35 protein-coding genes and 1 tRNA gene (1 of these 36 running past the window's edge) are annotated in these 57671 nt (G+C 44.9%); 25 read left to right on the top strand and 11 right to left on the bottom strand.

The window, feature by feature from the left end:
* Positions 1 to 483 precede the first annotated feature (483 nt).
* Positions 484 to 557 (top strand) — tRNA-Arg (locus A3860_RS28510).
* Between the two features lie 391 nt (positions 558 to 948).
* Here the strand turns inward: A3860_RS28510 and A3860_RS28515 are convergent.
* A complete protein-coding gene (locus tag A3860_RS28515) occupies positions 949 to 3726 on the bottom strand; it encodes a hypothetical protein (RefSeq protein WP_081153104.1) in 2778 nt (925 codons plus the stop codon).
* Positions 3727 to 3913: 187 nt separating this feature from the next.
* Positions 3914 to 4153 carry a choice-of-anchor Q domain-containing protein gene (locus A3860_RS28520; protein WP_081153106.1) on the bottom strand — a complete coding sequence of 80 codons (240 nt, stop codon included), beginning with the start codon at positions 4151 to 4153 and terminating at the stop codon, positions 3914 to 3916.
* Between the two features lie 472 nt (positions 4154 to 4625).
* Here A3860_RS28520 and A3860_RS28525 point away from each other — a divergent pair, with 472 nt between their 5' ends.
* From A3860_RS28525 to A3860_RS28560, 8 genes are all read left to right on the top strand, one after another.
* Positions 4626 to 5171, top strand: a complete 546-nt coding sequence (locus A3860_RS28525) for a hypothetical protein (RefSeq protein ID WP_081153109.1) — start codon at positions 4626 to 4628, stop codon at positions 5169 to 5171.
* A 145-nt stretch (positions 5172 to 5316) separates the two neighbouring features.
* Positions 5317 to 6204 carry a WD40 repeat domain-containing protein gene (locus tag A3860_RS28530; protein ID WP_081153111.1) on the top strand — a complete coding sequence of 296 codons (888 nt, stop codon included), beginning with the start codon at positions 5317 to 5319 and terminating at the stop codon, positions 6202 to 6204.
* Positions 6205 to 6345: 141 nt separating this feature from the next.
* Positions 6346 to 6807, top strand: coding sequence for a DUF6896 domain-containing protein (locus A3860_RS28535; RefSeq protein WP_081153114.1), 462 nt, complete (start codon positions 6346 to 6348; stop codon positions 6805 to 6807).
* A 225-nt stretch (positions 6808 to 7032) separates the two neighbouring features.
* Positions 7033 to 7455, top strand: a complete 423-nt coding sequence (locus tag A3860_RS28540) for a hypothetical protein (RefSeq protein WP_081153117.1) — start codon at positions 7033 to 7035, stop codon at positions 7453 to 7455.
* Positions 7456 to 7599: 144 nt separating this feature from the next.
* Positions 7600 to 8850 carry an RNA polymerase sigma factor gene (locus A3860_RS28545; RefSeq protein WP_143774303.1) on the top strand — a complete coding sequence of 417 codons (1251 nt, stop codon included), beginning with the start codon at positions 7600 to 7602 and terminating at the stop codon, positions 8848 to 8850.
* 105 nt (positions 8851 to 8955) lie between these two features.
* Positions 8956 to 9624, top strand: coding sequence for a dihydrofolate reductase family protein (locus A3860_RS28550; RefSeq protein WP_081153119.1), 669 nt, complete (start codon positions 8956 to 8958; stop codon positions 9622 to 9624).
* The gene (locus A3860_RS28555; protein ID WP_081153123.1) at positions 9621 to 10016 is read left to right on the top strand and encodes a YciI family protein; all 396 of its coding nucleotides are present in this window, start codon (positions 9621 to 9623) and stop codon (positions 10014 to 10016) included. The genes A3860_RS28550 and A3860_RS28555 overlap by 4 nt, the downstream gene beginning before the upstream one ends.
* 88 nt (positions 10017 to 10104) lie before the next feature.
* The gene (locus A3860_RS28560; RefSeq protein WP_081153126.1) at positions 10105 to 11247 is read left to right on the top strand and encodes a DEAD/DEAH box helicase; all 1143 of its coding nucleotides are present in this window, start codon (positions 10105 to 10107) and stop codon (positions 11245 to 11247) included.
* Positions 11248 to 11271: 24 nt separating this feature from the next.
* Here A3860_RS28560 and A3860_RS28565 read toward each other — a convergent pair whose 3' ends face one another.
* A complete protein-coding gene (locus tag A3860_RS28565; RefSeq protein WP_081153129.1) occupies positions 11272 to 11625 on the bottom strand; it encodes a hypothetical protein in 354 nt (117 codons plus the stop codon).
* A 188-nt stretch (positions 11626 to 11813) separates the two neighbouring features.
* On the opposite strand from A3860_RS28565, the gene A3860_RS28570 reads away from it, so the two are divergent.
* From A3860_RS28570 to A3860_RS28590, 4 genes are all read left to right on the top strand, one after another.
* Positions 11814 to 12584 carry an HAD-IC family P-type ATPase gene (locus A3860_RS28570; RefSeq protein ID WP_216823525.1) on the top strand — a complete coding sequence of 257 codons (771 nt, stop codon included), beginning with the start codon at positions 11814 to 11816 and terminating at the stop codon, positions 12582 to 12584.
* A gap of 1098 nt (positions 12585 to 13682) precedes the next feature.
* Positions 13683 to 22055 (top strand): SpvB/TcaC N-terminal domain-containing protein, encoded by an 8373-nt coding sequence (locus A3860_RS28580; RefSeq protein ID WP_081153137.1) that lies wholly within the window; start codon positions 13683 to 13685, stop codon positions 22053 to 22055.
* A gap of 77 nt (positions 22056 to 22132) precedes the next feature.
* Positions 22133 to 31804, top strand: a complete 9672-nt coding sequence (locus A3860_RS28585) for a Tc toxin subunit A-related protein (RefSeq protein WP_081153140.1) — start codon at positions 22133 to 22135, stop codon at positions 31802 to 31804.
* A 21-nt stretch (positions 31805 to 31825) separates the two neighbouring features.
* Entirely contained in the window at positions 31826 to 32089 is a 264-nt protein-coding gene (locus tag A3860_RS28590; RefSeq protein ID WP_081153143.1) for a hypothetical protein, read from the top strand.
* 73 nt (positions 32090 to 32162) lie between these two features.
* Here the strand turns inward: A3860_RS28590 and A3860_RS40680 are convergent, their stop codons facing one another.
* Positions 32163 to 32429 (bottom strand): hypothetical protein, encoded by a 267-nt coding sequence (locus A3860_RS40680; RefSeq protein ID WP_143774304.1) that lies wholly within the window; start codon positions 32427 to 32429, stop codon positions 32163 to 32165.
* 255 nt (positions 32430 to 32684) lie between these two features.
* Between A3860_RS40680 and A3860_RS28600 the strand changes: the two genes are divergently transcribed.
* The 4 genes from A3860_RS28600 to A3860_RS28615 all read left to right on the top strand — a co-directional run bounded on the left by A3860_RS28600 (position 32685) and on the right by A3860_RS28615 (position 38788).
* Positions 32685 to 34271, top strand: a complete 1587-nt coding sequence (locus tag A3860_RS28600; RefSeq protein WP_081153149.1) for an oleate hydratase — start codon at positions 32685 to 32687, stop codon at positions 34269 to 34271.
* Between the two features lie 365 nt (positions 34272 to 34636).
* Positions 34637 to 35110, top strand: a complete 474-nt coding sequence (locus tag A3860_RS28605; protein ID WP_081153152.1) for a Dps family protein — start codon at positions 34637 to 34639, stop codon at positions 35108 to 35110.
* Positions 35111 to 35163: 53 nt separating this feature from the next.
* Positions 35164 to 37410, top strand: a complete 2247-nt coding sequence (locus tag A3860_RS28610) for a tetratricopeptide repeat-containing sensor histidine kinase (RefSeq protein ID WP_081153155.1) — start codon at positions 35164 to 35166, stop codon at positions 37408 to 37410.
* Between the two features lie 10 nt (positions 37411 to 37420).
* A complete protein-coding gene (locus A3860_RS28615) occupies positions 37421 to 38788 on the top strand; it encodes a sigma-54-dependent transcriptional regulator (RefSeq protein WP_081153158.1) in 1368 nt (455 codons plus the stop codon).
* Positions 38789 to 38790: 2 nt separating this feature from the next.
* On the opposite strand, the gene A3860_RS28620 is transcribed toward A3860_RS28615, so the two are convergent.
* Complete coding sequence (locus tag A3860_RS28620) at positions 38791 to 40446, bottom strand: sigma-54-dependent Fis family transcriptional regulator (RefSeq protein WP_245843652.1); 1656 nt, start codon at positions 40444 to 40446, stop codon at positions 38791 to 38793.
* A 166-nt stretch (positions 40447 to 40612) separates the two neighbouring features.
* Between A3860_RS28620 and A3860_RS28625 the strand changes: the two genes are divergently transcribed.
* Positions 40613 to 41434 carry an alpha/beta fold hydrolase gene (locus A3860_RS28625; protein WP_081153161.1) on the top strand — a complete coding sequence of 274 codons (822 nt, stop codon included), beginning with the start codon at positions 40613 to 40615 and terminating at the stop codon, positions 41432 to 41434.
* Positions 41435 to 41613: 179 nt separating this feature from the next.
* On the opposite strand, the gene A3860_RS28630 is transcribed toward A3860_RS28625, so the two are convergent.
* Positions 41614 to 42015: a winged helix-turn-helix transcriptional regulator gene (locus A3860_RS28630; protein ID WP_081153164.1), complete on the bottom strand. Its 402-nt coding sequence runs from the start codon at positions 42013 to 42015 to the stop codon at positions 41614 to 41616.
* Between the two features lie 46 nt (positions 42016 to 42061).
* Here A3860_RS28630 and A3860_RS28635 point away from each other — a divergent pair, with 46 nt between their 5' ends.
* The gene (locus A3860_RS28635; RefSeq protein WP_081153167.1) at positions 42062 to 42526 is read left to right on the top strand and encodes a DUF3291 domain-containing protein; all 465 of its coding nucleotides are present in this window, start codon (positions 42062 to 42064) and stop codon (positions 42524 to 42526) included.
* Positions 42527 to 42579: 53 nt separating this feature from the next.
* On the opposite strand, the gene A3860_RS28640 is transcribed toward A3860_RS28635, so the two are convergent.
* The 5 genes from A3860_RS28640 to A3860_RS28660 all read right to left on the bottom strand — a co-directional run bounded on the left by A3860_RS28640 (position 42580) and on the right by A3860_RS28660 (position 48966).
* Entirely contained in the window at positions 42580 to 43392 is an 813-nt protein-coding gene (locus tag A3860_RS28640) for an AraC family transcriptional regulator (protein ID WP_143774305.1), read from the bottom strand.
* A gap of 85 nt (positions 43393 to 43477) precedes the next feature.
* Entirely contained in the window at positions 43478 to 43777 is a 300-nt protein-coding gene (locus tag A3860_RS28645; RefSeq protein ID WP_081153170.1) for an aldo/keto reductase, read from the bottom strand.
* A gap of 32 nt (positions 43778 to 43809) precedes the next feature.
* Positions 43810 to 44838: an SDR family oxidoreductase gene (locus A3860_RS28650; protein WP_081153173.1), complete on the bottom strand. Its 1029-nt coding sequence runs from the start codon at positions 44836 to 44838 to the stop codon at positions 43810 to 43812.
* Between the two features lie 252 nt (positions 44839 to 45090).
* Positions 45091 to 47277 carry a glycoside hydrolase family 44 protein gene (locus A3860_RS28655; RefSeq protein WP_081153176.1) on the bottom strand — a complete coding sequence of 729 codons (2187 nt, stop codon included), beginning with the start codon at positions 47275 to 47277 and terminating at the stop codon, positions 45091 to 45093.
* Positions 47278 to 47889: 612 nt separating this feature from the next.
* A complete protein-coding gene (locus A3860_RS28660) occupies positions 47890 to 48966 on the bottom strand; it encodes a sensor histidine kinase (RefSeq protein ID WP_143774306.1) in 1077 nt (358 codons plus the stop codon).
* 179 nt (positions 48967 to 49145) lie between these two features.
* On the opposite strand from A3860_RS28660, the gene A3860_RS28665 reads away from it, so the two are divergent.
* From A3860_RS28665 to A3860_RS28695, 6 genes are all read left to right on the top strand, one after another.
* Positions 49146 to 49868: a hypothetical protein gene (locus tag A3860_RS28665; protein ID WP_081153182.1), complete on the top strand. Its 723-nt coding sequence runs from the start codon at positions 49146 to 49148 to the stop codon at positions 49866 to 49868.
* A gap of 249 nt (positions 49869 to 50117) precedes the next feature.
* Positions 50118 to 50366, top strand: coding sequence for a hypothetical protein (locus A3860_RS28670; RefSeq protein WP_081153185.1), 249 nt, complete (start codon positions 50118 to 50120; stop codon positions 50364 to 50366).
* A gap of 217 nt (positions 50367 to 50583) precedes the next feature.
* Complete coding sequence (locus tag A3860_RS28675) at positions 50584 to 50895, top strand: RNA recognition motif domain-containing protein (RefSeq protein ID WP_081153187.1); 312 nt, start codon at positions 50584 to 50586, stop codon at positions 50893 to 50895.
* 900 nt (positions 50896 to 51795) lie between these two features.
* On the top strand, positions 51796 to 54981 hold the full coding sequence (locus A3860_RS28685; protein ID WP_081153193.1) for a SusC/RagA family TonB-linked outer membrane protein: 3186 nt from the start codon (positions 51796 to 51798) through the stop codon (positions 54979 to 54981).
* A 17-nt stretch (positions 54982 to 54998) separates the two neighbouring features.
* On the top strand, positions 54999 to 56792 hold the full coding sequence (locus A3860_RS28690) for a RagB/SusD family nutrient uptake outer membrane protein (RefSeq protein ID WP_081153196.1): 1794 nt from the start codon (positions 54999 to 55001) through the stop codon (positions 56790 to 56792).
* A 28-nt stretch (positions 56793 to 56820) separates the two neighbouring features.
* Positions 56821 to 57671 carry the 5' portion of an alpha/beta hydrolase-fold protein gene (locus tag A3860_RS28695; protein ID WP_081153199.1) on the top strand. The gene runs 331 nt beyond the window's last position, so only the first 851 of its 1182 coding nucleotides appear in the window; its start codon is at positions 56821 to 56823; the stop codon falls past the right edge of the window.

The following is a 57671-nucleotide window of genomic DNA, read 5'->3' on the forward strand; positions in this document are numbered from 1 at the left end:
ATTAATAAAAATATTGGACCGGTAGCTCTGGACAGAGCATATCCCGACTAAGGTCGGGAAGGTCATAGGTTCCGAAAGCGTTATTAAAATATTGGATCTGTAGCTCTGGACAGAGCATCCCGACTAAAGTCGGGAAGGTCATAGGTTCCGAAAGCGTTATTTAAAAATATTGGACCGGTAGCTCAGTTGGATAGAGCATCCCGACCAAAGTCGGGAAGATCATAGGTTCCGAAAGCGTTATTAAAAATATTGGATCTGACTCTGGACAGAGCATCCCGACTAAAGTCGGGAAGGTCATAGGTTCCGAAAGCGTTATTTAAAAATATTGGACCGGTAGCTCAGTTGGATAGAGCATCCCGACCAAAGTCGGGAAGATCATAGGTTCCGAAAGCGTTATTAAAAATATTGGATCTGACTCTGGACAGAGCATCCCGACTAAAGTCGGGAAGGTCATAGGTTCCGAAAGCGTTATTTAAAAATATTGGACCGGTAGCTCAGTTGGATAGAGCAGCTGCCTTCTAAGCAGCAGGTCATTGGTTCGAATCCAATCCGGTTCACGAAAATGGTTCAATATTACAAAACCCGCTCTGGTAGCGGGTTTTGTGTTGTAATACGCTGGTCTGTATTAAAGCATTTATGTATAATCAGATTATTCTCAATGATTTCTGGTTCGAATCCAATCTGGTGGCCACGCTGGATTTATCAAAGACTTTTTACAAATATTGGTTTGTATAAATCAGCCGGAATACGGCTATCAGCATAGATGTTTTCAATTACCACAGGCTGCCGGTTAAGCATGGCCCATCCGCTGATACAAGCGTTTATCGGAGAATGCCTGCCTTTCCAAAGAGGACTTACAGCATCTTCGTCGGCTTAATAACATCTATCTCCATCTCGTAATACAAATGTAGTCCCTTCTGCTTATAGGCTGTTTCGATGTTTCTCCTGTTATTCTTTCCAGACAGATATAGATACTAAATTGTTATTGCCGGTGAAAACAATGAAGTAGCTTCCTGTTGCCAGGCTCGTAACGTCGATACGGGTTTGGGTTATGCCTGCTGCAACGGGAATGGTACGCCATACCCTGCCATCAACGCCAATTATTCTTATGTAGGACGTATGATTGGTAACCGGGCAGGTAACCGTAACCGGTGTATTGCCAGTGATCAAACTGGGATATACATTGAATGGCTGTTCATTATTGTTATTGAACAAAATAATGGGGCTATAGCGCACCATGCCGCTGTTTTCAACCATTTGTAGCCGGTAGTAAACAGTCCCTGAAGGCACATGCATGTCTGTCGCTGTATAATTATTCATGGAGTTTTCTGTAGCCGTTACCCGTTGTTCCGGCGTAAACACAATGCCATCTGTACTTCGTTCAACGAGATAATAACTCATGTTCTCTTCATTGGTTGTTTGCCAGTACAGTTGAACAGTACCGCTTTTGCGGTGACCGCTGAAATGCAACAGGGTTTCTGCCAGTGTAGAACAGACGCTCAGCGTAAGGCTTTTACTGGTGGTGCTGGTACAGCCGCCAATGGTGCTGGTAACTGAAATGATATATTTTCCGGTATCCAAAATAGAAACAGGGTTCAGAACAAGGGTATTTCCGGTGCTGATGTTTCCGCCGGGCCGCTGCCAGGAGTAGCTGAAGAAAGGGCTGGAAGGAAGGCTGAGCACGGCGGCGCCTCCAATACAGGTACTACCGGTGGTGACCACATTTGGTACCACCAGGGTGTCGATGGTAATGCTGCGCGAATAACTGTTGGCGCAGGCGTCGGCCATCAGGAACGTATACGTGCCTGATGGAAGGCCGGTGAATACGGGACTCGACTGCATCGGCGTGGCATTGAGTCCGTTGATGATCTGGAATTGAAACGGCAGTATTCCGCGTGTGCTGTCGGGCAGCAATGCTACCTGCCGGGTGGCCCCGCAAAGGGCAACGGCAGCAGCCGGATTGAACAAGGGCTGTGTATACACAGGGACAACGATGGTATCGGTAACAACATCACACCCCCAACCGCTCATGTCGTTCAGGATGGTTGGATTATAAGCAGTACTGTAGTGGTAGGCGGCATAGTAGGTACCGGGCGAAAGATTCGTCACCTCATCACTGAAAGAGGAACTATTAGCGCCTTTGTTATAGATCGAATTGACCGTGATGGTGCCATCGGGAAATGCAGAAGACCAATATGTATTGGTTGAAGCAAACAGCAGGATCTTACTGGCGTTCGTACAACCTTTTACCAGCGAAGCGGAGAACGAGGAATGGCGTAGATCACCAGGTCCTATAGTAACCATTACACTGTCTTTCTCTCCGCACGTAGTAATGGCGATTATTTTATAAGTGCCTACGGTAAAATAGTCCAGCAACACCCCGTTGAAGGTTACATTTTTTATGGTATCAGGATAGGTCAGGGGATGCACCGTGCCATCGACAGTTGTCATGGAAGAAGGACCTGATGCCACCACGATGTACCCCTGCCTGGAGTTGAAATTGAAATCCATTTGCAGACCTGTTGTTCCTTCCTTGCAGGAGGCGTATATCATCGGGAAGGCATTGGTAATATGAAATGCAGCTCCGCCTGCCCAGTCGAACTGAAGGGAATCTTTCTGGCAGCAATCCTGCCTGATCACTTTATACCCCGCAGCGGGTGGAAATCCTGAAAACGTTGAATTATTGGTTTGTGTAGCCAGGATGGCGCCGGTGGGGCTTACCAATGTATAGGTAATGGTGCTGCAATGCTTGGATGAAGGGAATTGGCTGTTGTCATTATATTGATCAAATGTATAGGCGAATTGACCGCCACAACCTGGTAAAACGGCGGAGTTGGCAACCATATCGAACCCCTGTAGATCAAGATCAATGACAGCGGAACCGGTTACGCCGCAATTATTGGTGACCCTTACGGCCATGGTTTTGTTATCGCCCGGAATATGGTGATACTTAAGCGTGAACTGACTTGTAATATCGCCGAAAATGTCAGGGGTATTGACCGTATTCGTAGTAACCGTGCCATCGGGCCCTGTCAACGAAACGGTATAAGGGGGCTTGAAACCGGTTATAAAACTTCTGACATTACAGGCAAAAGAATCACAGCCAAGGTATTGGAGACCTGCGCCACCTATAGCCACACTACTGGTGCCGGCGCTGAGCGTTACTACCCTGGTTTGAAAATTACCGCACGAATCTATCACCTTGCAGGTATAGTCGCCGGCGGGGAGGTTGGTAAATACATTGTTGCCTGCAGATAGCCCCGCGATAACAGGAGAAGGGCTCACCAGCGAATCGATAAACGGTCCGTGGCCATCGGTAACATAGAAGGTTATAGAACCATCGCTGCTCGAAGAACAGCTGGGCGATTGCGTGGTAACGTCCAGTGAGGGAACTGTGTACGTACCGGTTACTGTAAAATTACCGGTAACAGATGTATTACAACTATCGGTTACCAGTACAGTATAGCTGCCCGGCGCCAGCGATTGCAAAATATTCGACGATTGCGGCAGCGATAAAGCAGGGCCCGCAATAATACTGAAGACATAAGGGGAGGAACCACCCGATACCGATACGGTAGCTTTTCCCGTGGCGGCGCAACGGCTTTCAGTAATGTTGATTGAATTAATAGTCAGGGGTGTGGCGGCAGGGCATTGCGCCTTTGCCTTTTGCATAGTAACAATGATCAACAGCATGCAAAGGATTGCATGGTTTAGGGTACGGCGCATTATTTTGTTTTTTTCTGGGTGTGGAAATCGGATTTTTATTGTACGGTATACAGGGCGGGCGCAAGGTATTTTTTCTAATATAAAAGGAAGATCAAAATACTTGGATGTTGTATAGACGTGATTTTATATATAAAAAAGCTCCGGCAAAATATCGGATCTCATTTTATTTAGAAATATTCTTATATCATCATTGCTGCTCGTAAGCGCCCATGTCAATCAATCCATTCACTACCCTGGGCTTGCCATCGTAATCTTTTTCTGTAGCGTCCGTGATCCAGGCAGGATTGCCCTTACCTACAGCCGGGCTTCCTGTTTTCAAATGCAGGTCGGGTGTGGTAAGGCTGGTGAAAAGCGGGTCCTGGAAAAAAGAATGCGCGTCTTGTTGGGGTTGGACGTTGGATATGTTATTATCTCGTAGACCATCCAAATAAAGGTCGTTGCCATTATTTTCACATTAAGCCCGACATATCAGGAGAACTTCCTGATAAACCTCAAATGGAGTATATAGTGAAAGAGTTCGGAATTGAAAGTCCTTTACTGGATGAATATATTAACATTAATAACGAAGACATGGTGGTTAATATCGTTCTTCCAGTCGTTTCCTAAAAAACTACCGCCCTTTTCATACCAGCTCAATAGATTATCTTCGAATAAACACCGCATTGCCATGTATCATCATTTATCCAATTTTATTCGCATGTAATTCGGTTGATTCCAGGTACCAATCTTCTTCATCATACAACACAAACCTAAGTTGTATTTGCGCTACCCGGTGATAACCGCGTTTTTTTTGCTAAACAGCTCAAAAATAATAACTTGCAAATATTGTTTCCCGCTAAAAGTAGTGTATAATAGCGGAAATATAATGTTAGCTGAGATTTTTAAAAATCACTACAAAAATGCTAAGCGAAGAACTTAAAGACCAAATTCTGAATACTAAACTGAATTTCCTTAATGGCTATTTAATGGCATTAGGCTTTTTGAATTCATACTCAGTGGTTGGATATCGAGGTAAATTATTTGCATTTAATTTCTCAGCAGGTAATATTGAAAAGTGTGTACAAGATAACGCTTATGAACTTTTTGGAGTATATCCAAATGATTGGAATATTGAAATAAGAAAGAACGATGATTGGGAAACTAAGTTGAAATCTGAGTTAAATGCCTCTTTGACAAGGAGAATTCCTCATAAAGGGAATGAACTGTTGACTAAACAGTTAGACTATAGTAAAAATAACCTAGTTGATGACTTGAACTATCGGGTTAAGTTTTCGAATGAATATTTTGTAAGCATATTAAAAAGTGAATTTATTACTGATAAGACTGATGTATATGAATTAATTGTAAAAGATGTAGGAGCTTCTTATAGAATTGTTGGCATTGATTTGATATTCGAAATAGAATCCACGAAGCTACTTTTTCTACAACTAATAGGAAATGATTAAACATCAGCTAACATTGGTTTCCTGCAACAGTGGCTTCGGAATAGATAATCAATAATATATCTTTACCCGGCTTCGGAACAGGAAATGAGCTGCGGAACTATGAATATCACTGCTACAGAAAGCCCTGTCCGTTAGCGGTAATGCTATGACGACATCAAAAATATACGAAAAAATTAGAACAATTGCTGCGACTGTTAATGGCGACAGATTTGCTGTTGCTGAGTTTGACAGTAAAGTTCAAGTCTGGGACTTGACACTAGGCTTGGTAAACAAGTTTTCTACAGACTTTGACTTTGGCGGTAATCGCTTATCTATTTCAGAGGACGGAAAATATTTAGTTATTGGTGGTTATTCAGCAAACACAATTACTGCCTTTGACATTGACACAGGACAAAAGATTTGGCAACGAAAGGATTTGAAAAAGTGTGGGTCTGTGAAAATCCTAAATAAACTTGACAACCGAGTTTTTGTAAACTTAGAAAGACAGGGAACTCATATTCTTAACATTCATAACGGTGAAACGGTAGACAACTTAAAAGGCGTAGAATTTTATTACGAAAACTCTTATGGCAATATTGACTTGCTTGAAAAATCTACGACATACTCACTTGCAGACAGAATAAAAGGCAAGACAGTAAAGAATAAGCCAAAAACGACTTTCGCAATTCTTGACACTGCATTTTCAAAAGATAAAATTGTTTGTGCATATTCGGGCAATCCATTAGAAAGTATATCGACGGACAACTTTGAAAATATATGGGTAACTAAAGTGGTTGGGAACTTTCTTGAAATTGAATACTCCGTTGAACTTAATAAAATACTTGGTATTCGTTGGGAATATGAAAAAGGAAGCCCTAAGTTTTTATGTTACGTTGACATTAACACAGGGAAAGTTGAGAAAGAAGTTAATCTTGGTGAACCAATAGAAGCTGAGTTTCTAAAACAAGGCAGTCTTATGCTGACAAGTCAAGGAAAACTTTACTCAACATCGACTGTGCAACAAATAAGACAGTTTGACTTTGAAAGTGAATAAGCACATACACACAGGTTTTGCGTTAGTGGGCAGACAGTGCAAATAGAGACATTAGAGCAATTAGTAAAAGTTGGTGCAGGCAGACAGTTTTCGGTTTCAAAGCCTACCAGCGCAAAGCCCGAAACCGTTGTATGCAATCATATGACAACTCAAGAAATTATAGCAAATAAAGAGAGCATTTATTTTTGCGCTAAAGCATTTCGGGAAGATGCGAATACATTAATGCTTCAACTTTCACAGAAATTCGATTTTAATTTAAGTGATTGCGGCGCATGGCCAATTATAGTTTATAAAACAAATTACAATAATAAGGGCATACTTAACCCAGACTGGACATTCTATCTTCATGGATCTCATTGTCGTTTTGATAATTTGAGAACCGGACAAGCAATCGAAGTTAAATACACAGAAAAGCCTGAGTTTGGTTGTTTAGATGGGTTTTTCTTTTTTAATTATATGCAAACAACGGACAGGTTTAAAGAATTGTCCAATTGGTTTATCGATCATCTAAATGTTTACACTGCACTTGAAGTATTAGCCGAAGAAGGGACTTTGACAAAAAAGCCAAGCATTGGATCGGGTAGTTATGTTTTTGCGTTATAGTATGCGTACAACAGTACATTGGTAATATGGCGGGCGACAAATATATTCTCAGCATTTAGTTCGCTATTGGGCTTCAGTTTCAGCCGACGAATAACGCCGAGCAATTGAACAAATAATGAACTTTTAGTTATAAATTTAGCAGCGGTGTCAGTCTGACGATTTTCAAACGCCGACACATCGCCAAGCCGTTATCCGTTGTAAGCAATACACCGCCAATCGAATATCATGGAAGAAACTGAAATTGAAATACGGCATTGCTCGCTTTGCCGACCAATTGAAAGAAATGAAGAAAAGTACCAAACAAACATCATTGCGACAAGTTGTATCTGGCGAGAGAATTTAGAAGTTGACTATACACTACAAATGAGTCCCAGCGTTGCACAGACTTACATTGTTGTTTTAAATCAGCCAGTAAAGTTTCACCTCAACATGAGTTTATGGCTCTTCTATGACTGCCCAACTGCATATTACAATGGCTACGAAAATGAAGCGGAAATTGAACAGGCAAAATTTTGTTTTGGTCAAATCACCAACCTTGTTTCTTATAATGAGTTAGGAGGTTTTTGCGTAGGGCAGCGGCGCGAGCTTGCTCGCAGGCGCGGACACTTTTCCGGACATTTTAACCCTAAGATTTACAAAAGCCTCTAATAATTTAGGGGCTTTTTCTTTGATCGATGTGCTCCGAAAGTATAGCATCACGAGAGCGATCAGGTGTTTGCGCTGACATGCCTGGAATGCAATTGATTGAATAGGTGTATATTAATTACCTTTATAAGAGTCGAACAATCGTCCATGCCCAATATTCCGGAACATATTCCTCAACTTGTAGGCGAGATATATCGTACCAGGTCGCGCTTGGTGTTTGCCACCCTGATACGTTTGCTTAAAGACTTTGATCTTGCCGAAGACGCCATGCACGATGCTTTTAAGGCCGCACTTGAACAATGGGGTGAAAAGGGCATTCCTTCGAATCCGCTGGCGTGGCTTGTTTCCACCGGCCGGTTTAAAGCAATCGATCGCATCCGGCGCGAATCAAGATTCGACTCGTTGGAGCAGCAGCAGATCTGGCAAACGGAAGCTACGCCCCCCGATGCTTCCAGGCTAATTGACAAAGCGATAGAAGATGATATGCTCCGGCTGATCTTCACCTGCTGTCACCCTGCGTTGTCGCTTGATGCTCGCACGGCCATGACCATGCGTGAGGTTTGCGATCTGACCACCGAAGCGATCGCAAGCGCATTTCTTGTTACCCCCTCTACTATGGCCCAACGAATAGTCCGCGCCAAGGCCAAAATTCGTGAGGCAAAAATACCGTTTGAAGTGCCGATGGAACATGAATTGCCAGACCGGCTCGGAGCTGTACTCCAGGTGATCTACCTGGTATTCAACGAAGGCTATTATGCTTCATCTGGCGAATCGGTAACCCGTGTTGACCTTTCAAGCGAAGCTATCCGGCTTGGGCGTCTGTTGCACGTTTTGCTACCTGATTCTGAGGTTACAGGATTGCTTGGCCTCATGCTGCTGCACGAATCCCGCCGACCGGCCCGCACTTCATCAAAAGGAAATATTATTCTATTGGAAGATCAGGATCGATCGCGTTGGGATCGCGATATGATTGAGGAGGGATTGACGCTGGTAGAACGGGCATTTTTATCCAAACCGCCAGGCCCCTACACGCTACAGGCCGCCATCGCGGCCCTACACGCTGAAGCCGTACGTCCCGAAGCTACGGACTGGGCCCAGATTACCAGGCTATATAGCCGGCTGCTGAACATAAATCCCTCTCCAATTATTGAATTAAACCGTGCCATCGCCATTGCCATGCACAAGGGGCCTGAAGCTGGTTTGCAGCAGATAGATGCGATCCTGGAGCGTGGGGACCTAAGCGACTATCATTTGGCACACTCCGCGCGGGCGGAACTTTATCGGAAATTGGGCCGTACAAACCAAGCAAGGGCATCATGGGAACGTGCCCTCGCCCTGGCACAACAAGACCCGGAACGGCGGTTTATCCAACGAAAGCTTGGCGAATTGGGATCGTAATTCCAGAAGGTGCAAAAAAATTTCAAACTGTTTGTCGATTTTGTCATTGGCCATTCGACTACCTAATGAAAACAAACATTACATCACAAAAAACAATTATGGGTCATGACTGAAAAAAAGACGAAGGTCCGGGTTGCTAGTTTCTCGATCTCACTTGACGGCTACGGGGCGGCCACGGATCAAAGCCTTGACAATCCGATGGGCATAGATGGTAAAGCCGTTCATGAATGGGTATTTTCCACCCGCTGGTGGAGTCAGATTGTTGGACAGGAAGGCGGCACAGAAGGGATCGATAACGATTTTCTGAAGCGTGGATCAGAAAATCTCGGTGCCTGGATTATTGGCAGGAACATGTTCGGGCCAGTTCGGGGCCCCTGGCCAGATATGAACTGGAAGGGTTGGTGGGGAAACAATCCTCCTTATCACGTTCCGGTTTATGTGCTAACACACTACGCAAGACCTCCTTTGAAGATGGAGGGGGGAACGACTTTTTACTTTATTACCGAAGGCATTCATGATGCGCTTGCCAAGGCCCGGGAAGCTGCCAATGGAAAGGATATCCGAATTGGAGGCGGGGCGAACATCATACAACAGTACCTCCGCGAAGGACTGATCGATGAGCTACATATTGCCATCACACCGACGATATTAGGTGGAGGTGAAAGACTATTCGATAATGTTGACTTGCGTAAATTGGGTTACGAATGTGTCCGATTCGAGGCATCGGAGAAGGTCACACATGTCATTCTTCAACACAATAAAAAATCATTATGAAATACATTTGTCTTGGATACATGAATGAAGAAGTTTGGGAAACACTTTCCGAAAGCGAACGGCAAACCTTTATGGACGACTGTTTTGGCTACGATGATGAGCTTCGGCAGAATGGTCACTATGCAGGCGGAGAGGGTCTGCAGGAAGCCCGAAATGCCGCCACATTGAGATGGCGCGGCGGCAAGGTTTCCGTAACCGACGGTCCTTTCGCCGAATCCAAAGAGCAAATCGGCGGGATCATGATCCTTGAAGCTACCGATCTGAATCATGCCATCCGCCTGCTGTCTAAGCATCCGTCTCTCCGGCTGGGGCGCGGCGGCAATAGTTGGGAAATCCGCCCGGCATTCGACCTGACGGGCTTTATCGAAGATAGCAAACGGCGAAGAGAATGACTTTAGTGAAGACCTTGCTTTCATTTTGGAGTTGTTGCTTTACAAGCCATAAAACGCGGTATTTACTATAGCTTTGCGCAAAAAGAAGATGGCATTTTCCGCATTGGGTTTATCTGCACCTTTATTAAAGGCAATAGGCGAGCAGTCATTTATACAGCCTACGCCTGTGCAGCAGCAGGCTATTCCTGCTATCTTACAGGGAAAGGATATACTCGGCATATCTAAAACCGGCTCTGGCAAAACTGCCGGTTATGTATTGCCTATACTGGAATTGTGCCAGCGCCGGGTAGAAAAGAAAGACAGGCACGTGCGGGTACTGGTAATAGTGCCCACACGTGAGCTGGCTATACAGGTAAATGATGTTTGTAAAACCTTCTGCGCTCACCTGCCGAATAACATAAAAACAATGGCGGTGTATGGTGGTGTTTCCATCAACCCGCAAATGATGGCCTTGCATGGCATCGAAATATTAATAGCTACACCGGGCCGATTGATTGATCTGATAGACCATAAAGCCGTGCACTTGGCACAAGTAGATTTACTGGTGCTGGATGAAGCCGATAAAATGCTGAACCTGGGCTTTAAAGAGGAGATGGATAAAGTATTTCAGCTGCTACCGGCCAAACGCCAGAACCTGTTGTTCTCTGCCACTGCCAGTGAAGATATTAAAGAGATGCAGCGTCACCTGCTGCACCAGCCGGTAACGATTGAAGTGGTAGAAGAAGAGCAGCGCATTGAACTGATTGAACAACTTGCCTATCATGTAACCGAAGCACGTAAGGGGCCGCTTTTACGTTACCTGATCAAGAATGAAGGTATGCAGCAAGTGCTGGTGTTTACCTCTGCCGTAAGAACGGCAGATAACCTTACCGGCAAACTTATCAAAAATGGGATACAGGCAGCTTCTTTGCACGGACACTTGAGCCAGACTGCCCGTCTTGAAAAGCTGCAACGTTTTAAAGCAGGCAAGCTGCGGGTACTGGTAGCGTCTGATCTTGCTTCGCGGGGTATTGATATTCAGCAATTGCCCATAGTCATTAACTACGAGCTGCCACGTTCTCCCAAAGATTATATTCACCGCATCGGCCGTACCGGCAGGGCAGGGATTTCGGGCAGGGCTGTTTCGCTGATATGTCCTGAAGACCAGCATCATTTTGGCATCATCCAGAAAAAGATGGGGAAAAAAGTAGAGATCCTGGAAAGTGACGATATTAATCTGCAGGGCTTTTAATAATTACGTCTGGCATGCTGACTATTACTGCCCCTGGTGATGATCTGGATGTTGTAGATTAACGTCCGGGAGATTTGTTTCTGCTTGCGTAATAAAGGCCGATGGCATTAACTCAATATGGTGTTTACTGGCTACTTTGATAAGTATAGGCATAAGGACCGAGGCGCCAGGTATCAGGACAAAGGGTACACCAATCCCCAAAATTTTTAATGAGTCCATGACCTGTGTCTTCAATATATGGTCTTCCTCCGCTGTTATCTTTCCTTCCCTGATAAACTTAACGATAATAAGGGCTGCTTCACGCTCACCTTTGCCTTCGGTTTTTAAATTGTGCAAAAAATGATGTATATGCGTTTCCAGAATTGCTATTATTTCCATGATAATGCAAAGAAAAGAAAAAATATTGGTCCTTCTATACCCCTGACGGAGGGCAGACAGTTGGAGTAAAAAACTGTATTAAACGTCTACTTTCAAATCAGGCTGAATACCTGCTGCAATCGGAGATACCGTATGATTTTATTCGCAAGAGGTTATCCACCCAGGTATACAACAGCAAAGAGAACGTCGTGATCATCAAAGGAGCTTTCCTGGATATCCTGGAAGTATGCGACCGGGTACAATATGCCGATGGCAACGTTGAGTCGATAGAAAAGGTAAAAGTTACGATCACTGGTCTTTACGAGAGAGAATCAGCCAAAGGTTTCCGGGTATTGGGCCTTGCTTATAAAGCAATAACCGATGGTAAGGATATTACGCGGGAGGAAGAAACCGCTATGATCTTCCTTGGCATCATCACCTTGTATGATCCTCTTAAAAAAGAAATCGCAGACACTATCCGGCATTTAAAAGACCGGGGTGTTGCACTCAAGATCATTACGGGCGATAACCAACTGGTAGCGGCCAGCCTGATGAAGCAGATGGGCTATGAAAATCCCGTATTGCTCACGGGTAGCAATCTAAGCCAAATGAGCAATGAAGCTTTGTTGAACCGCGTGCCCCTTACCGATGTATTTGCAGCAGTAGAACCTAAACAGAAAGAACGGATCGTTGCTATCCTGAAAAAAGCAGGACATGTTGTAGGCTTTTGGGGGGATGGTATTAATGATGCGGCTGCCCTGCACGCCGCCGATGTAGGGATCTCTGTGGATTCGGCCGTGGAAGTAGCCAAAGAAGCTGCGGATATTATCTTAATGGACCATGACCTGAATGTATTGATCAGTGGCATTAAAGAAGGGCGCTATACTTTTGCCAATACCATGAAATACATTTTCATGGCCACCAGCGCCAACTTTGGCAACATGTTTAGTATGGCCGGCGCCTCCAACATCCTGAAATAGCTATCAATTACATTACTGGTATTATACATTCTTTCACAAATACTATTTCGGGAGCGGATAGAGAAATAATAGGCCTTTATGATTATACCACAGGAAAAAGCAATACGATATATCACTCTATTTAAGAAAAAACCGGGGTCGGTTAAACAACCATTGTGTTGTGTCAACTGCTCAATTACGTAAAAATCACCAGCTTAAGTTTATATAATTTCTTTAATTCCTCCCTCAATTGGTTTGAAGAAATTCCAATCCGGATCACTTACAAAAACAGAAGCCTTCAAATCATTGGTTTTGAAGGCTTCTTCTGTGTTCGAGAAATCCATTGTATTTTAAAGGTGTCGAACACTGGTGTATTCTTTTGATGCTTTTAGGAAATCCTGTCTAATTATGATGTTCATAAATAACATAGGTATGTAGTTTATTTGTCAATAGATCGATAAGCAATACCTATATCCAAGCCCAGCCAAAAAAAGTGATGCAAACCTGATAAAAAGCAGGATAGAAACCAACTGGAATAAGGGATTTGAGGCAGCCCGGTGTTTTAATAGTTCGGCTTTTGTTTTTCCAACCAGTTGCATGAAGTCTGCCTATTAATGCTGCATCAGACGGTGCAGCATACCTGCATGGCTTTGCTCAGGGCAGTTACCGGCTACCGTTCCACTACCCATAATATTTCCACGCTGCTGGCCCTTATTGAAAATTTCTCAAAATTTCCATTGCTTATTTTTCCCGCATCACTAAAGAAGAAAAAGAACTTTTCCTGCTTTTAAGTCATGCTTACTCCGATGCCCGGTACAAGGAAGAATATGCAGTACCGGCTGAAAAAGTTGTAGCGGAGCATTTGCATTAGCCGCAGCGCTTGATCAATTAGGTTCCCAATACCTTCTCGAGGAGCTTTATTTATAATTGCCCGCTCCGCCAAACAAGAATAATAGAGCGCCACGCCCAAAAAGTGTGGCGCTCTTATTTTTTCTATATTACTGTTGAAATAACGTAGAACTACGCCGGGCTGGAATAATTGTTTTACCTTATCTTTAGTTATCGACATATGAAGTTAGATGGACTGCGTGCGAATGCATTCTCATAAATAAGTTTCATATGGCAGCAAACCAGCTTTCCTTTCATGAGATAAAACCAGAAGACTGTAAAATACCTCTCAAAACAGAGGTAAATGTACCAACCGGCGCAGCTACCGTGCAGGTAGGTATACCTATTAGCCCCGGTCGCGATGGATTTCAGCCTTCATTATCCCTGCTGTACAGCTCGGGTGGCGGTAATTCGGTTTTTGGCATGGGTTGGAATGTACAGGGCATACCCTCCGTTACATTAAGCCTTAAAGACGGTTATTCCAAATATGATGGTACCGATAAATTTTCATTTGGAGGCCTTGAATTAATTCCCTGGCTGGTACAATCAGGGGCAGAATGGAGACCACGAACCGGAGAGAATGATACGTACTACATATATTACTACCGCTCTGTTATAGACTCTTCTTTTACCCGCTTCGAAAAATGGATCCATAAAACAACGCGTGAAGTGCATTGGCGGGTGCACAGTTCCAGCAACAGGATAAGCGTATTTGGTGTACACGCTGATAACAGGATCAGCGATCCACAGGATGCCGGCAAAATATTTCAATGGTTGATCGAAGGCGAATACGACAGCAACGGCAATGCCATCATCTTTGACTATATACCCGACAATTTTGATAATGTAGATGGTTCAGGCAGTGTGGAGCGGAACAGGTTGCTGGCAAATGCCAATGCGCAAAAATATATAAAGCGCATCCGTTACGGCAATACGATCCCGGGTTCACCTGGTGAGCCGGTTCCCCCGTTGCAGCAATGGTTGTTTGAATTGGTGTTTGATTATGGCGAGCACAGGATCGATAATGACATACCTTCTTATGAAACTGTTGCGGAAGGATGGCCTGTACGTGTGGATCCTTTTTCTGCTTACATAGCCGGTTTTGAACAACGCACGTATCGCCTTTGCCGCCACATGCTGCAATTTCATCATTTCAGTGAACTGGGGGCAGGCCCAATGCTTACCGGTTGTTTGCATTTTGATCATGCACCCAATATAGCCGGTACAACACTTACCACTATCCGTTATACAGGCTATAGAAGGGAAAACGAAAATTATCAATCTAAATCGCTGCCACCGGCCTCATTTACCTATACTGCTCCCGGTGTGGAAAGCAGCTTCAACCCGGTGCCGGGAGAAACAGACAGTAATTTTCCCATGGGGCTCAATGGCCTTTCCTACAAATGGATCGATCTGTACGGAGAGGGATTGCCGGGCATATTATATGAGTTGCACGAAGCCTGGTATTACAAACCGAACCTGGGTGGCGGGAATTTGGGTATACAGCAAAAACTAGGGGAGAAACCCAGCATATTGCCAGGGAGTTATGCATTGAGCGACTTTGATTCGGATGGCAATTTGAACCTTGTTGTTTTCCAGGGAAAAGAAAGCGGCTTCTATGAATACAACCGTGATAAAGGAACATGGGATGGATTTACGTCATTTCGTTTAGCGCCGCATGTTAATAGCTTTGATTTAAATACCCAGCTCATAGACTTAACGGGTGACGGCCGGGCAGATATAGTAACCATTGAACAGGATCGCATCACCTGGTATCCTTCCAAAGGCAAGGAAGGATTTGGTGAACCGGTGCAGATGGCCAAACCGGTATCGGGCGAATCGGGCTTTACACCTGTGATTGGCGCCAACCCCGCACTTGATTTTTTCTTTGCCGATATGAGTGGTTCGGGATTAGCCGACCAGGTAAGGGTAACCAATGGCCGTATAGAATACTGGCCCAACCTTGGTAATGGAAAATTCGGAACCGGTATTGTAATGGAGAATGCACCGCAGCTTGATTACAATGCCGAGCTCGACAGCAGTCGTATACGTTTCGTTGATCTCGATGGCAGTGGTACTTCTGATCTGCTCTACATTGGCAGGGGAGAAATTACCTATTGGATCAATGCCTGCGGGAACCGGTTTACAGAGGGAAAAACGATAAAAGGGCTTCCTTACATCGATAACATATCATCTGTACAGATCATCGACTTCCTCGGTAATGGCACGCCCTGTTTCGTATGGTCGTCGGGTTTATCTATTCATGCACAGGCGCCCATTCAGTACTTGCAACTAACCAACGGTGTAAAACCGCGGTTGATAGAACAGGTGGATAACAATATGGGGCTCGAAACCCGTTTTACGTACGGTTATTCCGCCCAACATTATTTGCGCGACAAAACCGTCAATAAGCCCTGGATAACGAAGCTTCCTTTTCATCATGTGGTGGTAGATGCAGTGGAAAAGATCGACCAGGTGGGTAATACCCGGTTCAAACAACATTATGCATATCACGATGGTTTTTATGATGGTGAAGAAAGAGCCTTCAGGGGATTTAACCTCGTTGATCAATATGATTCGGATGTTTACTTAGGCACTTCGGGCATACCCACAACAGAGTTCACCGATCCGGTATGTGTGCGCACCTGGTTTCACAACGGCGCCCCGGGATGGCAAAAAGCAAGAAGTAAAAGTTATTACACGAACGATCATTTCAGTATACAACTCAGCGACTTTTTACTGGAGCAGGCCGATGAGCTGGGACCGCAGGAATTCTTTCAGGCAATACGCAGTGTTGCAGGACAGGTAATACGCAGCGAAACCTACAGCGTGAACAGGGATGGCAACCTGCATGCGCATCCGTTTAAGATCACACACGCCAATTACCTCATCAGGCGAACGCAACCCGCAGCAAAAAAGCAGGATGCCGGTTTTGCTCTTTTTCCCAAAGAAAGCCTGGAAATTATTTTTGAAGAAGAAGCCGGTGATCCGCGCATTGCCCATCAATTGAATCTTGATCACGACGCATATGGCATGCCCGCCAAACAGGTTGCCATCAGCTATCCGCGCCTGACGCCTGATGCATTGCCCGAACAACGGGTATATCATATAAAGGCGGTTGTTGTAGCGGCAGGTCATATTGATCTGCCTGATCATTATGAAGTGGGTATTGAATGGGAACGAAAGACATTTGATATAAAAGATAATGACAGGCCCTTTACAGGCACCCTGTATGAATATTCGCTTATAAAGAACCTGGTAAACGCTGCTATTGCATCGCCCGTTTCATTTGATGGCGCCTACACCGGCGGACAACAGGCGAAGCTGTTACAATGGACAAAAAACTATTACTGGAACAGCGACCGTTCGGCGGTATTGCTATGGGGGCAGGCCGGCGACAAAGTATTGTTGCACCACCAGGAAACGGCTTGTTTTTCTGATTCTTTTTTGGAAAATGTGTTGGGAGAAAAAAACGATCCTGCATTGCCTGATCATGCGCATTATATATACCACGATAACCTGTGGTGGCAGCGGGGAGGGGTTGTTGTATTTGGCGGGGCGTCGCGTTTCTTTTTACCGGTAATGGATATTGCCGCCAATTTGAGCAGGGTAGAATACATATTCGATCCGTACCAGTTAGTGCTGAAACAAATAACACAGGTGTTGGTGGATGACGAAGGAACAGGACTTGCACGTAACACCACTAAGGCTGAAATTGACTATCATATTTGCGCACCCTGGCAAATAGAAAATCCCAATCAAAACGTAGCGCAGGTGCAATACGATCCGTTGGGTGTAATTGTATTATCAACCATATTTGGATCTGTATTGTCGGGGAGTGGCACTCTAAATCCGGTAGGACATAAAGCGCTGGCCGATCATGTACCACCGGCTGTACAGGATTTTGAACATATTATTGCTGATGCTGCAGCATACGTTCAACAATGTGCTACATATTTTTATTATGAATTGGATACGTGGCAGCTGCATCGCCAGCCATTGCGCAGCATAAAGATAGCCCGGGAAGATTGGGTATACGATGGAACCGGCATTGAACAACCCGCAAGTATGTGCGAGGTGCAGGTGAATTATACAGATGGGTTTGGCAGAACTATTCAAACAAAAATACTGGCAGGGGCAGGGGCAGGGGAGGATACCATTCAATATCATAATGGATCGGTAGTGGTTGATGCCGGTGGTGAACCCGTGTTGCATACTTCAGATGTACCGCGGTGGATTGTTTCAGCGCATACCGTGTTCAACAACAAACAACAACCGGTGCGTCGGTTCGAACCTTATTATTCACCGGAAGTTAGGTTTGAAGATGATGAAATACTCGACACCTTTGGTGAATCGGCATTGCATGAATACGATGCATTGAACAGGCAGAAAAGAATACTGTTTGCCGATGGCACCAGTAACCACACCGAAATAACAACATGGACATCCAGGCAATATGATGCCAACGATGCCGTAGTGGGAAGCTTATATGAACTGCAGATCCAAACAGCCTACGGTTCCGGTACTCCCGAAAGAACAGCATTGGAAAAATCGCAGGCGCATAACAATACGCCGGTTATTTCGCATGTCGACGGAATGGGCAGAACGTTCTTTATAGAAGAAAGCGATGAAACCGGGCGCATAAGAACCAGTCGCGTTGCATTTGATGAGGCAGGCCAGGTAAAAAGCATGTTTGATGCGAGGGGACTGGAATGTTTTACGTATGTGCGCGACATGCAGGGCCGGTTATTTCACGAACAGGGAGTTGATGCAGGTTCGAAATGGCAATTCATCGATGCGCTGGATCAACCCATTCATTTGTGGGATGCACGCGGCGTACATGAACAGGTTGAATATGATTCATGGAATAGACCTGTGCTGAAACGGGTAGATGGGGCCTTATCCATGAACCACATTACCGAACGGTTTACATACGGCGAAGACAGTAGCATTACCGATGCTGTTTTAAGGAACCTGCTTGGGCGTATGGCGGCCGCTTATGATCAGAGCGGATTGACGAGTATTCACCACTACGACCTGTTGGGAAATGTATTGGAGAAAGACTGCCGTTTATTAGCCGGTTATACTGGTATTCCCGATTGGACGCACACCGGAGGAGTAACCTGGATGGAAGGAGATCCCTTTGTAACAAAAGTTACTTACAATGCATTGGGAAGAATAAAAGAACATCACTTCCCCGACGATACCACCCGCCGCTACACCTATTGGCCGGGCGGTTCGATAAATACCGTGCAGCTTTCAACAACAGATGGCACATGGATAGATGTACCGGTTGTTCAGCAAACCAGTTACAATGCCCGTGGCCAGGTGCGGCAGGTTACCCTGGGTAACAATGTTATACAGCGATATGATTATGATAAATACAATTATCGCTTAAAAAGAAAAAATTGCTTCCGCCCAGCAACTGCTGCGCTTCCGGCTAAACAATATCATAATATCAGTTACACTTACGATGCAGCCGGACATTGCACTTTTCTCATAGATGCCGCACAACCCAATGGCACTTTACTGTTTGATCAACCCAGGATCAACCAATATACTTATGATGCATTTTACCAGTTGATAGTGGAAGAAGGCCGTACACACCAGTCGTTACAGCGAACAGACTATGCGCATGATGATGATGTGGCGGCAGGCTTTGCCAAAGGAACGCGTCATATCAGCGCCGATAATATGGCCCTCCTTCAATCGTACACGCGCCGGTATAGCTACGACCTCAATGGCAACATGCTTTCGCTTGTGCACAATAGTGGCACAACGCCGGGTGAAATATTCAGATGGCGGAGGGACTTTTGGGTGGCAGGAACCAGTAATCGCAGTATAGAGCGCGATGATCTGAACGGCAACCCGGTTACAGACTCTGAGTCGCGTTTTGATGAGAATGGAAACCTGGTTTACCTGTCGAATGTAAACAGTGTGCACTGGAATTATCGCAACCAGTTGGCAAAGGCGGTTATCATAGCACGCGATAGCGGGGATGATGCGGAATATTATGTATACAGTGGCGATGGCCGTCGCGTTCGGAAAGTATGGCAAAAGCTCAATAACGGGGTAATGGAGATCACCGAAAAGATCTACCTCGATGGTTGTGAAATAAAACGCATCCGTCATGGCGACACCCTGTTGCTGGAACGGATCACTTCCGACATCAGTGATGGAAGCGGGCGGGTGGCGCTCCTGCATCGATGGACAACCGATGTTCGGGCCAGGGAAACGGATGATATATCTGTGAAAAAAATCCATTACCAGTTGTTGTCTGCTGCCACCGGTTCTTCAAGGTACGAATTAGATGCGCAGGGAGAGATCATCAACTATGAAGAATACTTTGCTTTTGGTGAATCGGCTTTTATATATGGCAACGCGTTGCGTGATGTGGAGATAAAGGATTACCGCTATTCGGGAAAGGAGCGCGACGATGCCACGCAATTATATTACTATGGTTTTCGCTACTATGCCTCCTGGTTATGCCGCTGGATGAACCCCGACCCGGTTGGCGCCAAAGACGGTGTGAATGTATACCTGTTTGTGCATAATGACCCGGTGAATAAACATGATGAGGATGGGTTGCAAACCAGGGGTACAGGAGGTGGAGCAGACAGCGACACTGCATCTCGGGGAACTTTTTCCAGGAGGTGGACGTTTCCAGGAGGGAGTCAGGTCTTTCACGACCGGACAGAAGAGCATGCGTTTTTACAGAATTTGATCGCACACGGTGGCAGCAGGCCTTCAACTGTTATTTCATTTGGCGGGCGTGACTATCATATCCATAACCCGGGTGAAATGCGGCGGTTTTGGGAAGCTTTGGATACGGATGCAGAAAGGATGATGAGAACACCCGATGAAGGAAGCACATCAGATGGAAGTACAGCAGGAGGGAGTGATCCCGGTAGAACTGAAGATGCTGTAAATGGTGCCGGTGGAGAAGAAGGAACCCACGGTACAGAAGGAACCGGCGGCGATGAAGCAGGTCATGGTTCAGGAAGCGGAACAGGAAGTGGCACAGGTGCTGTTGCCGGAAGTGGAACTGGTTCCGGGATCGGAAGCGGATCTGGTACTGGCACAGGTACCGGAACAGGAACTGTTAGTGGTAGTGGAACTGGTGCCGGTACCGGAACAACGCCACGTGTTGTAAGGGATAGTGCGGCTGCGCTTGCCCGCCCCGTTAGTACAGGTGAAGGTACAGAACCTGTGCGAAGTGCACCTCCACCTCCACCTTCATCATCTTCCGGAGATGCCGGCGTTCCATTGGATGGCGCACGCACGGGTGATGTTAACAGCGAATTGGCGGCCGGGCCTCCAAATCCAAATGGCAGTGTAGATGGCTCAGCGGGCGGAACTTCAGATGCTGCCCCACGGGAAGAAATGGCCTGGTGGCAAACGGCTTTGATCGTAGTAGCCGCTATTGCAGTAGCCATTGCCATTACCGTGTTAACCATGGGAGCTGCACTCGCTTTTATGGGTGTTACTGCAGCTACGGCCAGCATCACACAATTGGTGATTGCAGGGGCTGTGGCCGGACTGGCTTCGGGATTAGCTTCAGATGCAACTTCACAATTACTAACCATTGCAGTAAGTGACCGGCTAACGCTGCGTGATTACAGTTTAAGACAAACGCTTTTTTCGGGTGTGGTAGGTATGGTAACCGGTGGCTTCACCGCAGGGTTGGGTGGATATGCCGCCGCCGCACAGGGCGCCGTAACTAACGGAACAGCCACCGCAACACAATCCCTTTTAGCAGGTGCGGCTACACGTATGGAGTCATCACTTGTTACCCGTGCCCTGGTAAATGCAGGGGCAGGCGCTGTTGAGGGAAGCGGCATTGAAACAATACGGCAGGGAATTTTTGAAGATCACCTCAATGGAGAAGGAATACTACGGGCAGGGCTGCTGAATGCAGGCATCTCGGGTTCTGTAGGAACGGTTATGGGTGGGCGTGGAAGGGGAGGCCGGTCAGGTGAATCAGGCGCTTCGCCCGAAACCAGTGCACCGCCTGCAGCGGCTTCACCACCAACTACTGCAGGTACCCCGGCTGCTACTGGTTCGGCGCCGGTACCTGCGGCATCTGTACCGGCTGCAGCACCGGCAACTGCCGCTACACCAGCAACGCCGGCAGTACCGGCAACTGGTGCAACTGCTGCTGCAAACACGGTTCCCCCACAGGTACTGGCACTGCCATTGCCCGCTAACCCCAGAAATCTACCCGTAGGTCCCACTGGGGAAAGATTGTTCGATGCATGGGTAGGAGGGCTTTTAAGATCGAGGGTCACTACCGGTGAAACGTCTGACGGTATTACGGATACATTGCGACAGCGTTTCCAGGACTGGGCAACGAGGTATGGTACGGTGGATGGTCCGCCAATTCCCAACGCTACCGGCCGCCAGGTGCAGGTTGGGCACGTAGAAGGACAAGCGCATGTGCTTTCGCCCGAAGGAACAGTAGTGCAGGTTACGCCTCAAACAGCAGCAGGCAACAGATCATGGAGTTCGATTGAAAGAGCACTGGCCGATCTGCGAAGGGCCTGGAATGCCGCCAACCCCGATAACCCGGTACCGGTAAGACCAAGAGGTCAAAAGAGAAATTAACCACATCTATCGGTTAACAGGAATAATCCCTGTTGATCATATCATCATATTGATTTCTTAAAAAAACCAGTTACATAATGAAAACCTTCACTATAGCCGGACAGTTGGTTAACACCAATAAACAACCGCTGCCGGCTTATAAGATTGCTGCCTGGGATAAAGACAAGGAAATAAGCCAGTTCCTCGGTATGGCGTATACCGATGCGAACGGCCAGTTTACCATTACATATGACGACAGCCGTTTTTTTACAGAAGATGAAAACAATTTACCGGATGTGTTCTTCCTGGTGTACCAGGGCGACCTGGTTATTTACAGCACAGAGGGAACGCCTGAAAAAGACATGGGCAGCAAATCGGGCCTGGTGATCACTGTAAATGTAACTGCAAATACACCGCCGCCAACGACAGATGTTATTTATTCAGTAGAAGGTGTGGTGAAACAAAAACAAACCGGTGTTCCTGTAACCGGTATCAAAGTAGAGGCATGGGATAAAGATGTGGATGTGTGCGATCAGTTGGGCGTGGCTGTTACAAATGAAGAAGGATCCTTCTATATTCAATATGATGCTTCGCGTTTTAGTGATACGGGAAAAGAAGACCTGCCCGATGTATTTTTCCGGCTGTACGCTGGCAATGAAATGATCTATAGTACAGAAAGCAGTCCATTGAATGATGTAAAAAGAAAAAAAGGCATTGTCATTGAAATTGATCAAACAGCAACGAACCCGCCGCCTGCCGCCCTGTTGCCCAAAAAAGATGTGCTGAATTTGTCGGTGAAAATGGATGCTACACCCGAAGCGTTGAAAAAAGAACAACCCGACCTGTATGGCGCCATTGTTATGAAAGCCCGGCAGCAAATACAAAAAACGGCGGCGGATTTTTTTGCCGCTTCCTCTTACGATCTTCAAAGTTTAGCCCGGTCGCTCGATCTGGGTGCACTTACAGATACTTTACTACCGGTGCGCGAATACCTTGAAACGCTGATCGATAAAAGCGCCTTGCCCCCGGCAGCCAAAAAAGAAGCCAGCGATGCACTGTATGCGTGGAATGGCCCCGAAACACTGGATGCCCTCATCATGCCGGCCACACCCTTAAGATCAAATGGCCTGTTCAACGACGTTATACAACATAGCGATGTATATAAAGTAGCGGAAGAAAGTAAATTAAGCGACACCATAGCACAGGAACTGATCCGGCGCAACATTACCATTAAAAGCATCAGTCCGCAAACAATCCAGGGCCTGGTTGCTGATAATGTATTAAAAGCAGACGAAGGCAAAACGCTTAACCTGAGTGCGAATATGTATGCGCTGGCAGAAAGTGATCTTACCTTATACCAGGGCATACAAAAATCGGCTGATTCGTTGAAAGGGCTAGCTGCTTTGAGCCTGGATAAATGGAAAGAAATAATCTTAACCGCCCAGCCCAATACGGATAAAGAGGTATTGACAAAAAAAGCATTGCTCAAACAAAAACAAATAGCGGTATTGTACCCGCATGAATCTTTTAAACACCGGAGCAATGAGCTGGAGCAGCCGGCAGTACAGCCGCTAATGGACCGGTTTTACAAAAACAACAGTACACTGAATTTTCTTTTCCTGGATTACAACGATAACAGTGCCGACTGGAAAAAAATTAACCTGGAGGGTTTTTCTGATACCGAAAAGAAAACGGTTACCGGCAACCTCAAAACTAACCAGCGATTGTACCGGGTAACCCGTGATGCTACGGATACTTTTACCTTAAAGAAAAACTATAGCAGCGCCAATACCATTGTTAATGACAGCTTTGCGGTGTTCAGTGAAAAAACGCAGCTGGATGCATCTATTGCCCAACGTTATTATGAAACCGCCCGTCAAACAGCCGGGCGGTTGGGATCGTCGATCGTTAACATCATTGACTGGATCTACAACCCATTGAGCGGTAGTCCGGTTAACAACGACGACAGCAGCGTCAACGATTACCTGCGCCGGCTCGAAGGGTACGAGGAATATTTTGGAGAAACCGATTACTGCAAATGCAGTCACTGTGCCTCCATTATAAGTCCGGTAGCTTATTTTGTTGACCTGATGGGTTTTGTAAAAGAGCATGTGCTGGATGTTCGTTTTACCGGTACAAACCAGGCGCATATCATGAATCCTAAAAAACGGCGTCCCGATCTATGGGATACATTGGTGCTGAATTGTGAGAACACCGAAAACCTGGTGCCTTACCTGGTAATAATAAATGAAGTGCTGGAAAATTTTATTTACACCACTGGCGCGGGTACAGGAAGCCTTCCTCCCGACAGAGGGATCATAGAGCAATTTGTGTATCAAAAGCTAAGTCTCGAAAGCGAAACGCCTTTCCGTATTGCCAGTTTTAACCAGCCTTTTCATTTACCGCTTACCGAACTCAACATCTATCTTAAATATTTTGCTTTAACCCGTGCTTCGATCGCCAATATGTTGCTGGCGGATGTGGCGGATACCGATCATATATTAATGGAGGCAGGTTTAAACCTGAGTTCGAAACAATATGAATTGATCACCCAACAACGTTCGGGTGATATCCCGTTTTTATCAAAGTTGTACGACATCACCATCGCCGGTGATGGAACAGTTTCGCCTGTAGATGTGCAGCATATGCTGGTAAAGCTCAATATCACCCGCGACCAGTTTACCGATCTGCTTGCAACTACTTATGTACAGTCGTCGGTTACAGGTGGCGTACGCATCGTACCTCAACCTGCAGCCGATATTCAATATAAAGCAGAAAACGTAGTGGGCGCTACCGCGCAAACGCTCGACCGGATACACCGGTTTATACGTTTATGGCGTCAGCTGGAGTGGTCGATCACCGACCTTGACAAAGTGGTATTTCACCTGCAGGAAGCCAATCATATACCACCGGCGGGCAGGGACGATCTTTTGCCCGGTCAACTGTTAAAACTGGTTGACCTGCAAAAGAAGCTACAGTTAACCATCAACGAAATTTGTGTGCTGGTAAATAAATTGCCGGTTGACGGATCACCTTCGTTTTTCGACCAGAGATTTAACCTGCGCAGTTTTGTGCATGTACCGGCAGATAAATGGGGCATTCCCAATATGGCCACCTGGAGCGTGGTGTTTCGTCATCCTGCTTATTGGGAAAGCACGGCGGTGCCCGATAGCGGTACCACCAGCACATTACATCGGTTACTGGCTGGCTTAGGCATTACCAGTGAAGAATTATACCTGTTAATTCAACAACTGCAAAGCGTGCTGCGCCCTTCCGGCAGCACTGATTTACCGGGAACCATCCTGCTCAACTGGCAAAACCTGTCGCTATTATACCGCCATGCATTGTTGTTAAAGAAATTCAAACTAACCGTTCCCGAGTTTTTCTTTTTTATACATATCGAACCTTCCATTACGAACGGTTACCTAACTGGTCATCCCGATGTAACGGCTTTCACAGCCTTCATGGATTGGTTTAAACAAACACCATTTATTTCGGCAGAGCTCGCTTTTGTATTGCGGTTGCCTTTTAATGATAGCACCTTTTTCGACGACCCTGCTACAATGGCTTATGACACCTGGAGCCGGATACAGGAAAAAGAAGGTCTGTTGTTTAAAGACACCCTGTTCTCTTATATAAAAGGCATTTCAGAAAGCCAGTCAAAGGCAGTAATAGCAGCCAATGCATCTATCCTAGTACCGGCCGATGTGCGAAAGTACAGGATCCCGGCTGCCGCATTGGGCGTATTTAATTTGCTTCCTGCCGGTGTTGCATCTCACTTTTCGGAAGACCAGCAATTGCAGCTGGCTGGCGTGTTGTTAAAACTGGTAAGCGAACATTTGATATTACCGGCGCCTGCTATTACGATCAGTGCGTTAACGGGGGTGCAGGGAGTTAATGACAGCACTGCACAACAAATTCTAACTGCCAATGCATCAATTTTTGAATTGCGGGCAGGATCAACTACTGAATATACCTTAACAGCAGGCGTGCGGGCAAACCCGGCTGTGGTACACCTGAACATACCTGCTGTTGTATGGGATGTGCTGAGTGCCGGTGACAAGCAGGTATTATACCGGTATATGACCGATCGCATTTCAAGTTATTTATTACCTGGCGCGCCTGAAATTTCCGACAGGTTATTCGCAGGCGTTGCCGGTCTTGGTTTGGATGCGTCCCGTTCAATAATCGCTGCCAACCCGGCCATTTTTGCAACAGTTACAAGCGAAACGCAATACTGGTTGCAAACTGATTTTAATGTTGCTTCACCCATATACATACCTGCCGATATACCATTGCCAGTTGAAGAGGCCAGGGCGTTGTTACTGGCGCGGCACATCAGCACCGTATTGCCAGGACTGTTGAGTGCTCAGTTAATGATAACTGCAGATAAACTGATGCCGCTGGCGCGTTTGGCCGGTTATGATGTGAATGATGCGGCGCTTACTTCGTTATGGGCGCGTATAGCGCAGGCGACAGAGCCGTTAATGGCCTGGGAACAAATGATAGAAGTGTTGCAGCGGATGACTGTTTGGTATAAAGATGCCTACTTCGATGCCGGTTCGCTTGGGTTTATACAAAAACATACAGGAACGTCTGCACAATTATTTAAAGGTAATAGTCCGGCTGATTACCGCACTCCTTCGCTGCAGCTCATACAACAAACTGAATTGTATCGCGCATTGGGCAAACCGGTGGCCGGTAAAAAAGATGATTATCATACCGTATTGGCCGGCTTTGGTTTTGGTACTACGCCGCTTTGTTTTTCAGATACCGTACTGGAAAACCTGGCCGGGTTGTTAAATGCGGATGTTAGTTTGGTATCTGTGCTCAATCATGTAATTGCATTTCCGGCACAGGATGCTTCGGGGGCTGCTTCCAATGAAGGTTTAAAAGCCTTCAAAAAATTTGGAGTGATTACCGGGTTGGTGCAGTTGCTGGGTATTGGCGGCGAAATATTGCCCTTGTTCATTTCCCGCAATTTTGATCAGCTGGCAACAGCCGTGAAAGCCATTGTAACAGCCATTAGAACAAAGTATGGCACCGAGGAAGAATGGGAAGAAAAGATCGGTGTGTTTGAAGACAATATTCGTGAACGCAAACGCGATGCGCTCACCGATTATTTGATCCATACATACAGATACAGCGATACAGAAGCAGGACACTGGTTCAGATCCTCCAACGATCTGTACAATTACTTTTTGATAGATACCGGGTTGATGGGATGTGCCCGTACATCGCGGGTAGTGGCCGGTATATCCAGTTTGCAGCTGTATATACAGCGTTGTTTGATGAACCTCGAGCAAAGTGAAGATGGCCGTATGCATGTGCTGCCAGCCGATATTCCTGCGGCGCAATGGGAGTGGCGCAAGAACTACCGCGTATGGGAAGCCAACCGGAAAGTATTTTTATATCCCGAAAATTATATCGAGCCCGATCTGCGCGACGACAAAACGGAGCTGTTTGAAGAACTGGAGAGCACCGTATTGCAGCAGGAGATCACCGCGCAAAATGTACTGGATGCCTATGCGAAATACATGAAAGGGTTCGAGGCGGTGGCTTCTTTAAAAATGGCAGGGATGTACCACGACCTGGGCGATTTGAGCAGTACTGCTATTGATAGTGCAGAAGATACCCTGCATATTTTTGGCGTTTCCCCTGCATCGCCCGGCGAGTATTATTACCGTACCATTAAGAACCTGTATAAAACTGAGAAAGGCGGTAAAAAATTCAACGTTCAATATGGTTCATGGGAAAAACTAAACGTGAATATCCCGGTGGCTGTTGTATCGCCCATAGTATATAAAGGAAAGCTGATGGTTTTTTGGGTAGAGATACAAACCAAACCAGTAACCGGAATGGTAAACGGATCCAATGAATTTACAGGGTACAGGCATCACCGGCGTTTGAAAATGATCAGCCGGCTGTTGGATGGAAGATGGAGCAGCGTACAGGAATTTCAAATTGGCGCCCCCGCATCGATTAATGATAATGCAGATAGTCCCGTTACCAGCTCAACTCCATTCACCAGCGAAGATGATAACTATACCTTAAACATGTATCCCTGGGTACGGGCATATCCTTCGGTAGTGAATGATGAGTTGTACGTGTCGATTGCACTGCGAAGAATGTCGCTGCCCTGGGATTGGAGTAATGCGGTAAGAACATTGGACCTGTATGCATATACATCAGACAGATTGTTGGGAAGTGTGATCCTGCAATTGGAAACAGAAGAACGCCTGTTTCAGCTTCGTTCTGGTGGCTCGTATGAAATAAACTCAAGTGCCATAGCATTATTGGAAAACTATTTTTCTTATGCCGAAGCAGAAGCAATAAGCCTTCGGCCTCCCGGGTATGTAGTAAGCGGTCATGCCAATATATTGACCAGTACCGCGTCGCTGCAGGTACAGGCAGTGAACGGAACACTGTCGGATGGATTTGTATCATTCGATAATGAGTTCTTTCATTTGTACAAACCTGCTTCCGACACACCTTATATTCTGAAACGCTTAGGAACATCACAGGCCAATAACGTGAACAGATCACTGCTGATGGGCGGCCTGGATTACCTGATGAACCCGGCGGTGCAAAGCAGCTTCAAGGAAAAAGACCTGGGTTTTACTTTCAGCAACGACCCGTTGTTTAACGATGCCCAGCACGCCATTGATTTGGGCACTATAGATTATAAAGGCCCAATGGGTGTATACTACAGGGAGATCTTCTTTCAAATTCCTTTTTTGATCGCCAATCATTTGAACAGCCAGGGAAAATATGCCGATGCGCAACGCTGGTATCATTTTATATTTAATCCCACTGCTGTTGATCTGTCGGGTACTGCGCCTGCTAACCCATCCGACCGCGTATGGCAATACATTGAGTTCAGGAATATGAGTTTTGAAACCTGGTACGATAACCTGAATGATGAGCAGGCCATACAGGCTTATGAAAATGATCCTTTCAACCCGCATGCCATTGCGCGGTTGCGGTTGGGCGCTTATAAGAAATGCATCATCATGAAGTACATTGATAATTTGCTCGATTGGGGCGATTACCTGTTTGCACAGGATACCATGGAGAGCATCAATGAAGCAACCCTGTTGTATGTGATGGCTTCAGAAATATTGGGTAAGCGTCCGGCTGAATTGGGTGAATGCAATACAGAAGCAGACAACAAAACATTCAACCAGGTAAACGCAGTGCTCGAAGGGGCTGCATGCCGTAACTTTTTAAACAGTGTGGAGGATACTATTAACCGCGACCGGGCGAGAGCAGCTGGTACTACAGACAGCGCAGAATACATTTCAGGTTACACTGTTTTAGGCGCTTATCACGAAGTGGTTGGTACAGGATTTTATGGAACGCCTGTTTTGCCGGTAATAGCCGGAACGGCTAACCCGGTAATTGATGTGCAGGAGAGCATAACAGGTAATGGTTTCTTAATACCGCAGGATATTACCGGCATTACCTGGAAGAACCAGGTGGGTAATGTCCTGGACATGCTTTCTTTTCATACCAGCTTTTTAAAACAGGCCTGTATATTTTGCATCCCCAACAATCCTGATCTGCTCGGTTATTGGGACAGGGTAGAAGACCGGTTGTATAAGATCAGGAATTGTATGAACATAAGCGGCGAAAAACGACAATTGGCGCTTTTTGCGCCGGAGATCGATCCCCGCTTGCTGGTAAGGGCCAAAGCCTCGGGTTTATCTATCGATGAAATACTCGATGCAGTACAGGGCGATCTGCCTCCATACCGTTTCGCCTTTTTGCTGGCCAAAGCAAAGGAATATGCAGGCGCCCTGCAAAGTTTTGGCGCTGTATTGCTCGGTACATTGGAAAAGAAAAATGCTGAAGAGATGGCCTTGCTGCGATTGGCGCAGCAGGATGAAGTGTTAAAAATGACCACCCGTTTAAGACAACTGGAGATCACGGCAGCAGAAGCAGGTTTGGAAAGTTTGAACAGGAGAAAAACAACTGTGCAGAACAGGATCGATTACTATCAGCATTTGCTCGATCAGCGGTTCACCGATCTGGAAGTGACGGCAGACTCTCTTTTGTATGCAGGGTATGGATTGAAACTGGCGGCTGTTCCTTTTGGCTGGGCAAGTGTAGCAATGGCTATACCGCCCAGCATTATGGGTATGGCGTTTAGTAACCCTACTTCCGGTATAAAAAATGGATTTCAGATCACTATGACCACATTGAATGCCATCGGCGAGTTAAGTCAGCTGGCATCAGGTACCGTTGGCAAATACGCTGGTTACGACAGAAGAGAGGAGGGATGGAGATTCAGTTTGCAGCAGAGCCGGAATGAGCTCAATGAGCTGGAAAAACAAATTGAAGGGGCAACTATCAGAATAGAAATTTCGCAAAGATCATTGGAATTGCATGAAAAGAGCATCGACCAGCAACAGGAGGTGTATGAATTTTACCGCGATAAATTTACCAACCTGGGTTTGTATACCTGGATGACAACACAATTGCAGCGTTTGTATCGCGAAGCGTATCAAAACACCATCACGGTAGCACGGATGACAGAAAGAGCGTACCGTTTTGAACGCAACGATGAAACATCGGTGCTGCTCGATGGCAATTACTGGGATGCTTCAAGGACCGGGTTGATGGCGGGGGAAAGATTAATGAATGCGCTGCGCGAAATGGAATTGCGTTATATGGAAACAAATACCCGCAGCATGGAACTGGACCAGGCTTTCTCCTTAACACAAATTGATCCGCAGGCGCTGCTGTCGCTCAAACTAACCGGCGAATGTGAATTTACCATACCTGAATTTTATTTCGATCTTTTTTATCCCGGGCAATACAAAAGAAGAATGAAATCGGCCCGTTTAACTATTCCCTGTGTAACTGGTCCGTATAGCAATGTAAGCGCCCTGCTTACTTTAAAAAGCAGTTACATTCGTAAAAAACCTGTACTCAACAGCGCCGGTGGTGAGCTTACGCTGGTGCCGCCCTCGCGTTCAACCAGCATCGCTACCAGTACGGCGCAAAACGACAGCGGTGTGTTTAAGCTCGATTTTCGCGATGAGCGCTATATGCCATTCGAAGGTGCCGGTGCGGTTGAAAGCACCTGGGAATTGAAATTGCCAAAGAACCTGAGGCCTTTTGATTATGCAACCATCAATGATGTGATCGTGCACATCAGCTATACGGCTGAATATGATGGTGCGTTCAGGCAAAGGGTAGAGGATCACAACCAATACCTCGACACGCTGATCACCAGTTCAGATTTTTCGTTGCCGCGGGTATTTAGTTTGCGCCAGGAATTTTCACAAACCTTCCACCGGTTATTGCATAGTCCGTTAAATGAGATCATCCGCATGGAGTTTTCCGAAAAACATTTCCCCTTGTTCTTACAGGGAAAAAAACTGGAAATACTGGAAGCAACGCTAAACATCGAGATCAATGAGAACGGATTCCGCACAGCAGCAGGTAATGTGGAAGTGCCAGGTATATTAAACGCAGGCATCAACTTCCGCGGCAATGGAACCGGAACAACAGCCATCACTTCCTTAACAAAAGCAGCCGGAATGAACCTGTATACGACAACCATATGGCCAGTCACCGGAAGCTCGCAGCCATTTGCAGCCTTTATGCCAGCCAGCCAGCCGTTGCCCATTACCCTGCAAATTACCAGTAGCGGTATGCTGTCGTTAACCGATCCTATGCCCGGCGATCCTTCTGCATTGGATGATCGTAAGGTAAAGGATGTGTATCTTTTTGTAAAATATCATGTAGTTGCTGAATCGTAAAACTATAAAAATAAAGCACCTTTGCCTGCAAATCAGTATAAGGTGAACAAATGCTTTTTATTTCTCGCAACACTTATAGTTGTATCGTTTATTGCCTGCCAACCGGTTCAAAAAACGGTAAATGATGATAATAATTTTGTTCAGTATGTGAATCCATATATCGGTACCGAAGGGCATGGACACGTGTTCCTGGGAGCCAATGTGCCTTTTGGCGCTGTTCAGCTTGGGCCTTCGAATATCATGCAAACGTGGGATCACCTTAACGGGTGGGACTGTACTCAGTAGTTTCTATGGCCTCTTCGGCCTTCTCCATTATCTTTAGTGATTCAGAATAAACAGTGCTCATATTACGATGCCATCATTTCTTATATCCTGGTAAACACCTTGCATAGAAGTCTGCTTTTTGAATTGATCGTCCTGCTAATTGAATTGAACGTCCTGCTAATTGAATTACACAGCCCGCTAATTGAATTGATCGTCCTGCTAATTGAATTGAACGTCCTGCTAATTGAATTACACAGCCCGCTAATTGAATTAAACGGTCTGCTAATTGAATTGAAAGTGCTTTGAATTTAATTGACCGCCCTTCCAAATGAAAAAATTGCTTGTTCTTTTTACGTGCCATTCTTTTCAAAAACAAGTTCGTGTAATAACCTACGTGATCTGCCGGTCATAGCATTTGTCTGTTCCATTTATCAAAAAAAGCATTTAATTAACCATCTGGCAACTGGCGATGTTTTTTTGTGCCTGTAAGAAAGACTGTAAGCCAGAACTCCGCATTAGGTGAGTCCTCGCTGTATCCATGATCCCATGATCGATATCACAATCCCCCTTGACAGAGATCAGGAGGCAACCTATCGCCCTCAAATAGATTTGCTGCATGAAAGATAACAATAACACCCATGTATGGCTGGCGGGTGGAGGAATTGCCTCGATGGCCGCCGCCGTCTTCCTCATCCGCGACGCAAAGGTTCCGGGAGAAAACATACATATCCTCGAATCCCTGATCATTCCCGGCGGTGCACTCGACGGAGGCCTCTCCCCGGTACAGCGGGGCTACGTGACCCGGGGGGGCAGGATGCTTGAAGAAGAAGCTTATCAGACGCTCTGGAACCTGCTCGAGACTATCCCTTCGCTGGAAAATCCTGAGATCAGCGTCCGCCAGGAGATACTTGATTTCAACTGCCGCGTAAAAACGGAATCACATGCACGCCTGATCGACCGGCACCACAAGATCATCGATGCAGCTGAATATGGGTTCAATTACAGGGACAGGCTGGAACTCACCCGGCTGTTCGCCACTCCCGAACACCACCTGGGTTCCCGTCGCATCGACGAGTTGTTTTCCGAACATTTCTTCCAGACCAACTTCTGGCAGATGTGGCGCACAACCTTCGCGTTTCAGAACTGGCATAGTGCTGCCGAACTGAGAAGGTATTTCTTTCGCTTTATCCAGGAATTCCCAAAGATACACACATTATCAGGCGTTCGACGGACCCGGTACAACCAATATGACTCCATCGTTTATCCTATCCAACGTTGGCTCCTGGACAATAAGGTGGACGTTCGCTTCGGTCATACTGTGACTGATATTGATTTCGAGGCCGGCCACCCAGTGCAACGGGCCACCGCCATTCACCTCACCACTGCCGCCGGCGATGACGTCATCCCTCTTGGTCCGGAAGATTATCTTATGGTGACCCTGGGGTCATTGACAGCCGACGCAACTTACGGAGGCAACTACGATATACCCGAACTGATCCGCGATCGAAAGGACGGGGCATGGGCGCTGTGGGAACGCATCGCTCAAAAGGACAGTAATTTCGGCCGGCCGGCCTCCTTCTTTGGCAACATCGACGATCATAAATGGAAATCTTTTACGCTGACGATGCACGGTGACAAGCTACTGAAGAGGTTGATCGAATTCTCTAATAACGAACCAGGTACCGGTGCATTGATGACCTTCGTCGACTCAGGGTGGCTTATGTCTATCGTAGTCCCTTATCAACCTCATTTTGCCGGGATGCCGAAAAATACCTACACCCTCTGGGGTTACGGACTCTTTGTAGATAAACCCGGCGATTATGTCAGGAAGTCAATGGCAGCGTCTAACGGTAAAGAGATCCTGACCGAACTGATCCACCAACTTGGATTCGAAGATATCCTCACAGAAGTTCTGGATACTACGGATGTTACAACTGTTATGATGCCTTATGCCTCCTCCATGTTTGCTTGCAGAGCTACGGGCGACCGCCCAGCCGTTGTGCCGGAAGGGGCGCAGAATTTCGCCTTCCTCGGGCAGTATACCGAATTACCCGAGGATGTGGTATTTACCGTGGAATATCCGGTGCATACTGCCATGCACGCGGTATATCGACTATTGCAGGTCGATAAGAATATACCCCCGATCTATCATGGCCTGCTTGACCCGGTTGTCGGCATCCAGGCGCTGGAAGCTGCCTTTTAGTAGTTTAAGCCTTCCAGGTATCCAGCTATCAGAAGAACCAGATCGTCCCCGGTATAAGTTTGGCCAGGTGTTTAACAAATTTATGCGAGGGTATGCGACCGATACAATGATTCATAGGTAACTTCAAAAATAATTTTGAGGCTGCCTTTTTTTATTAGCGACAATATTACACCCTCTCCCCACAGTTAAAGTTTTAAAGAACTCCTTTCATAAAAATACGATATGTCGTAAATCTTATTTATTGGTATTCTTTATTAATAATTTGTAGATCAATCATTTACGGGATGGCATCTTGCTTGACTTACTCCTGGTCATTATTCAGTAGACGTTCAATTATTATATGATCTTTTTTAAAATTTGAATCGATGCAAATCAATATCGGAATCAGGCAGGAATACCTCACTGCTGTATCTCATTCGCTGGGCAGGATCCTTGCAGATGAATTTGTACTGTACACCAAAACACGTAAAGCGCACTGGTGTGTAACCGGGCCCGACTTTCATAGCAAACACCTCTTTTTTGAAAGCCAGTATCAGCAACTGGAAGGGATCATCGATGATGTGGCAGAACGTATTCGTGCACTGGGGCATTTCCCGCCGGCTACATTAAAAGAATACCTGGCCATTACACATCTTACAGAGATTTCCAGGGAAAAGAATGATGCAACAGGCTATATTAAAGAACTGTTGATTGATCATGAAAGCATCCTTATCCATTTGCGGGAGAATATCGATAAATATGCAACTGCTTTTCATGATGCCGGCAGTAGTGATTATATTACAGGGTTGATGGAAACACATGAGAAAATGGCCTGGAGGCTGAGAGCCCATCTCGAATAGGCTGGCGGGTGACAGAGTTGCCAGTAGACCGAAAGGTGAATTAATTTCAATTCATGAAAAATTTCAGGATTAATTCCATATTGATCGTATGTGTGTTTGTGCCTGTTTATTTGCTGGCGCAGCAGGAAACTGACCTCAATATAGCGAATGACCTGCTCCGTAATGGGAACACTGATACCATTATTGTTTACAGGCTACTGCACCTGGGAGAAACATTTCTGGACAAACCAGGATCACGGCAACAGGACATGGATATGGCCTTTCGCATAGCAGATGAGATGCAGGCCCGTAGCAGACATACAAATTATCAAAGAGGCATTGGGCTGAGCAACCTGCTGCGGGCAAAGGCTTTTCGTGAGTCGGGGCGTGCCGGGGAGGGTAGAAGAAGCAGCGAAGAAGCGCTGAGATTACTGTCGGTGTATGGTTCAAAAAACGAGCAGGCCCAGGCGATCCTGGAACTCGGTGGCACCTACTCCAATGACGCAGCAGATATGCCCCGTAAAATTGAACTTTATCAGCAGGGGGCTGAATACTATCTTAAGAGTGGTGATTTTTTATCTGCTGCAAAGCTGAAGGAGTTCATAGGTGATATGTTGCAACTGCACCAGGAATACCGACGGGCGCTGGAGGTGTTGCAGGAAGCCCTTTCCCTTTACAACAAAATGGGTTATCAAAGATTGCATGGCATATACTCCGTTTTTGGGCAAACCTACCAGGGTGATAACAACTTTGCGCAGTCGCTCCGCTACAACCTGCTTGCATTGGAAACAGGGGAAAAGCTGGGTGAACAGGGACCGCTGATGGCTACCATCTATAATCGTGTGGCGCTGAGCTATTATAGCGTGAAATATTACGACCAGGCTGTTGATTATTTCAGTAAAGCACTTGCTCATGCACGACATGATTATGACACAGCCACGATGAGGACCGAATTGCTAAACCTGGCCGATGCATTGAGGTACAAAGGAGAATACAAACGAAGTCTTGATGCATTAAGATTAGTTGAAAAGCTGGGCCCGGTCACAGAAGAATATCAAGTAATGCAATTGCATGCGAGCTATCTGAAAAATTATATTGCGTTAAATGCATTGAATAAAGCGCTTCCACATTTTGAGAAATTGAAACACTTTCTGGTGAAGGGCAGTTCAAACGACAACGCCAATCAAATGGTGCGGCTGGCGATAATCCTGTATCTGCAGTCAACCGGCCGGTTCAGGGAAACAGTGAAATATGTGCAGGACTTTGAACGTGTTGTAAACCATGTGCCTCTTTCACTGAACCGGATTACCGAAGGAGAGTTGTATGCTTTCAGAACAGATTCTGCGTTGGGCAATTTACAGCAGGCCCTCAGTCATTTTCAACGATACAAACATTTATCAGATTCCATTACCAGCATCAACCGGGAAAAACAACTGGGGATACTTCGCTTGCAATTTGAAACGGAAAGAAAGGACGAGCGCATTGAATTGCTGACGCAGAAAAGCAAATTGCAGGAGGTTTCTTTACAGAAAGGCAGGGTATTCCGTAATGTGATGATCGCCGGAGGCTGCATGCTGCTGCTGATACTGGCATTGGTGTACAACAGGTACAGACTGAAGAAGAAGACCACATTCAGGCTCCAAAAACAACAACAGGAGATCAATGCCCAGAATGAAACGCTTAAAAAACTGTTGGGAGAAAAAGAATGGCTGCTAAAAGAGATCCACCATCGTGTGAAGAACAATCTTCAGGTCATTATCAGCCTGCTGAATACGCAATCACAGTACCTCGATAATGCGGATGCCATTGCCGCCATCAAAAATAGCCAGCACCGGATGTACGCTATGTCATTGATCCACCAGCGGCTGTATCATACAGACAACCTGGGCGCCATTGATATGAACTGGTATATCAGGGAATTGACCGGGTTCATACAGGAAAGTTTTGATACCGGGCCCGGCATCACTTTCAGGATCAGCAGTGAAACCATACTGCTCGATGTTGTACAGGCAATTCCCCTTGGGCTGATCCTGAACGAAGCGGTTAGCAATTCAATAAAATATGCATTCCCTGATAAAAGAAAAGGGACCATTGAAATAATGTTCAGTAAAGATAAAGACGGTTACTGCCTGCTTTCTATCTCTGACAATGGCATTGGATTCGGTAACAACAATGTGCCCGAAGACGCTGCCTCACTTGGGATGAGCCTGATGAAAGGATTATCGGAACAACTGGATGCCTCATACGATGTGCAAAGCAGCCCAGAGGGGGTTACAATTCACCTGCGCTTTTTTGCGAGATGCTTCAATAATGTAAACTAAATGAAATGCCATGACGGGCAAGGAAAAAATACTGATAGTAGAGGATGAATTCATTGTGGGTAACGACCTGAGGATGATGCTGATCAAAGGCGGGTACGAAGTTTGTGGAATTGCTGCGTCTGTTGAACAGGCCAGGATGCTGATAGAACAGAAGCAGCCTGATTGGGTACTGCTTGATATTACGCTCAAAACACCCCTCAGCGGAATCGAGCTCGCTAAAGAGCTGATGCATCGCAGAAGACCTTTTCTTTACATCTCGGCTAATACCAACGAGCAAACATTGGAAGAGGCCAAAGCAACGCAACCTTATGGTTTTCTGGTGAAGCCTTTCAGGGAGCGTGACCTTTTTGTAATGCTTGATATTGCCCGTTACAGGTATGGCGTAGAGACCGGCATCATAAAAAAAGAAATACCGGCGCAATCCGGAGAAAAAATACTGGATCCGGATATTATTGGCAACAGCAGCGTTATCAGCAAAGCGCTGGAACAGGTAAAGGCGGTAGCATCAACGAACACATCTGTACTATTGCTTGGTGAAAGCGGTACAGGTAAAGAGCGCTTTGCCCGTGCGATCCACAAAAATTCACTCAGAAAGAACAAGCCTTTCATCATTGTAAACTGTGCTGCAATTCCTGTTTCATTGCTCGAATCAGAACTATTCGGCCATGAGCGTGGAGCCTTCACCGGTGCAGCTCAGAAGCGGATAGGAAAATTTGAGCAGGCAAACGGAGGTACGCTTTTTCTTGATGAGATCGGGGAACTGCCACTTGAAGCGCAGGCCAAACTGCTGCGTGCCCTGCAGGAAAAGGAGATAGAAAAACTGGGCAGCGATCATCTGATAAACGTAGATGTGCGCGTGATCGTTGCCACTAACAGGAACCTCGAGAAAGAAGTGGCCAATGGAAGATTCAGGCTCGACCTGTATTACAGGTTGAACGTCTTTCCTATTGAACTACCAGCCCTGCGCGACCGCAAAGAAGATATTGAAGCACTGGCTCTCCATTTCCTGAAAAAACTATCAGGTAATTCCGACAGAAAAGTACTTCGCATCAGTGAGGCAGCCGTACAAACGCTTCAGCAATACGACTGGCCGGGAAATATCAGGGAACTGGAACACCTGATCGAACGGCAGTATATTCTAACCAGTGGTGAACAAATTGTTTCCATAGAGCTTCCCGCATTCAGGAACACTTTAACACCTGCCGATGGTAAACTGGAAACGATGGAAGAGGTGGAAAGGGCGCATATCATGAAAGTATTGAAAGCCTGCAACGGACGGGTGGCCGGTAAGAAGGGCGCCGCTGAGATCCTGAAAATTCCGGCACAGACCTTATTCTCAAAAATGAAAAAACTGGGAATAAAATCCGATTATCACTGAGTTTATTCATTCCCATCATTTCTGGCGATAAAATGTTCCTTCCTGATACCAAGTTTCTGCATTTTCGAGATCAGCGTGGTGGAAGGGAGCTGTAGTTTGGCCGCTGCGCCATTGGGGCCTGAGATCCTGCCTTTTGAAAGTTTGATCACTTTCAGGATATATTCCCGCTCTACATCTTCCAGTGAAAGCACCTGCATTTCCGTTCCGGCAACGCCAGATAAGAACCTGTTCCTGCCAGGCAAACTTACATCGGTGATTTCAGGAGTAGTACTGAGTAATACGGTTCTTTCGATCAAATGTTCCAGTTCCCGGATATTGCCTGGCCAGGAATAGGACATCAGTTTCTTCAAAACTTTTGGTGCAATGCCCGATATCTTTCTTCCTGTATTGGTAGAATACTGATTAATAAAGAAGGACACGAGCTCAGGTATATCTTCTTTTCTTTCTCTTAGCGGTGGTAATGAGATGGGAAATACATTCAGGCGATAGTAAAGGTCACTGCGGAACCGTCCTGCAGCAACCTCTTCTTCGAGATTCTTATTGGTAGCCGCAATGATGCGCACATTTACTTTTATCACGGATTGTCCACCGATCCTTTCGATCTCTTTTTCCTGCAGGGCGCGAAGCAATTTGGCCTGCACTTCCAGTGGCAACTCGCCTACCTCATCGAGGAACAGGGTGCTGTTATTAGCCAGTTCAAACTTGCCATTCCTTTTTTCAGTAGCTCCGGTAAAACTTCCTTTCTCATGACCGAATAATTCACTTTCAACGAGGTTGGCCGGAATAGCAGCGCAATTCACTTTGATCATGAGTTTGTTTCGCCTGGGAGATAAATTGTGCACCTGATGTGCGATTATCTCTTTTCCTGTTCCCGTTTCTCCTGAGATCAGTACTGTAGTATCAGAAGCAGCCACTTTAGATACAAAATCATACACTTCCTTCATTGCGGCAGAATTTCCTATGACGTTGCCCAACAGGTGCCTTTCCTTTATCCATTCCTCCTTCAGATAACTGTTTTCCTGCTCGAGTTTAGTTTTATATTTGCTGATCTCTTTCAATTGCCGCTCTATTTTTTCATTGGCCAGGATATTTGATATGCCGGTTCCCAGTTGGTTTGCAATTCCTTTCAGTAGACCCGACTGGTGTTTCGAAAAGGAATTCACTTGCACAGAATACAGGTACAACACACCTTTGGGTTCCTTTCCGTTGCAGATCCTGATCATCATTAATTCCTTCACGCTGGAATTATACCAGTGAATGATATAAGGCGGAATATCTTTCCTTTTTATAAGGCTTTGCATATCGAATATGACAGGCTCCCCGGTAGCAATGGCGTGGTCGAATAATCCGTCTTTGATGGGATGTTGCTCATGAAGCACCGGGTTAATTCCTGTAACCGATCGTATTTTCTTTTCAGCACTGTACAAAAATGGAGTGTGGGTAAGTGCATCTTCATTGATGAGGCAAATGGTGTAGTACCTGGCCCCGAATTTTTCAAGCAGTTGTTCTGTTACTATTTCCCATAGGTCTGCACGTTGCCTGGCACCTGCAATTGCATTTGAAAGGGTGAGCAATATCTCAAATTCATTTGTTTTATCCGACGCAGAATTATTCTTCATTACAAAATTACTATAGCTGCAATATAACAAACCCTTCATAAAATTACGGAATATCGTATATCCTCGATTGGTTATTTGTTTATAATTAATTGATTTCTATTGTTATATATAGTGGTACAGGGTTTGGAGGTAAGACGTACCGCTGGCAGCTCTTTTTCATACCAGCGTTCTAATCGTACTTATTCATTATTAAAAAAAAGATAACATGAACAAGATCAAAGTTGCAGACGGAACTGAAATTTTTTATAAGGACTGGGGCACGGGACAGCCTGTATTCTTCCATCATGGCTGGCCTTTATCGAGTGATGACTGGGATGCACAAATGATGTTTTTCCTGGCTCACGGTTTCAGGGTGATCGCCCACGACAGAAGAGGACATGGCAGATCGAGCCATACTCACATTGGCCATGATATGGACACCTATGCTGCAGATGTGGCTGAGTTGGTAACTGCTTTGGATCTGAAAGATGCCATTCATGTGGGGCATTCAACAGGTGGAGGAGAAGTTATTCGCTATGTTGCCAAACATGGAAAGGGCAGGGTAGCCAAAGCCGTACTCATCAGTGCTGTAACACCCATTATGGTAAAAACAAAAGATAACCCTGATGGCATTCCCATGTCGGTATTCGATGAGATCAGGTTAAATACGGCTACCCGGAGAAGCCAGTATTTTCAGGATTTTACTGTTCCATTTTTCGGTTATAACCGTGAAGGCGCTAAAGTATCTCAGGGGATAAAGGATAATTGGTGGCGTCAGGGAATGATGGGGGCCATAAAGGCTCATTATGATTGCATAAAGGTTTTCTCGGAAACCGATTTTACGGAAGACTTGCGTTCTGTAAATATACCGGTACTTGTATTACATGGGGAAGATGATCAAATAGTTCCAATTAATACTACAGCAGTTAAGGCAGTAAAGCTTTTAAAAAATGGGAAACTGATCTCTTATCCGGGCTTTCCGCATGGAATGCCAACAACTGAAGCTTCAACCATCAATGCAGATATCCTGGCCTTTATCAGATCTTAGGCAACGGCGCTCCCGGAAACTGCCGCAGATAAACCCTGGTGGGATGAGGACTACAGCAATTTCCAAAAGAAAAGAGATCGAGCGCTCTTCGCCTAAAATAAGTCATAAAAAACAGGACAAAGTCGATTTATTCGCTTTGTCCTGTTTTGAAGAAATAATATAAATGATATGACCATTCGCTAATCAACCATTGTTACAGCCAGCATTTCCTGAATAGATAACACATTTTTTATATTACTCAACCCCCAGTTTTGCAATTGCTCTAAAAGGGGCAGTAAAGAAATTCCTTTGGGGGATAAGCTGTATTCTACCCGTTGCAGTTTTTTATCGTACACCCGGCGCATAATTATTGCATCGGCCTCCATCTCTTTCAAATGCTCTGACAACATTTTACGACTGATGTTTGGAATGATCCTGTATAATTCGTTGTATCGAAGGGGCTTTTTCGAAAGGTAACAGAGAATACAGGGCTTCCATTTGGTGGCAAATAATTTAAGCGTGGCAATTACCGAACATTGAGTGAGAGGAATGCTACTTGTTGATTTTTTAGCCGGTAACCTTTTCGTTACTACTTGTTTCATGCGAAAACGTGCTTTAATTTCGAATAATTAAAGTTAACACGTAACAATGAAATATCACTTAGCCCAATTAAACATAGGAAAAATCCTTGGACCTATCGACAGTCCCGTTATGGCTGAATTTGTTGCCAACCTCGATCCTATAAACTCGTTAGCCGAAAAAAGCCCGGGTTTTGTATGGCGATTGAAAGATGATAGTAATAACGCCACTTCTATAAAAGTGTATGATGACGACTTCATCATAGTAAATATGTCGGTATGGGAAAATGTCGACGCCTTATTTCAGTTTGTTTACCAGTCGCAGCACACTGAATACGTGAAACGACGCAAAGAATGGTTTGAAAAAATGCCGGAGATGTACATGGCTTTATGGTATGTGCCTTCCGGACATGCGCCTACCGTACAGGAAGCGGTTGAAAGATTAAATTATTTAAGAAAGCATGGCGAAACACCTCATGCTTTTTCTTTCAGAAAAAGATTTACGGTTGAAGAAGCATTAGGGTTTATGGTTTGAGCTTTGGCTTCCCTGGGATGCCGTAATTTTTGCTGCTACCTTCAATGCTGTACTCAGGGCAAATTAGTTGCATCTGCAGGACTGTAACCAAAATGCTTTTTAAAAGCAAAGGAGAAATGTGATAGGTTTTCAAACCCGGCATCAACAAAAATCTCAGTAGGCTTACGTTTGTTTACAGCAATTTGGTAATGCGCAAACTCCAGTCGTCTTTGAGTAAGCCAGCGTCCAGGAGTAGTTTTAAAGACTTTCTGAAAATCCTTTTTGAAGGTAGTCAGACTGCGCCCAGTCAGATAGCCAAACTTTTCAAGCGAAAGATTGTACAAAAAATTTTGTTCCATGAAGCCGGCCAGATCTACTTTACCTGGCTCGCTAAATGAACTAAGCAGGCGCTGCACTTCAGGGTTACAGGCGTCAAGCACCGTCAGGCACTCGGCGATCTTGATCTCAGCCAGTTCAGGCGGCAGCTCTTCCCGCATTTCAAAATAAGGTATCAGCGAAGTAAACAGGCTTTGTAGCAGCGGATGTTGCTTAAGTGCTAAATGCCCTGTCCATTTACCTTGTGCCAGATTTTCACGACGGGAGGCATAAAATTTCCGCAGTAGTTGTTCCGGAAATAATATTGAAATGGAGCGGAATGGCTCGCCATTTTCCGGCAACTTGACCATCCGGCCTAACTGATTCCTGGGAATGAGCAGGGTGGTTCCTGGTCCAAAGCGATGCACCTGATCAGCATAAGACAATTCCAACATTCCCTCAACTACATAGACGAGCGCATGCTGGTCCAGTATCAGTTCTCTGCTATAATGTTTCTCCTTTTTACAGGATACAAATATTCGTCCCTTTACATTTGCGCCCGGATACTCCATAACTTAAAGTTAAGAAATTGCTTAATATTTCCCCGGAACCATGCCTTGGGTAAGTGTTAAAACGGGGGGCTTAAACCCATTTACTTCAATACCCCCATGATGAAACATGCGCCCTGCTGCCAGAGAACTTGGTGCCGATCACTATCTTTGTGCGCAGGCCTGACTTGCTGCCCACTACATCGCCAATGATCTTTTCAGAATGTCCGTTGGTGTAAATGCTGGCGGTGTCAATAAAATTTCCCCCAGCATCTGTAAAAGAGCGGATGATCTGTTCCGATTGCTTCTCGTCTGCGCCCCAGCCCCAGTCGTCACCAAAGGTCATGCCTCCTAAGCAAAGCGGACTAACGCGCAGGCCAGATCGGCCTAATGTTTTATAGTTTTTCATAATCTCCCATTTTGCTTTGCTGTTTTCAACAGTTATTTCACCAGTCCCAGCCTGATCAGGCTTTCTGCAGTTGCGATGATAGCTTCCTTATTAGTTCTCGGATGCCAGTCAAGCATGCGCGTAGCTTTTGCATGGCTTGCATCTTTCACCATGCCTAAGTGCGGAAGGATCAATTTTATCTGGGGATTAAACAATCCAACAATCCTGAGAATCCAGTTGGGAACTTCCTTTTTGGGAACTTTTACCGCCTTATCGCCAAATTCGCTTCGCAGAATATTTGCTATGTCTAATAAGGAAATGGATTCGTCGGATGTGGCCAGAAAGCGCTGGCCGTTCGCTTTCGGATCAGTCATAGCCTTAATATGTAAATCAGCTACATCACGAACATCGACATATACAGATCTTATCTTTGGAACACCTTTAAGCTGGCCGTTCAACATTTGGTTAATAAATTGGATGGAATGTGAGTAGTCGGCCCCAAGCACAGGTCCTAAGACTCCAACAGGGTTCACCACGGCGAGTTCCAGTCCTTCACCTTCACTCTTTACGTAATTCCAGGCGGCTTTCTCTGACATCGTTTTTGATTTCTGGTATGCAGGAATATCCTTTGATAAGTCCGTCCAGTCTTCTTCTGTGTAAGGCATCTGCTTATCAGTACCATAGCAGATGGCGCCAAAAGCCGATGTTAAAACTACCCGCTCAACTCCCGCTGCTTTTGCTGCCCGCAGTACATAAAGCACGCCATTTACAGCCGGGATAATATACTCGTTTTCATGCTTTGCAATAAAATTGGGTGTTGGCGAGGCCGGGTGTATAACGTAACGACAGCCTTCTGTTGCTGCTTTCCAGGCAGCTTCGTCGGAAAGGTCTGCCTGAACAAAAGATAACTGTTCGAAATCTGTGATACCGGCGACCGACAGCAACTGCTTCACCTCCGGAACCCGGTTTAAGGAACGCAGGGAAGTTTTAACCCGGTAACCTTTTCTTAAGAGTCCGGCAATACAATTACTGGCTATGAAACCTGATCCGCCAGTGACCAGTACCTGATTTGATTGAATCATATATTCGATGTTTGACAGGCCAAAATTACCACACTGATCACCTGTGCCATTTGTTTTAAAGGCGCAATTAATTTGTTTTAAAGACGCCGATCATCGTGATCCTTTTTAGGCACGAAGCAAAGAACTTATTAGCGTTTCAAATTAAGCCATTAAATAGTAAATCTGGCAAAACAAAACAACCAGCATGGATGGCTCCATGCTGGTTGTTGAACAGTTTCCTGTAATGGTTCTATGCAGGGTCTTATTTATACCTCAGAACATCACTTTTATTATACCAATCTTTGATCCGTTATCCGCATTCAACACTTCTGCAAAACCAATATTACCCTTAGCCATCCTGGTTACAGGTATGTTTATGACATTCTCTCCCGTTTCCAGGGGCACCACAGCACTTATATAAAAAGTTTGTCCATGCAGGTCGGTCAGTCGCACCATTACATGTTGTTTTGCCTGACTGTTAATATGCAGATTGATAACTTTGTTTATAACCGGATTAGGCTTTACCGTAATTGTAGTTCGGGTAATATATGACAACCGCAGGGTAAGTACAGCACTATAGCTGCCATACCCGCTTTTATTAATCTCCCTGATGCGATAGTATATTTCCCCACTTAACCCGGTCACATCATCACTGTATGTATAATCATTCAGCCCGTTTGCAGTAGTACGATACACTTCCTGCCAATGAACCGCATCCAGGCTTCTTTCCACTACATAACCGGTGATACCGGCTTCAGCAGTGGTTTGCCATTTCACGTCTGCATATACCTTTTGTGATACTGGTCTTTGTGATACAGATACATGGGTAAATGCTACGGGCAACACCGACAGATCGGTCAGCAGAATGGCCGTTGTGGAAAGCGCCGGAACGGTTATGGTCAATGAATTTGAATTTACCGCCACGGTATTTGCTTGCAACGCATTTTGCGTGTGCGATACAAAAGTCTCTGTTGCCGGTAAAGAGGACAACTGCAATGTGTTGTAATTTCCATTGACAACATTGAAATTGCTTAGGTTTATTGTAACAGTTCGGGAAGCGCTCATGTCGCGGTTTACAAGCATTACCGTTAACGAGTCGGCATTTTCGTTTACCGAAGAGTAAGCAGATACTGTATTTTCAAGGGAAGAAGTGCTGGATACACTATATTTTTTTGCATTCCTGCTAAAGAGGTGCAAGGTTTCCCACATGCCGACAGACCAGTTCCATGGTGAAAAATATTCAACCCCATTGTTTGCAAATGTACCCAAATGCGAAGCATATATAACAGATTCAAGGCTTGGGTTGCTGCTCGACATGGTACCCCATTCGCTTAAGCCACATGTTATGCCATGATTGGCACCAAAATGTTCGTTTAACCAGTCTTCGATCCTTTTGAAAATATATTGTTTTGTAAGTGAGGCATCCCATCCGCCGGTACTTGTTCTGATACCGTTTGAACCCGGATAATCATACGTCATATCATAATAAATCCGGTGTCCCTGCAGTGCTGCAGCATCATCACCATTATACCAGGGATAGTTGTGAATATCCAATACATCTACCAGTTTGATACCGGTTGCCTTATACTCATCGCCAAGGCGTTTTATGAAATACTCGATCCAGGGATAATACCGCCCATTTACATATATACTTTCATTTGACCATTTGTACCATTGCCATTCGGAGGTTGTAACAGGCCCGCAGAGCTTGATGCCAGGATATATAGCTTTCGCTTTCTTCGCTAATTCTATGTAGCGATCCATAAAGGCAGATGCCGATATTTGCGTTGGCATAGCCCAATCATGCGTGCCGCTCCATATATCTACCTCGTTATCCATATTCCAGTATACAAACTGGTTTTTGTTAAACCCTTTCCCATTGGCCCCAAACCAATCATTAAGTATTTCCACCGAAGAGTCGGCTGGCCATGGTTTACTGAACAAATCCTTGTTTCCCTCAACCAACGCCGCACCTGAGGGGTTCTGGGTATTGGGTACGCCTCCACCGGCCAGATTCTGTCCATGCCCTTCCCAGTATTGGGATTGGTTGAAAGACCAGTCATCGAAGTTGTTATTGGTGTTGGATGCAACCTGCCCCAGTAACTGAAAGGCAAACATGCCCTGGATGTCGGGAAAGTTTGTAGTAACTTTTTGTGCCAACACATCCCAACTATTTGCATACACATTATTATACCAGTCGGGATGAACATCAATTTTTAGCCGCCAGTTATACGCCGATGCGTTATTACCTCCGTTCATCCGGGCGAAGCGCAACCCCGCATCTTTATAAAATTGCACAGATTTGTCAAAGCCTTCATTTCGTCCATATATGTATGGGGAGATCAGGCGTTTGTTCTGCGTTGCATTCACTGAAATAGTTACATTCTGTGCAAAGGATCCTGCTGAAAAGCTATATAACAACAAAATCAGCAAATTCTTTTTTAGGTAACGTTGTTTCATTTGTACGGGTTTTATTCTTTGGATAATGATATTGAATGAAGTATTGTTTCACTGGTAATACCGTAGTGTCTATGCGCTCAACCAAACTATTATTCTAAGAACGAAACAGTCTCTGAATCAAATGTTATGCCATGGCGATCTACATTTTAATAATTTTTGTTGTCGGACTGATATCATGTGGAACATAACATATGCATTCCTGAGGCGAAGGAATATGTGATTGCAACCGGTTTTTTCAGGTGATTGTTGGTTCAATATCTTATGATGTTTACTGTAAAACTACCATTATGTAGTTTGATACAAGGGATCAGGATGGTGCGAACCAGGGTACGGAACGTTGCAAAGAAATGATTTCATGTACTTTTTATATGAGCCGATGCGGGACTAGCTGTTGTGGGCAGAAAATCTAACGTAAAAAGTACTGGTTATATGCCGGATAAAGCTTCGGCAGATGAGAGTGGAGTTGCTTTCATTAGCTTGTTGCTTGCCAATAGTAAGTAGTAAAGTGGAAATTTATGAATGCTTTCATTAAAAGCAGATGCTGGGGATGAAAGGGTAGAGCAGGGACGGTGCTGTTGGTTAGATAGTTGCTGGTTATGTGAAAGGTATCGGTCAGCTCACAGCAGGGAAAGCTAAATTTTCCCTGTTTGCAGATGGATGTATGAGGGGCAAAGAAACTATAAAGTATCCATGCTCTTCTGCTATAATAATTTCTTCCTGTTGCATCAACTGATATTTAACGGCAATATTTTTTAACCCGATTTTGTGTGAAACCGGCCTGTCCACTTTTCTTTGCAGATTATTTTTTATGATCAGCCATCCATTTTCATTTACGCTTATTTCAATATGCAAAGGACGATCCCTGGAAGTAATATTATGCTTAACGGCATTTTCAACCAATAACTGCAGGGTGAGTGGGGGCAACTGATATTGATCATATTGAGACGGTATTTCGCAAGTTAGTTCAACCCCTTTATTGTATCTCAGCTTTAACAACTGATAAAAAGAATGGATGAATTTTATTTCCGTTTGCAGCGTAACCAGTTCATGCCTGTTATTGTCGAGCAGGTAACGATATACTTTGGTCATTTCATTTAAAAACCGGTCTGCTTCTGCAGGATCTTCCGTGATAAGAGAGGATAAAGAATTCAGGGTATTAAATAAAAAATGCGGCGGAACCTGCTGGTTCAGGGTTTCCAATTCGGCCCATAATTTCTCCTTTTCCAATCTTTTCCTCTCTTCCTCAGAATGTTTGAGCCTGGCATAATAATACAGCGCTTCGTAAATACCAAAAAAAAGGGCAAACTGCAGAAAAAGCTGAAAACTGAAGAGCGTATTGAATAGTTGCCCATTACTTATTTCTGCAAATGCCTTAACCGGCCCATGCAGGATCAAATTTCTGGCATAAGCAGTGCCCGTAAGCATTAACCAGGTGTATAGCATACCGGCGAAAAAGACAAAAGAGATCCTTTTTATAAGTTCGTAACGGCCTGAAAATTTTCCACGAAAATGTAAAATGATAAACCTGTTGCCCTCCCAGGTGAGGACGATGGATACCGGTATCAGTAATATCCGGCCAACCAACTCCCAGGTGAGGGGTTGCGCATACAGTTTATTGGAATAAACAGCCATCAGCCAAATACAGGTAATGGCTATCACCCTGAACCATTTGTCTTTAACCTTTACCATAAGCCTCAAATCTAAAAAAAAGAATATAGATGGGCTATCAAAATTTGCTTAATGGCGTCCGCATGGCAAAAAAAAATGCCCTTTCCTTCAATTCATATACCCTTCCCCCCGGTTCATGACAGTAGGCTCTTTTTTATGGAGGGAACCGTATTATTTTTAAAATAAATGACGGACGCAGCATGCAGTTAAAAATAACCTTCCGGTATGTAATCGCATTTTTTGCATTGAATATGCTAATGGTTGAATTGCATGAGCAGGCACATATCATTACCGGATATTTGATTTGCGGTTGTTATGGTCCCAGGGATTTCAACGTATGGGCCACCTGTGAACGATGCGTTTTCCCGCAATGGTCATTTCTGGCCACTTTGGCGGGTCCGGTATTTTCCTGTAGCCTGATGTGGCTGGGCGCCTGGTTGATGGCCAAAAGCACTGGTCATAAAAAGAAGGTACTCGGTTTTTCATTGTTGTTTTCCAATCTTCCTTTTGCCCGCATTTTTACTGCCCTGGCCGGAGGTGGCGACGAAAAAATAGTGATACAGGCAATTCGGGGCAATATTGGTCTTGTATGGAGTCAATTAATGGCCATCCTGATCGTAACAATTATATGCCTGCCGCCGATGATCATCGCCTATAAAAAATCAGCTGTCCCCAACCGCTTTTTATTAATAACAGGCTTCGCCACCATACCGTTGATCTATGGCATGCTGTACCAACATCTTTTTTTAAACTGGCTGTTGAAAAAAGGAATTGGTTCCCAAAGTTATATACTTGGCACACCGTCTCTTATCCTGCTGCATTTTTTACTAATGCTGCTCTTATTTTTCCTGTTCAGAAAAGGACTATTACAATGTGGTCGTCTGCGCAATGATTGGCCTGTAGGTTCGTTTACAAAGCAGTAACAGGTGTCTTCAAAAAATCCATCTTTTTTGCCTTAGAACTCCTATATTCGCAAAGTCCCTGTTTTTTTAGCGTCAAAATTAGCCTCCTTTTTCTGACGTATGGTGATTTTTAGTTATTTTACTTGTATCGCAGCCTTTGTTTTCATTTATCAGTAATAGTAATTTATCGTATTACGTTTTTGTTCCTGTTCTTCAGTTTCGTTTAAAGTTTTAGCAAGCCTTTATTAGTTAACTTTTAAAATTAACGTCATGAAGCTTTCTGAATTTATTCTGTTAAATGAGGAGGATAAGAAATACGCTGTCATGAACAAGGCAGTGGCATTGGCTCAGAGATCCTACCCGGACACTATTGTTTTCCTTTTTCAGCTCGACTATTATTACATTGAAGCGTATTGCAGCAAAACCGACAAGAGCATTGAAGAATACCGGGTATTGCCGGATGCCAATGCCATAAGCCATTACCTGGAGGCCATTCCAATAGATGACTTACTAAACTGATTTATTTTTTTTAATGGTATAAAGGTGTGGTGCACTACAAGTGTACCACACCTTTATTTATTAATTTGTTAGAATGTAAAAAATAAGTAGTACCTTCGGTTAGTCAATTTGAGCCTCGCATTAGTATTCATTAATTAGACTGTTCAGTTAATCTGCTTTATAGTTAGTTTCTTACTTCTTGCCTTCCTCGAAATTTTTTATCAATCAATTGTTACAAATGAACATTTATGTTTCAAATTTAAGCTTCGACGTACAGGATGAAGACTTAAAGGATTTTTTCGCTCCTTATGGAGAAGTTACTTCAGCTAAAGTTATTACAGACAGAGAAACTGGTCGTTCCAGAGGTTTCGGTTTTGTTGAAATGACAGATGAAGCTGCTTCAAAAAAAGCAATCGCTGAGTTGGATGGCGCTACTGTAGAAAACAGGACCATCAGCGTATCTGTTGCCAAACCAAAGGAAGACAGACCTTCCCGTGGTAACGGTGGCAACTTCAACAATGGAAATAGTTATAATAAAAATAGATACTAAAATCATTTTTGTTAGCTGTAAAGCCCCGCAAGGGGCTTTTTTTTTTGCCGTGTAATCCCAATCACGGCCGCCCAACCAGAGGTCCCGCAAAAGCCGTCGCCACCTGAGAAATGCTGACCAGCCAGAAATTTTACAATCCCAACATACCTGGAAAAGGCATATGGCATGAATAGCATGATTGCAATATGCGATTAATGGTAAAAATGACCATTGTTTTAGCAAATATTTTTAAAATACTCTCTCTGGAACCGACAAACGAAGAGATCTGAACAAAATTGCCGTGAAATCCGACAAATGTCGCCTCCATCTACAGTCAATTTTTTGGAATTTTATATACGTAGCTGGTAACAGGCATTCTTGCAACTAATAGAACCAGCCGATTGCTTTACCATGCTTCCACCAATTGAAGCTTTTTTATAACCGAACTGCTGCCATCATGAGAAAATTTACCGGCCTGCGGGTTTTCCCGGCCACTTACCGCATTTGTATTACTCAGGTTATTTCAGTCCTGCCGTCATCGACGGCATCTGCACCCGTCAAATTTACTAATAATGACCGCCGTACCAGTACATTAATATTTTCATACGTCGGTTTTGCTCCACCGGAAAATACTCCGGGTAGCAGAACAACGCTTTGCATTAAGGCTACTTTAGCCAGCACGACCGATTCTCCCTTCATTGTCATAAACACACTTCCAAAAAGTCAGGGCGCCAGTAGCGAAAATGGTACCGGTAACCAGGCTGACCTGCGAAACCGTATCCCTCTGTTACATTAACCAAATCATTAACCAAAACATTGCCAATGAAAAATACAACACAATCAATAACGTGAGCATAACAGCGCATGCTGCTGTGAATATGATTTTAGCCGACAGGCGTTTCACCAAAAACAACTTATTGTATGAAACTAACTGATTGCCTTATTAAAATTTGTTTTTTTCTTGCTTTTGTAACATGCCAAAAAATAGTATATGCAAATAATCCTATAAATAAAGGCCGCTCAACAACTTATACAGCTTTTGTTGTAAATGGAAAAGTTGTGGATGGCAAGGGTAATGCACTTCCCGGAGCATCCATTATTCAAAAAGAGCACTCAAATGCCACCACTACTGCCGCTGATGGAAGTTTCAGCATTACCATACAGTCAGCATCAGCCGTGCTGGTGATATCTTATGTTGGTTTCCAATCCAAAGAAGTATTAGTAAAAGCCGGAACAGCTGACATTATTGTACAGTTAAGCCCTGGTGTTAGTTCAATGGAAGATGTGATAGTAATAGGTTACGGTACACAAAAAAAGCAACTTTCTACATCCGCTGTAGCAACAGTAAAGGGTGAACAGCTTACCGCCGTGCCTGCTGCCAATATTTCAAATACCCTGGCAGGCAGGGCCACAGGCATAATGACACGTGCAAATGGTGGCCGGCCCGGTGCGGATAATGCTACCATATATGTCAGGGGGCTTGCCACCACCGGCACAACGGTGAACGGAGTTACTTATAATACTACACCATTAATAGTTGTGGATGGTATCATCCGGAATAATATCAATGAAGTAGATCCTAATAACATTGAAAGTGTATCGGTTTTAAAAGATGCTGCTGCGGTAGCCCCCTATGGATTAGGCGGTGCAAATGGTGTTCTCCTTATTACAACAAAGAGAGGCACTACCGGCGCGCCTGTTTTAAGTTTTGGCGGATACTATGGTGATCAGCAACCAACTTATTTGCCCAAAATGCTAGGCGCAATAGATTACATGAAGCTTAAACTGGAAGCCTATGTAACGGAAAACCCCACCGGAACAAGCCCCACCTATAGCCAGGCCTATATTGATGCCTATAATCAAAATCATGCGAAAGATCCTGACCTATATCCTATATCCGACGCATTGAATGATGTGGTAAGAAAACATTCACCGGTTTACCAGGGCAATTTGCAGGTACGTGGCGGTAGCCAGATCGTAAAATATTATGCGGGCATCAGCTATTTTAAACAGGATGGTATGTTTGACAAGTCGAATTATGAGCGGTACAATTATAATGTGAACCTTGATGTAAACATAACACCCACCACGATAGCATCTTTCTCTTTAAATGGCGCTGTACAAAAAACATCTGATGTGGATGGAAGCACAGACCAGTTGTTCAGGGGCGTTTATAAGTTTCTTCCTGTTGCTCCGCTCAGGTTTACCAATGGTTTATGGGGCGAAAGTTCAGGCAATGCGCCACTCGGCGTAACACACTCTGAAGGTTATTTTCGTCAAAACACAACCAATATGCTGAGCACCATTACTGTGGAGCAAAAGCTTCCGTTTATAAAAGGACTTAGCGTAAAGGGTGCTTTTAGTTATGATCCCTATAATTATGTTCAGAAACAATGGCACAAGCCGTTTATTTACTGGACGCAAAATGTTAGTACTACCCCTTATACTTATACTCCTGCCTTTTCTACCCAGGAAAGCAGTGCTACAACTTATACCTGGTTGAACCAGCAATACTGGCAAAATAATACCATCACTTTGCAGGGTTACCTCAATTATCAACATACGTTTGGCAAACATGAGGTTACCGGTTTAGTGGTTGCAGAAAAGAGAAATAATAAACAGGCTGATTTCAGAGCAAGAATAAACAATTTCGCGGTGAATATCGATGAACTGGCGATGGGCAGCTCTAATAAAAACGACTTTGATATTGCCGGGGGATCTGGTACCGGTAGCCAGGTTGGTTATGTTTACCGGGCAAATTATGCTTATGACAGGCGATTTCTGTTCGAAGCCTCAGGCAGATATGACGGGCACTATTATTTTGCCCCCCATAAAAGATGGGTTTATCTTCCTGCATTTTCCCTGGGTTGGATAGTGTCTAATGAAAATTTCTTTAGATCGGTGAGCTTTGTCGATTACCTCAAAGTCAGGGGGTCATGGGGCAAATCCGGAAATCTTACCAGTACCGGATTCCAGTTCCTTAATCTTTACCCTCTTAGAGGAAATGCTTACGCCTTTGGTGATGGCGCCCTGGTGCAGGGCTCTTACGCGCAAATAGAAAATAACCCGAATATTACCTGGGAAATAAGTAAAAAAACAGATGTAGCAGTCGAAGCAAATCTGTGGAAAGGTCTTTTACGAGTAGAGGCCGATTATTTTTTTGAAAGAAGAACAGGAATGTTATTATCGCCTAACAGCGTTATACCACAGGAATACGGAATTCCACTTGCACAGGAAAATGCAGGGATCATGGACAACCATGGTATTGAATTATCAATTGGAACTACTAAAAAGTTAAGTAATGGTTTGCAGATCTCCATTGACGGAAACTTTACTTATGCAAGGAACAAAGTAATACAGTTATATGAGACGGATGTAACCAGGAACGACCCAAGGCGCAGCAGGACCGGTCGCCCGTATAATACGGTGTTCGGCTATCAATCACTTGGCTTGTTCACCACTGACGACGATAAAAATGGGGATGGTTTTATTACGGCTGCAGATGGCTATAACATCACTCAATTTGGCACGTTGCGTCCTGGTGATATTAAGTATGCAGATTTAAGTGGCCCCAATGGAGTGCCCGACGGCAAGATTGACCTTTACGATGAAAAAGTCATCGGGAGGCCGCAAACACCCGGTATTATTTACGGTATTAATGCAGCAGCCAGCTGGAAGGGATTTGATCTTTCTATGTTATTCCAGGGATCAGGAATGTCAAGCTTTAATATCTATGGCTTTATGACGGTTGCTCACTTCAACAATAACAGTAATTCTTCTTACGAGTATTACAACAACAGGTGGACACCTGACCATCAAAACGCAAAATATCCAAGGGCTTATTCTTCCCCTACGAACAACAACGGACAGACTTCCGATTTCTGGCTTGTGAAAAGTTCCTATTTAAGGTTAAAAACGGCGTCATTGGGTTATACCGTTCCATCAAAGGTGAGTGCCAAAGTGAGAATGAAAAACTTCCGGATATACGTAACCGGCCAGAATATATTGACATTCGCGAAGCTGAAATTTACAGACCCCGAAACAACCGGTGAACAAGGTTATCCCATTCAGAAAACATTCCTGGTTGGCTTTAATGCCAGCTTCTAAAATTTAAAATCAAAAAGATGAAACCAGTAAAAACATATATTTTATACGGTTGCATAGCAACGGCATTGCTGGGTTTGTTTTCCTGCGACAAAAACCTGGACAACGAGGTTAAAACAAGCTTTGATGATAAAACACAATGGCAATCTGAATCCTATGCCGATATTTTTTTAAATGATGTGTATGACCAGTTGCCCGACATGTATTCCCAGCCTGAAAACCTTGACAATTTTACCGATGATAACGATGCGGGGTTTTATTATAATTCATGGAAGTTTAAAGATGGAAACCTTGATCCTGCTTCTGCCAATTATGCACTTTTTGGTGGCGGGGCTACCGGCGTTCAAACTATCAGCAGGTATAACTGGCCTGCGCTTTATACATCTATCCGGAAATGCAATACGTTTATTCAACAGGTAACTGCTCATAAAAGCAATTACTCTGCAGACTGGTTCAATAAACGCATTGATGAAGCCCGGTTTAACAGGGCTTTTCACTACAGCATTCTTTTCCTGCATTGGGGCGGGGTGCCGCTTATTTTAGATCCACAGGTGCGTACAGACACAGCTTCTTTATTTGTAAAAAGAAGCACGTATGCAGAAACACTTGACTTTATAGTAAAAACAGTGGATACGATACTTGCCAATAAATACCTTGCTGTTAAGTACAACAAGGGTAACCCGAACGCAGGCAGGGCTACACTGGGTGCAGCATTGATGTTAAAGGCTTATTTGCAGTTAGTGGCCGCAAGCCCTACATTCAATTCGGCCACGTACCCGGGCGGTACTGATCCTAATAGGATAGCTGGATTTGGCAATGTAGATCCCGCCCGTTGGGCAACTGCTGCTGCTTCATTTAAAAAATTCATGGATGATTGGGGCGGAGCGGGAAAACAATACAATCTTTTTCCTGAAGATTCCACCCTTTGGTATGAAGACAACGAATATAACGCAGAAGTGATTTGGGACAGGCAGTATGTTTCCAATGCCAAAGGATCTAATTATGAACAATATGGCGGGCCTGTGTATATACTCGGCTCTTACTATACCTGGGGTAACTATAACCCAACACAGGAACTGGTAGATCAATTCTTCATGGCAAATGGTAAACCTATAACCGACCCGGCTTCGGGCTATGATCCTCAAAAGCCTTATGTGAATCGTGAAAGCAGGTTTTATAAATGGATCGTTTATGATGGGGCTCCTTATAAATTGGATTGGATGCCTGCACAGGATACCATCTACACCCGCATTGATAAAGTAAGGCCATCGTTGAATCAAATAGATTTTGCGAGCACGGATGTAAGCAATACAGCGTATTATTTCAGGAAGAAATTAAATCCAAAGAATCGCCCTTCTACAGGAGTGAGTGGGGCCAACTATATTTATTTCCGGTATGCCGAAGTGCTGTTAGGCTATGCTGAAGCGCAAAATGAGGCAGTTGGCCCGGATGCTTCTGTATATACTGCAATGAATGCGATCAGGGCGCGTGTAAACCTGCCTGCTTTACCTCCCTCATTAACGCAAAGCCAGATGCGTGATGCCATCCGCCAGGAAAGAAGAGTGGAACTTTGCTTTGAGAACAAGCGCTTCCAGGATATCATTCGTTGGAAAATTGCCGACCAGGTATTGACTGTTGATTTACATGGAATGAAGATCGAAAATACTGTACCGGGTAACAACAGCGGCGTATGGACGTATACGCCGGTAGGGTTGAATCATCCGCATGCATTCAAAATGAAACAGTATCTGCACCCAATTCCACAGTCGGCGCTTGCACAGAACTATAAACTGGTGCAAACACCCGGCTATTGATTCTTTAATTTTTTTAAATCTGCAAATCATGAAAAAGATCTGTTTTATGCTGATAGCGGTTATGGCTTATGGTATGCTGTCAGCTCAGTTTGCCGGTATTCAGAACAACGAGGAACAGCCGCTTCCCGCAGGCTTCAAGCCTGCATCTACCAACACATTTTTATCGCAGTATCCTGCCATTAATGGGGATACCCGCCAGGCGACGTTCAGGGTTGTGGCGCCCTATGCACAAAATGTAACGTTGCAGTTGAGTGGAAAACACCCTATGACAAAAGACGATAAAGGGGTTTGGTGGTATACGACAGATCCGCTGGTAGTAGGTTTCCATTATTATGCAATTTTGATAGATAGTGTTCCGGTAATGGATAGAGGAAGCCAGGCCTATTTTGGCAGCAACTGGGAGTCGGCAGGTATTGAAGTTCCTGAAGGACGGGAAGGTGATTATTACAGGTTCAATAAGGACATCCCACATGGAGAAATCCGTTCCCTTTACCATTGGTCTGAGATTAATGGATTAGAACGTCATATTAATGTTTATGTGCCGGCTGAGTATGAAAAAAATCCCAAGAAAAAATACCCGGTGCTTTATCTCGTTCATGGTTGGGGTGAAGATGAGAACGGTTGGTCGGTGCAGGGCCACCTGGCTAATATCATGGATGGTTTAATTGCAGGAGGTAAAGCAGTTCCAATGATCATTGTAATGCCCAGCGGCGACATTAAAACAAATTCAGATGTACGTAAGGCATCAGGTGATATAACCGACATCCTGATCAAAGATCTTATTCCTTACATTGATAAAACTTTCCGCACTTATACCGACCGTGACCACAGGGCTATGGCCGGATTATCAAGAGGTTGCGCTCAAACATGGAATGCGGT

The sequence above is a fragment of the Niastella vici genome, from assembly GCF_002077945.1.
Taxonomy (GTDB): domain Bacteria; phylum Bacteroidota; class Bacteroidia; order Chitinophagales; family Chitinophagaceae; genus Niastella; species Niastella vici.

Bases quoted from the DNA above. Each gene is read 5' to 3' on its own strand.
- A3860_RS28515 (WP_081153104.1), bottom strand. From the start codon at position 3,726: ATGCGCCGTACCCTAAACCATGCAATCCTTTGCATGCTGTTGATCATT.
- A3860_RS28525 (WP_081153109.1), top strand. From the start codon at position 4,626: ATGCTAAGCGAAGAACTTAAAGACCAAATTCTGAATACTAAACTGAAT.
- A3860_RS28530 (WP_081153111.1), top strand. From the start codon at position 5,317: ATGACGACATCAAAAATATACGAAAAAATTAGAACAATTGCTGCGACT.
- A3860_RS28535 (WP_081153114.1), top strand. From the start codon at position 6,346: ATGACAACTCAAGAAATTATAGCAAATAAAGAGAGCATTTATTTTTGC.
- A3860_RS28540 (WP_081153117.1), top strand. From the start codon at position 7,033: ATGGAAGAAACTGAAATTGAAATACGGCATTGCTCGCTTTGCCGACCA.
- A3860_RS28545 (WP_143774303.1), top strand. From the start codon at position 7,600: ATGCCCAATATTCCGGAACATATTCCTCAACTTGTAGGCGAGATATAT.
- A3860_RS28550 (WP_081153119.1), top strand. From the start codon at position 8,956: ATGACTGAAAAAAAGACGAAGGTCCGGGTTGCTAGTTTCTCGATCTCA.
- A3860_RS28555 (WP_081153123.1), top strand. From the start codon at position 9,621: ATGAAATACATTTGTCTTGGATACATGAATGAAGAAGTTTGGGAAACA.
- A3860_RS28560 (WP_081153126.1), top strand. From the start codon at position 10,105: ATGGCATTTTCCGCATTGGGTTTATCTGCACCTTTATTAAAGGCAATA.
- A3860_RS28565 (WP_081153129.1), bottom strand. From the start codon at position 11,625: ATGGAAATAATAGCAATTCTGGAAACGCATATACATCATTTTTTGCAC.
- A3860_RS28580 (WP_081153137.1), top strand. From the start codon at position 13,683: ATGGCAGCAAACCAGCTTTCCTTTCATGAGATAAAACCAGAAGACTGT.
- A3860_RS28585 (WP_081153140.1), top strand. From the start codon at position 22,133: ATGAAAACCTTCACTATAGCCGGACAGTTGGTTAACACCAATAAACAA.
- A3860_RS40680 (WP_143774304.1), bottom strand. From the start codon at position 32,429: ATGGCACGTAAAAAGAACAAGCAATTTTTTCATTTGGAAGGGCGGTCA.
- A3860_RS28600 (WP_081153149.1), top strand. From the start codon at position 32,685: ATGAAAGATAACAATAACACCCATGTATGGCTGGCGGGTGGAGGAATT.
- A3860_RS28605 (WP_081153152.1), top strand. From the start codon at position 34,637: ATGCAAATCAATATCGGAATCAGGCAGGAATACCTCACTGCTGTATCT.
- A3860_RS28610 (WP_081153155.1), top strand. From the start codon at position 35,164: ATGAAAAATTTCAGGATTAATTCCATATTGATCGTATGTGTGTTTGTG.
- A3860_RS28615 (WP_081153158.1), top strand. From the start codon at position 37,421: ATGACGGGCAAGGAAAAAATACTGATAGTAGAGGATGAATTCATTGTG.
- A3860_RS28620 (WP_245843652.1), bottom strand. From the start codon at position 40,446: ATGAAGGGTTTGTTATATTGCAGCTATAGTAATTTTGTAATGAAGAAT.
- A3860_RS28625 (WP_081153161.1), top strand. From the start codon at position 40,613: ATGAACAAGATCAAAGTTGCAGACGGAACTGAAATTTTTTATAAGGAC.
- A3860_RS28630 (WP_081153164.1), bottom strand. From the start codon at position 42,015: ATGAAACAAGTAGTAACGAAAAGGTTACCGGCTAAAAAATCAACAAGT.
- A3860_RS28635 (WP_081153167.1), top strand. From the start codon at position 42,062: ATGAAATATCACTTAGCCCAATTAAACATAGGAAAAATCCTTGGACCT.
- A3860_RS28640 (WP_143774305.1), bottom strand. From the start codon at position 43,392: ATGGAGTATCCGGGCGCAAATGTAAAGGGACGAATATTTGTATCCTGT.
- A3860_RS28645 (WP_081153170.1), bottom strand. From the start codon at position 43,777: ATGAAAAACTATAAAACATTAGGCCGATCTGGCCTGCGCGTTAGTCCG.
- A3860_RS28650 (WP_081153173.1), bottom strand. From the start codon at position 44,838: ATGATTCAATCAAATCAGGTACTGGTCACTGGCGGATCAGGTTTCATA.
- A3860_RS28655 (WP_081153176.1), bottom strand. From the start codon at position 47,277: ATGAAACAACGTTACCTAAAAAAGAATTTGCTGATTTTGTTGTTATAT.
- A3860_RS28660 (WP_143774306.1), bottom strand. From the start codon at position 48,966: ATGGTAAAGGTTAAAGACAAATGGTTCAGGGTGATAGCCATTACCTGT.
- A3860_RS28665 (WP_081153182.1), top strand. From the start codon at position 49,146: ATGCAGTTAAAAATAACCTTCCGGTATGTAATCGCATTTTTTGCATTG.
- A3860_RS28670 (WP_081153185.1), top strand. From the start codon at position 50,118: ATGAAGCTTTCTGAATTTATTCTGTTAAATGAGGAGGATAAGAAATAC.
- A3860_RS28675 (WP_081153187.1), top strand. From the start codon at position 50,584: ATGAACATTTATGTTTCAAATTTAAGCTTCGACGTACAGGATGAAGAC.
- A3860_RS28685 (WP_081153193.1), top strand. From the start codon at position 51,796: ATGAAACTAACTGATTGCCTTATTAAAATTTGTTTTTTTCTTGCTTTT.
- A3860_RS28690 (WP_081153196.1), top strand. From the start codon at position 54,999: ATGAAACCAGTAAAAACATATATTTTATACGGTTGCATAGCAACGGCA.